The sequence below is a fragment of the Delftia deserti genome (assembly GCF_042653485.1).
In the GTDB taxonomy this organism is placed as follows: domain Bacteria; phylum Pseudomonadota; class Gammaproteobacteria; order Burkholderiales; family Burkholderiaceae_C; genus Comamonas; species Comamonas acidovorans.
Genome location: NZ_JBHSIH010000001.1, coordinates 6,582,558 through 6,639,461, shown reverse-complemented (window position 1 = coordinate 6,639,461; position 56,904 = coordinate 6,582,558). Strand labels below are relative to the sequence as shown.

Sequence of the window (56,904 nt, the reverse complement as noted above, 5' to 3'; positions counted from 1 at the left end):
GGCGGCGAATGAGCCCAGGTCGGCCACCGTCAGCAGGGTGCGCAGACGGTCCAGATTGATTTCGCGCATGGTGCGGTATCCCAGGTTGCCAGCAATTCAGGAATCATGAATCCGTAGTTTGTCAGATTCAACTGGTCTGCATGCGGCAGGCGCTGCACCATGCGCTCCACACCCAATCGGAGCAACCCATGACCTCTCTTGTTTTCATCGACGGCGACCAAGGCACCACCGGCCTGCAGGTGCGCGAATGGCTGGCGCATCGGACCGACCTGCGCCTGCTGCAGCTGCCAGCCGACCAGCGCAAAAGCACGGCGCACCGCGCCGAGGCGCTCAACGACTGCGACATCGCCTTGCTGTGCCTGCCGGACGAGGCTGCGCGCGAGGCCGTGGCGCTGGTGCGCAGGCCCGGCGTGCGCTTGATCGACGCGAGTTCTGCGCATCGCACCGCGCCGGGCTGGGTCTATGGCCTGCCGGAACTGGAGGCCGGCCAGGCCGAACGCATCGCCAAGGCCCGGCGCGTCAGCAATCCCGGCTGCTATCCGACAGGTGCGCTCGCGCTGCTCAGGCCCTTGATCGACGCGGGCCTGCTGCCCCCCGACTACCCGCTGGCCATTCACGCGGTATCGGGCTACTCGGGACGGGGCCGCGCAGGGCTGCTGGACCATGAGGGCGCTGCCGCCGCGACTGCCGTGCCGCTGCAGGTGTATGGACTGGGACTGCACCACAAGCACGTGCCCGAGATCCAGCAGCATGCCGGCCTGGCCCATGCGCCGGTGTTCGTGCCGGCCTATGGCAACTACCGGCAAGGCATCGTGCTGACCATCGCCCTGCATCTGCGGCTGCTGCCCGCCGGTGTGACCGCCCGCAGCCTGCATGCTGCGCTGCAGGCGCGGTACCAGGGCCAGCCGTGCATCGAGCTGCAACCCCTGGTGGCGGATGCCGATGCGCAGCGGCTCGATCCGCGTGCGCTCAATGGCAGCAACCGGATGCGGCTCGCGGTGTTCGGGCAGCCGCAGGAGGAACAGGTGTTGCTGGCCGCCGTGTTCGACAACCTGGGCAAAGGCGCTGCCGGTGCTGCGGTGCAGAACCTTGATCTGATGCTCGGGCTGCAGCCAATGCTGCAGCCGCTACTCGACGGCTCGACGAATCCATCGAGCATTCCCCTCCCCCTCTGAGCAAGCAGGACATGCGTTCCCCGCCGAATGCGGCGAGCAGGCCGCCGTCTCGCCGCTGGCGCGCATGGCTCATCCGGGCCAGCCCCGCCAGCAATTGCTGGCCAGACCGAAGCTGGTGCTGCGCCAGTCGGCCTGAATCCGGGCTGGCGATCAGCCGGGACTGGCGTCTGCGCCCACCATCTCCCGCACCCAGCCCGGCAACTCCACGGCCTTTTGCCTGGGAAAATCCACCCAGATGACGGTGCCGCCACCGGCCGCGCAGATCACGCCGGGTTCGGAGACGCGCTCCATGGTGGCCCAGGTCTCGAACGTTGTGCGGCCGGGGTCGCTGGCGTACATCTTGAGCAGCACTTCGTCGGGATAGGCCAGCTGCTGGTGGAAGTTGCAGAACGCATTGACGATGACCGGCCCCTGCCCGCCCGGCGCGGGCGCCATGCCCGCTTCAACCATCCAGTCGATGCGGGCGGTTTCCAGATAGCGGAAGTACATGGCGTTGTTGACATGGCCCATGGCGTCCATGTCGCCCCAACGCACTTTGAATCGCATCTCGTGAACCCATTTTTTATATTCTGGAATCTCTATGCGCATGCCTGCAGTCTCCTTGTTGTAGCGCCACCGCAAGGCAACATGCCCCGCAGCCCCCGGTCACTGTGCAGCAGCCCGCATTCCCGCGCTGTCACCTATCAGCAACGACGGGGTCCACGCACGTCATAGAATCCACCGCATTGCGGCATTTGCGCTGCAGCCGAACGAACGTTCGGTCTGCCGAACATCCTGTTTTTTCAATATCCAAGCGAGACACCCCGATGACGAACGAAGAAATCCTGGCCCAGTACGGGCCGCGCGAAGCCATGGAATACGACGTGGTGGTGGTTGGCGGCGGCCCCGGCGGCCTGGCCACGGCCATCCGCCTCAAGCAGCTGGCGGCCGAAAAAGGCCAGGATGTCTCCGTCGTCGTGCTGGAAAAGGGCTCGGAGCCCGGCGCCCACATCCTGTCGGGCGCGATCATGGACCCGCGTGCGCTGACCGAGCTCATCCCTGACTGGAAGGAAAAGGGCGCGCCCCTGACCCAGCCCGTCACCGACGACGCCATGATTTTCCTGGGCGAGAAATCCGCCCTGCGCACGCCCAACTTCCTGCTGCCGGCCTGCTTCCAGAACCATGGCAACTACATCGTTCGCCTGGGCTACGTGGTCAAGTGGCTGGGCGAACAGGCCGAGGCGCTGGGCGTGGAGATCTTCCCGGGCTTTGCCGCCGCCGAGGTGCTCTACAACGAGGACGGCTCGGTCAAGGGCGTGGCCACCGGCAACATGGGCATCGGCAAGGACGGCGAGCCCACGGGCGAGTTCCAGCTGGGCATGGAGCTGCACGCCAAGTACACGATCTTTGCCGAGGGCGCACGCGGCCACCTGGGCAAGCAGATCATTGCCAAATACCAGCTTGACGCCGGCAAGGACCCGCAAAGCTACGGCCTGGGCATCAAGGAGCTGTGGGAAATCGACCCGGCACGCCACAAGCCCGGCTTCGTGATGCACACGGCCGGCTGGCCCATGGACAGCAAGACCTACGGTGGCGCCTTCCTCTACCACCTGGACGACAACAAGGTCACGCTGGGCTTCATCACGGGCCTGGACTACGCCAATCCCTACCTGAGCCCCTTCGAGGAGTTCCAGCGCTGGAAGACCCACCCCAACATCCGCTACTACCTGGAAGGCGACGAGTCCAAGGGCATCAAGCCGGCCAAGCGCCTGGGCTATGGCGCGCGCGCCATCACGGCCGGCGGCCTGCTGTCCCTGCCCAAGTTCGTGTTCCCGGGCGGCGCGCTCGTGGGCTGCGACGCAGGTTTCCTGAACGTCAGCCGCATCAAGGGCAGCCATGCCGCCATCAAGACCGGCATGATGGCCGCCGATGCCGCCTATGACGCCATCGTCGCGGGCCGCCAGGGCGACGAGCTGGGCGCCTATGTGGAGGCCTTCGAGAACAGCTGGCTGTACGAAGAGCTGAACAAGTCGCGCAACTTCAAGGCCTGGTTCAAGAAGGGCCTGACCACGGCCACGCTGATGAACGGCATCGAGCAGTTCGTGCTCAAGGGCAACATCCCCTGGACGCTGCACCGCGACAAGCCCGACCACGCCTACCTGAAGCCGGCCGCCGAGTGCAAGCCCATCGACTACCCCAAGCCCGATGGCAAGCTGACCTTCGACCGCCTGTCCAGCGTCTTCATCAGCAACACCAACCATGCCGAAGACCAGCCGGCCCACCTGACGCTCAAGGACGCCTCGGTGCCCGTGGCCATCAACCTGGCCAAGTACGCAGGCCCCGAGCAGCGCTACTGCCCGGCCGGCGTCTACGAGTTCGTGGACGACACGGCCCAGGGCGGCAAGCGCCTGCAGATCAATGCCCAGAACTGCGTGCACTGCAAGACCTGCGATATCAAGGACCCCACGCAGAACATCGTCTGGGTCACGCCCGAAGGCGGCGGCGGGCCGAACTACGCGGGCATGTGATCCGCACGCCACACCGGCCCTCCTCTGAAGCCTGCCCAAGCCTGCTTGTGCAGGCTTTTTCTTTGAGCGCCGTCAAAGCCATCAGGGCCCAGAAAGCATAGAAGGCCATCCGAAAGGCGCTTGCACGCAATAAAAATGCACGACAAAGCCCAAAACAAGCCCCTGAAGACGCAAACCTGCACCGCCAAACCTGTTCAACACGCATGAAAAAGTTGCACCTAGGGCATTCCCCGCAGATTTCATGCCAATTTTTAGATACAAACCTATAGGTGAAAACCGGGTCGTCCAAACGCCAAGGCGTACAGGGCGGCTGCAGTAGACTTTGCCGCGAAGCGCCGCGACCGTCCTGTGCGGCCTTCTGCTGAGCAAACAGGAACAAACACAAGCACGTTGGAGATACACGTATGAAGCACTTGTCTTGGGCGCCCCTGGGCGCGCTGGCCCTGGCAATTTCCGCCATCGCGGGCGGCGCCCACGCCGCTGACGAGAAGTCGGTCGCAGTGACCGCCATCGTCGAGCACCCTGCACTCGACGCCGTGCGCGACGGCGTGCAGGCCGCGCTCAAGGAAGCTGGCTACGAAGCCGGCAAGAACCTCAAGTGGCAGTACCAAAGTGCCCAGGGCAACACCGGCACGGCCGCGCAGATCGCACGCAAGTTCGTGGGCGACAAGCCTGACGCCATCGTGGCCATCGCCACGCCCTCGGCCCAGGCCGTGGTCGCATCGACCAAGACCGTGCCCGTGGTGTTCTCCGCCGTGACCGACCCCGTGGCCGCCAAGCTGGTGCCCAGCTGGGAGCCGTCCAGGAACAACGTGACCGGCGTGTCCGACCTGCTGGCCCTGGACAAGCAGATGGAACTGGTCAAGCAGGTCGTGCCCAACGCCAAGCGCGTGGGCATGGTCTACAACCCCGGCGAGGCCAACTCCGCCGTGGTGGTCAAGGAACTCAAGACCCTGCTGCCCAAGCTGGGCATGACCCTGGTGGAAGCCGCGGCACCCCGCTCCGTGGACGTCAGCAGCGCTGCGCGCAGCCTGGTCGGCAAGGTCGATGTGATCTATACCAACACCGACAACAACGTGGTCTCGGCCTACGAGTCGCTGGTCAAGGTCGGCCAGGACGCCAAGATCCCGCTGGTGGCCTCGGACACCGACTCCGTCAAGCGCGGCGCCGTGGCTGCCCTGGGCATCAACTACCGCGATCTGGGCGAGCAGACCGGCCGCATGGTCGTGCGCATCCTCAAGGGCGAAAAGCCCGGCGACATGAAGACCGAAGTCAGCACCAAGATGGAGCTGTTCGTGAATCCCGGCGCCGCCGAGAAGCAAGGCGTCAAGCTGTCTGACGCGCTGGTCAAGTCGGCTGCCCAGGTCGTCAAGTAATAACCGGGGTTTGCCTGCCCGGGGCCAACCCGGGCAGTGCGCCCACGGTGGCAGGCGCCATGGCAACATGGCCCTGCCCTTTTTTTAAGTCGTTTTCTGTCCCACGCGCCTGTCGCTCCTCCTATGTCTCTTTTCTCATTGCTCGGTGCCGTCGAGATCGGCCTGATCTTCAGCCTGGTGGCGCTGGGCGTCTTCATCTCGTTCAGACTGCTGCGCTTTCCCGACCTCACGGTGGACGGCAGCTTTCCGCTGGGCGGCGCCGTCTGCGCCATCCTGATTTCCACGGGCACCAATCCCTGGCTGGCCACGCTGGCCGGCACGGCCGCTGGCGCCGTCGCGGGCCTGATCACGGGCTGGCTCAATGTGCGCCTGAAGATCATGGACCTGCTGGCCTCCATCCTGATGATGATCGGCCTGTACTCGGTCAACCTGCGCATCATGGGCGGCCCCAACGTGCCGCTGATCAACGAGACCACGCTGTTCACCCTGCTGCAGCCCGACAGCGTGGCCGACTATGTGATGCGCCCGGTGATCCTGTTCGTGATCGTCGTGCTCGCCAAGCTGGGCCTGGACTGGTTCTTCGCCACCGAGCGGGGCCTGGCCATCCGCGCCACGGGCTCCAACGCCCGCATGGCCCGTTCGCAGGGTGTGAACACAGGCGCCATGATCCTGCTGGGAATGGCGATCTCCAACGGCCTGGTCGGCCTGGCCGGCGCGCTGTTCGTGCAGACCCAGGGTGGCTCGGACATTTCCATGGGCATCGGCACCATCGTCATCGGCCTGGCTGCCGTGATCGTGGGCGAATCCATCCTGCCTTCGCGCCGCATCGTCTGGGCCACGCTGGCCGTGGTGGTGGGCGCCATCGTTTACCGCTTCTTCATTGCAGCGGCCCTCAACAGCGATTTCATCGGCCTCAAGGCCCAGGATCTGAACCTCGTCACCGCCCTGCTGGTGACCGTCGCCCTGGTGATCCCCCAACTCAAGCGCAAATTTGCACAGCGCAAGTCCTGATCGCCGGAGAACCCTCATGCTGAGCGCACAACAACTCGAAATCACCTTCAACCCCGGCACGCCCATCGAAACGCGGGCGCTGCGCGGCATGTCGCTGGACATTCCCGACGGCCAGTTCGTCACCGTCATCGGCTCCAACGGCGCCGGCAAGTCCACCTTCCTGAACGCCGTCTCGGGCGACCTGTCCGTGGACAAGGGCCGCATCGAGATCGCCGGCCAGGACATGACGCGCCTGCCCGTGTGGGCACGTTCCGAACGCGTGGCCCGCGTCTTCCAGGACCCCATGGCGGGCACCTGCGAGGACCTGACCATCGAGGAAAACATGGCCCTGGCCCAGCGCCGCGGCACCTTCCGCCGCCTGAGCCGCGCCGTCAAGGCCGAGATGCGCGACAACTTCCGCGAGCGCCTGTCCATCCTGGGCCTGGGCCTGGAAAACCGCCTGACCGACCGCATCGGCCTGCTGTCCGGCGGCCAGCGCCAGGCCGTGAGCCTGCTGATGGCGGCGCTGCAGCCTTCGCGCATCCTGCTGCTGGACGAGCACACCGCCGCGCTCGACCCGCGCACGGCCGACTTCGTGCTGCAGCTGACGGCGCGCATCGTCTCCGAAGCCAAGCTCACCACCATGATGGTCACCCACAGCATGCGCCAGGCGCTGGACGTGGGCGAGCGCACGGTGATGCTGCACCAGGGCCAGGTCGTGCTCGACGTCAGCGGCGAAGAACGCGCCCGCATGGACGTGCCCGACCTGCTGCACATGTTCGAGAAGGTGCGCGGCGAAAAGCTGGCCGACGACGCGCTGCTGCTGGGCTGAGCGCTCCGCACTTCCGGGAACAAGGGGCGCTGCGGCGCCCCTTGTTCATGGGATGGCCACGGGCTGGCTAAACCCACACATCGTTGGGCGCCGTCCTCTCGCCGCCTTCCTCCCCGGTGTTCAGCACGCCGCGCGGCTCGATCAGCATGAGGCGGGCTTCCCGCTCGGCGCTGGGCTTGTGCTCCGTGCCTTTGGGGACCACGTACAGCTCGCCCTGGCGCAGCAGCACATGGCCATCACGGAAGTCGATGCGCAGCTCACCGTCCAGCACCAGGAAGGCTTCATCCGTTTCGGCATGCGAGTGCCAGATGAACTCGCCCTGCACGCGCACGATCTTGAACTGGTAGTCGTTCATCTCGGCAACGACGCGGGGGCTCCACTGGCCGGTGAAGCGGCTGAATTTCTCGGGGAAGTTGATGGCCTCGCAGGGGCGGTTTTCAACGGGGAACGTCATGGGCAGACCTTATGAAAGCATGTGAAGCCTCCATGCTAGGAAGCGCCATTCCTCCGGTCTTGCACGATCGTGCAGCTCAGGCCGCGCCCAGGCGCCTGAGCCAGCGCGCCGGCGGCACGCCATAGGCCATGGCGAACTGGCGCGCCATGTGGCTCTGGTCGAAGAAGCCGGCCTGCAGTGCAGCCTCGGCCGCGCCCTGCCCCGTCAGCAGCAGGCGCCGCACGGCATCCAGCCGGCGCATGGTCAGGTAGCGGTAGGGGCTGGTGCCGTAGAGCGCGCGGAAGTCACGGCACAGCCGCCAGCGGTCCAGGCCACTGGCCTGGGCCAGAGCATCCAGGGTCACGCCCTGCACCAGCGCGTCGTGGATGCAGGCGCGGGCGCGTTCCACGGCCCCCAGGTCCGGCAGGCGCCGGACGTTGCGGCGGCCCGCCACGGCGTCCAGCGCCCATGCCAGGTCGTAGATGGCGTCGTCGCGCGCCAGCGGCTCCAGGTCTTCATCCAGGCCCTGCAGCAGCGGCAGCAGCGCAGCCTTGAGCCGCGGATCGGCAGACAGCCCGCCCTCGACAAAGGGCAAGGGCCTGCCGCCCAGCACCTGCTGGATCAGGGCCGGCTCCACATAGACCATGCGGTAGCGAAAGCCTGCGTCAGTGCCCGCATGGCCGTCATGCAATTCGTCAGGGTGCAGCACCATGGCGCCACCGGGCAGGCTGTGCCGCTGGCTGCGGCGGTAGGCAAAGCTCTGCACGCCGGACAGCGTCAGGCCCAGTGCGTAGGTGTCGTGCCTGTGGGGCGCATAGCCGTGCCCGCCGAAATAGGCCTCGATGCGCTCCAGGCCTGCGCCCAGCTGCGAATGCCGGACCCAGTCGCTGGAGATGCTCGTTTCTGCCATGTGGGTTGGTGGTGAGGGGTATGCAAAGCAGCCGCAGATGGTAACTGCGGGCCAGTGACCTCAAGGCGAGCAGGCCGGCTGCTCCGCACCCGGCACGGCCTGGCTTGCCGGTGCACGACGCATGCCCGCCGACACCACCCACCCCAGCAGCGCGATCAGCGCAGCGCCCCATTCGGCCTGCTGCAGCCCCCGGGCCGTGGCCTCGCGCAGCGCATAGGGCGCCGTGATACCGGCCAGCGGCGCGGTGGCCACCATGACCAGCAGGGCCAGCCCCAGCGCCGCGCCCACTTGCTGGGCCGTGGCCGCAATGCCCGAGGCCACGCCCTGCTGCGCAGCCGCCACGCCCTGGCCGGCCACCACCCACATGGCGGTCCAGCACGCGCCCTGGCCCAGGCTGAGCACCACGAAACCGGGCACCAGCCAGATATAGCTGCCACCCAGCGGCAGCGCCCAGGCCATGTAGGCCAGGCCGATGGTGCCTGCGGCCCAGCCGCCCATCAGCACGGCGCGCGGTGTGGAGCGGTGCAGCCAGTGTTCGGCCCAGCGGATGCCCAGCGTGCAGACCGCCGTGGGCAGCAAAAAGGCCATGCCGGCCTGCAGCGGGCTCCAGCCGAAGATCTGCTGGAAGTACAGCGCCAGAAAGTAGTACTGCACACCAAAGCTGCTCATGAAGATCATGGTCAGCAGCATGGCCGCGCGCAGGCTGGGCACGCGCAGCAGGGACAACGGCATCAGCGGCGAGGCAATGCGCGCCTCGATGCGCCAGAACAGGGCCAGCGCCGCCATGGCCACGGCCAGCGTCCCCAGCGTGGCGGCGCTGGCAAAACCCCATTCCGGCCCCTGCACCAGGGCCGTCACCAGCAGGCTGCTGCCCACGGTCACGCTCAGGCAGCCGGCCAGATCGAAGCCCTGGCCTGGCGCGGCGCGCCCGGTCCGGGCCGAGGGCGGCAGAAAGCGCAGCGCCGCCATGGCGCACGGCCAGGCCACGGGCACCAGCACCCACAGCACCCAGTTCCAGCCCAGCGTCTGCGTGAGCACGCCGCCCAGCAGCGCGCCGGCCGCCAGCCCGCCGGCCGACGCCATGCTCCACACGGCCAGGGCGCGGTTGCGCTCGGGCCCGGCCGCATACAGGGTGTTGATCAGCGACAGCGTGGCCGGAAACAGCAGCGCCCCGGCCACGCCCTGCCCTGCGCGGCCCAGCACCAGCTGCCAGGGCTGGGTGGCAAAGCCGCCGACCAGGGAGGCCAGGCCGAACAGCGCCATGCCCGCCACATACATGCGCCGCTTGCCCAGCAGGTCCGCGCAGCGCCCGCCCAGCAGCAGGCAGCCGCCGAAGGCCACGCTGTAGGCACTGATCACCCACTGCAAATGGCGCGCATCCATCTGCAGCTGCTGGCCCATGGCGTCGAGCGCGACGAAGACGATGGTGGCATCCAGCGCAATCAGCAGCTGGGACAGGGACAGCAGCGCCAGCGCGGCGCGCGGATGGCGCAGGGCGCCGGGGGAATCGGTCATTGGCATGGCGCCGATCCTAATTAATGCACTTATGAAGATAAACAGCAGATCTTCATTTTTCTTATGCAAAACTGCATTAATCGAATCTGGAGACATGCCATGGATCTCAACGCCGTGCACCTGCTCATCAAGGTGGCCGAAAGCCGCAGCTTCACCCAGGCCGCCACGCTGCTGGGTACCAGCCAGCCTCGCATCTCGCGCGCCGTGGCCCAGCTGGAAAAGGACCTGGGCACGCGGCTGCTGCACCGCAATACGCGCAGCGTCTCGCTCACGCCTGATGGCTGCGCGCTGGTGGACCGCTGCGCACCGCTGATCGCCGGGCTGGAAGAGGCCCGCCAGCTGGTCAGCGACCGGCGCTGCGCCCCCAGCGGCGTGCTGCGCATGACGGCGCCGTCGATGCTGGGCCGCATCGTGCTGGTGCCGCTGCTGGGGCAGTTGCTGCGCGAGCATCCGCAGCTGCAGATCGACACCAGCTTCACCGACCGTCTGGTGGATATGGTGGAGGAAGGCTTTGACGCGGCCGTGCGCATAGGCCCGCTGGCAGACAGCCGCATGATTGCCCGCGCCCTGCCGCCGCTGCGCTGGGTGACCGTGGCCTCGCCCGCCTACCTGGCGGCGCGCGGCACACCGCAGACGCTGCAGGAGCTGGCGCAGCACAGCTGCATGGCCGTCTACAACCACTACCTGGGCCGGCGCGTGCCCTGGCAGTTCCTGGCCGGCAATGGCGAGATGCTGGACTGGCCTGCGCCGCAGACCGTGACCTTCGACAGCGGCGATCCGCTGGTGGAAGGCTCGCTCAGCGGCCTGGGCGTGGCCCAGGTCATGGAGTTCGCGGTGCGCGAGCACCTGCAGGCGGGCCGGCTGGTGCGGCTGCTGCCCCAGCACGAGGGCCGCGCCCGCGAACTGTCCCTGGTCTACCCGCGCACGCGCCAGGCCTCGCCGCGCATCAAGGCACTGGCCCAGCTGCTGCTGGCGCAGACACGGTGGTAGGCAGGCAGGCGGGCCGCAGACGGCGTGGCGCCATGCACACAGTGGGTTCGGATTCAGTTCCGCTTATGTGGGTGAAGGGGGATTAAACTCCTGCCTTTCCACGATGGCAGCGTTCTCGGACAATCACGCCTTTTCGTGGTGCATGCACCTTGATGGGGCCGCGACACAGCGGCTCTTTTGTTTTTCCTGTTTTGCATTCCTGCCCCCGCGCCGGCCAGCGGCCGCGCGGGATCTGATCCACCAATCGACACATCCATGGCAGCAGACAACTCCAAGAATGCCGCTCCCACCGCGCTCAGGCGCGAACTCAAGGCGCGGCATCTGTCCATGATCGCCATCGGCGGCTCCATCGGCACCGGCCTCTTCGTTGCCTCGGGCGCCACCATCTCGCAGGCCGGCCCCGGCGGCGCCCTGCTGGCCTACATGATCGTGGGCCTGATGGTCTACTTCCTCATGACCAGCCTCGGCGAAATGGCCGCCAACCTGCCCGTCTCGGGCTCGTTCGCCACCTACGGCGCGCGCTATGTGGACGAAGGCTTCGGCTTCGCGCTGGGCTGGAACTACTGGTACAACTGGGCCGTCACCATTGCCGTGGACCTGGTGGCCGCCCAGCTGGTCATGGCCTACTGGTTCCCCGACGGCAACGGCATGCTGTGGAGCGCCCTGTTCCTGGCCATCATGTTCGGCCTCAACGCCATCTCGGTCAAAGGCTTCGGCGAGGCCGAGTACTGGTTCGCCGCCATCAAGGTCACCACCGTCATCCTCTTCATCGGCGTGGGCGTGCTCATGATCCTGGGCATCGTGCGGGGCGGCGCGCCTGAAGGCGTCTGGGGCAACTTTGCCCTGTGGAGCCAGGGCGACGCGCCCTTTGCGGGCGGTTTCTCGGCGCTGATCGGCGTGGCCATGATCGTGGGCTTTTCCTTCCAGGGCACGGAGCTCATCGGCATTGCCGCCGGCGAATCCGAGAACCCCGCCAAGAACGTGCCCCGCGCCGTGCGCCAGGTGTTCTGGCGCATTTTGCTGTTCTACGTCTTCGCCATTCTGGTCATCAGCCTGCTGATCCCCTACACCGATCCGCACCTGCTCAAGAATGATCTGGGCGACATCAGCGTGAGCCCCTTCACCCTGGTCTTCGAGCGCGCTGGCCTGTTGTCGGCCGCCGCCGTGATGAACGCCGTGGTGCTGACCTCGGTGCTGTCGGCCGGCAACTCGGGCATGTACGCTTCCACGCGCATGCTCTACACGCTGGCCTGCCAGCGCATGGCGCCGCGCATGTTCTCGTATGTCAACAAGCGCGGCGTGCCCACGCTGGCCCTGCTGGCCACCACCGTGGTGGCGGCGCTGTGCTTCCTGACCAACATCTTCAGCCCGCAACTGGTCTACATCTGGCTGCTGAATCTGTCGGGCATGACGGGTTTCATCGCCTGGCTGGGCATTGCCATCAGCCACTACCGCTTCCGCAAGGGCTTCGAGGCCCAGGGCCTGGACCTGAACCAGCTGCCCTACCGCGCATCCTGGTTCCCGTTCGGCCCCATCTTCGCCTTCGTGCTGTGCATGGTGATCACGCTGGGCCAGAACTACGAGGCCTTCATGGCCGACCGCATCGACTGGACCGGCGTGGTTGCCACCTACATCGGCCTGCCGCTGTTCCTGCTGATCTGGGGCGGCTACCGCCTGGTCAAGGGCACGCACATCGTGAAGTACAAGGACATGCAGCTGGGCTCCAACGTCGATTGACACCCGGCCCAGTCCCCATGAAAAACAGCCCGCAGATGCGGGCTGTCGTCTTTCAGGCATCGGCCGACCACACGGCCAGCTCGTAGCCGTCCGGATCGGTGAAGTGGAACCTGCGGCCCCCCGGGAACGCGAACACCGCACGGCTGATCACGGCCCCGGCCCCGGCCGCCTCCACGCGGCGCTGTGCCTCGGCCAGATCGTCGGCGTAGAGGATGACCAGCGGGCCGCCGGGCCGCACCTCTTCGCCCGTGGTGAAGCCGCCCGTCAGCCGGCCGTCGCTGAACTCGGTGTAGCTCGGCCCGTAATCGGTGAAGGTCCAGCCGAAGGCCTCGCCATAGAACGCCTTGCTGCGCGCAATATCGGCCACGTTGAATTCGATGTTGTCGATCTGGTGGTTCTTGCCCCTGATGCCCATGTTCTGCTCCGTTGAATGCTGGTAAGCCGCCATCATCGGCCACGCCGTGGCAGCGGTCTTGAACAAAACGGCCAGCCGGACTGCTCAATCCAGCAACTGCGCCATGGCGGCCTGCGCCGTGATGCCGCACAGCGCCCTCACCTCGCGCGACAGATGCGCCTGGTCCGCGTAGCCCGCGTCCAGGGCCAGGGCCGCAAGACCTGCCTGCCGGTCAGACCGTGCCAGGGTCAGCAGGCGCTGAAAGCGCAGCACGCGCTCCAGCGTCTTGGGGCCGTAGCCAAACTGCGCGTGGCACAAGCGGCGCAGGCTGCGCTCGGACATGTCCAGCTGTGCGCGCATGGCGGCCAGTACACCGGATTCATCCCGCCAGGCTGCAGCCGCCACATTGAACAGCTGCATGGCCTGCCGGTCCGGCGCTGGGGCGTCGCGGCCCATCTGCACCAGTCCACGGAGGAACACGGCCTGCCCTGCGCCCGGCTGCGCATCGTTGATGCGATGCACCCACTCCCGCGCGCGCGACCCCAGCAGATCGCCCAGTTCCACCGCCTGCCCCACGATCTCGTCCATGGGCAGGCCCAGCCAGGCGCTGGCCGCACCGGGGCCGAAGCGCGCCCCCCATACCTCGGACCCCGGCACCAGCGCGGGCCGCGCAGCCACCCGGTCGGGCCCCACGGCCAGCAGCCGACCGCCTTTGCAGACGATGTCCACGCAGCCATCCGGCACCACGAGAAAGCCGCCGGCGTAGTCCCTGGCCACGGTGCTGCTCCACAGGCACTGGAAGTGCGGCTGCAAGGCGGGCGGTGGGGAGTGTTCGCGGTAGGGGGCGGGCGGCGGCGCCTGGCCAGAGGGCATGGACTTCAGACCCCCAGCGGCAGGTCGGCCTTCTTCAGCGTGCGCAGCACAAAGCTGGACTGGCTGTGGCGTATGCCCTTGATCTTGTAGAGCTTCTCGCGCAGCAGGCGCTCGTAGTCGCGCGTGTCCTTGACGACGACGCGCAGCAGGTAGTCGTACTCGCCCGAGACCAGATGCGCCTCCACCACCTCGGGAATGGTCGCCAGCATCTCGCCGAATTTCTCCAGCGTGTTGTCCGAATGGCTGTCCAGCGTGACCTGCACCAGCACCGTATCGCCCAGGCCCAGCGCCAGCGGGTTCAGGCGCACGGTATAGCCCTCGATCACCCCCGCCTCTTCCAGCTTCTTGATGCGCGCCCAGCAGGGCGAGGCGCTCAGGCCCACGGCCGCGCCGATTTCCTGCAGGCTGGCGCGCGCGTTGGCCTGCAGGGCGGAAAGAATCTTTCTGTCGAGGGTATCCATGGCCGGCAATCTACTGCAAAACAGGCAGGTGCAGAATAATTTTCTGTAGCAACGCCTGTTTTGAAGAAATAAAGCAGCATTTTCTGAGGCCACACGCGCACACTTGTCTGCATGGGAGCACGCTTACCGGCGCAGCAAAACCATTCACCCAGCCCCGCCGACTACCGCCAGCGCCCGGATGCGTGATCCCCTCAGGAGCCCGTTACAGGCCGCCCCGCTTATCCGCAGCGGGGCGGCCTGTTGCATTGGGGCGAGGTCTGAGGGAGCCTCGCACCACCGTGCCCTCGCAATGCGCTAGCGCTGAGCGGCCGCACTGCCCGCGCCGGCCGGTTCCTTGACCTGCCCGCCCTGCACCACCAGGAACACGCCGCCCAGAATCAGCGCCACCCCTGCCAGCCGCGACCAATTGACCGGCCTGGCGCCCAGGCCCATCAGGCCGAAGTGGTCCACCAGCACCGAAACCACGATCTGCCCCGCCACCACGCAGACCAGAAAACCGCCCGCACCCAGCTTGGGTGTCACGGCCGCCGCACTGGCCACATAGATGGCGCCCAGCACGCCGCCTATCCATAGCCACCACGGTCCCGCGGCCGCCTGCGCCACGGCGGGAGTGGGCGCGCGCATGGCCCAGAGCGCGGGCACGACGACCATCACGCTCACGGCCAGCGAAGTCAGCGCGCCCCACAGCGGATGGCCCAGCAGACGCCCGACCATGGCGTTGCTCGCCGCCTGGAACGGCAAGATGGAGCCAGCCAGCAGTGCCATGCCCACGGGGGCCATGGCCAAAATCGTGTTCCGTCCTGTCATGCAGATCTCCCTTTTCCTGTTCGCGAATCCATGCCTGGATGCTCTCGCATCCGCTGAATGGATGGAAATCGTTTGCCTGCACGTTCTATATTCATGCTATGGATGAACTGCGCCGGATCGACCTCAACCTGCTGCTGGCCCTGCACGCCCTGCTGGCCGAAAAACATGTGACGCGCGCGGCCCTGCGGTTGCACAAGAGCCAGCCGGCCATGAGCCATTCGCTGGCGCAGCTGCGCGAACATCTGGGCGACCCGTTGCTGGTGCGGCGTGGTGGCCGCATGGCGCTGACGGCACGCGCGCAAGGCCTGGTGCAACCGCTGGCGGATGCGCTGGGCAGCCTCAACGGCCTGCTGGCGCAGGCAGAGTTCGACCCGGCCCACGCACGCGGACGGCTGCGGCTGGCGCTGTCGGACTACGCATCGCGCATCGTGCTGCCGCCGCTGATGCGGCATCTGCGCCAGCACGCACCCGGGCTGGACCTGGCCATCAGCCAGTCCACGCGCGAGGTGATGCTGGCCCAGCTGGCCGATGGCGAACTGGACCTGGCCCTGGGCCCTTTCCCCGACGCACCCGACCTAACCGACGGCATCGAGGTGCAGGATCTGTTCCAGGAACAGTTCGTGAGCGTGGCCGACCAGGCCGTGCTGCCGGCACGCGGCGGCCTGTCGCTGCAGGACTGGCTGCAGCGCCCGCACGTCATGCTGGCCATGCGGCCCGACGCCAACGAGGAAATCGAACGGACGCTGGCCGCCCAAGGCCTGAGCCGGCGCGTGGTGCTGGCCCTGCCCCACTGGAGCGCGGCGCTGGAGGTGCTGGCCGGCACCGACCTCGTGCTGACCGTGGGCAGCCGCGCCATCGGAGACATGCGCCGCCACAAAACGCTGCGCCGTTTCGCTCCGCCGCTGGAGCTGCCCCGGTTTGCCTACCAGCAGGCCTGGCATGTGCGCAAGCAGGGGGATGCCATGCATCGGTGGCTGCGGCAGGCGGTGGCAGCGTGCTGCCGTGAAAGCCGGTGACAAGCAGGGCCAGCCTCCCTGCCACCACCCTCCCCTCTCAACGGGCCGCTCTGTCAAGAAAATCTGCAGGCTTGAGTATCTTAATGCCTTGGAAAGGATGCAGGACAAGCAAGTCCTGGTCCCCCGTCACAATCATCTGGGCACCGCCGTTGAGTGCGACATCAAGGAATTTGTCATCCTTGGGATCGCGGCATACGGAAACCTGCCGGGTGACGGAAATCCGTCGCACCACTCCGTCCAGCAACAGCAGGAAGCGCCGCCTGTCCTCGCGGGAAACATACCGGTCGAATTTCGGGCGCAAGAGAACCTCGCTCAATTCCGCCAGGGTCTGCTGGGACATCAACACGGTCGCGCAGCCCAGCGCCTGATCCACGCTCTTTGCTGCCATGCCAGTCGGCATGAGCAGGCGGCTGATCCACAGATTCGTGTCGATCACCAGCCGCAGATCAGTCCTCACGGCCCAGCAGTTCCTGAAGCACGTCTTCGGTCATACCGGCCTTGCCGGCCTTGGTGCCAACCTGGTCACTGAAGCGCTGGAACTCCGAAAGGTTGGTGTGAATGAGCCGCTCGTACTCCTGCACCGACATGACCACAGCCACATTTGCGGCTTGCTGCTGGATCAGTACAGGACCCTCGCGGACGGCCTCTATGACCTCCGCGAATCCCTTTCCTGCCTGGTTTGCCGTCATGGTGCGCATCTTGTACCTCGCAATGTTGCCCACCCATTGTGCGAGTGCGAGGGCCCACGTTCAAGCATTGCCCCGACGGGATGCGCCAGCTTTGTCAGGCACTCACGCCGTCACCACCACCCTCAGCAACTGCTTCTGTATCTTCCCGCTGGCCGTCTTGGGCAGGGCCTGGCGGAAGTGGTAGCGGCGCGGGCGCTTGTAGGCGGCCAGGCGGTCGCCGTGGACCAGGAAGGCGTCCAGCGCCTCGGCCGTGGGCGTGGCGCCGGGCCTGGCGACCACATGGGCGGCGACGATCTGGCCCCAGCGCTCGTCGGCTTCGCCGATGACGGCGACCTCGAGCACATCGGCGTGTTCGACCAGCGCGTCTTCCACCTCACGCGGATAGACGTTCTCGGCACCCGAATTGATCATGTAGTCGATGCGGTCGCGGATCCAGAGGTAGCCGTCGTCGTCGATGTGGCCCAGGTCGCCCGTGTGGTACCAGCCGTGCGCCAGGGCGCGGGCATTGGCGTCGGGGCGGTTGAGGTAGCCGGCCATCATGCAGGGGCCGCGCACCAGGATTTCGCCCACCTCGCCGGGCAGGCAGGCCTCGGCCGGATCGGTGGGGGCGTTGTCCTCGCGCAGGCGCGCCACGATGAGGTCATGGCCCATGGAGGGCAGCCCTGCCGAGCCCGCGTGCGAGAGTTGCTCGCGCGGCAGCAGGACGGACATGCAGGGACCCATTTCCGTGGTGCCGTAGACCTGGACCAGGTCGCTGCCGACCTTGCGCGTCCATTCGCGGATCAGGTGCGGCGCCATGGAGGCGCCGCCGTACTCCACCAGCCGCAGCGCGGGCGCCTGCTCAGGCGAGGCAATGGGGTCGGCCAGCAGCATGGTGACCATGGTGGGCGCGGCAAAGAAGAAGCTCACGCGCTCTTCGCGGATCAGGCGCCAGGCCTCGGTCACGTCGAAGCGGCGCAGCAGCACCTGGGTGGCCCCGGCCTGCAGGCGCGGCAAAAAGCTGGTGTGCAGCTCGGCCGTGTGGTTGAGCGGCGCCATGGCCAGGCCCACGTCGTCGCGCGTGAACTGCATGGTCTGGTGCATGAGGGCGTTGTGCGCCAGCTTGCTGCGGTGCGTGTGCAGCACGCCCTTGGGCCGGCCCGTGGTGCCGCTGGTGTACATGAGGATGCAAGGATCGCTTTCGCGCACATGGGCCTGTGGCGGCGCGCTGCTGCGGCCGCTGGCCAGGGCGGACAGGCGCTGCGTGGCCCAGATCGGCAGCGCGTCGGCCTGGGTATCGTCGGCAAAGATCCAGTGCTCGACGCCCGTGCCAGGGCCACCCCCGCCTTCGGCCTTGAGCAGGGCCTGGGCGCGTGCGGCCACCTCGCCGCCCTCTTGCTCGAAGACCAGGGCGCGCGCTGCACCGTCCTTGAGGATGAAGGCCAGCTCCTGCGCCGCCAGCCGGTAGTTGATGGGGTTGAAGATGGCGCCCAGGCGCGCGGCCGCCAGCATGGTGAAGACAAAGGCCGGCGTGTTGTAGAGAAAGGCGGCCACCACGTCGCCATGGCCTATGCCCAGCTCGGCCAGGCCGTGGGCGTGGCGGTTGACCTCGGCATCGAGCTGTGCATAGGTCCAGGCGCGGCGCTCGCCGCCCTCCCACGCGACCAGGGCTTCCTTGTTCGGCAGGTAACGTGCCGGCCAGGCCAATGTGTCTCCCAGCGTCTGCTGCATGTGCGCTTCTTCCTTCTCGCTCACGAGATTTCATATATCGATGCATCTCAATGTAGGAGATTTTTTAGACAGTTATGCAATTTGCAAATGCATCCATGCAGGCAAGCGCATGGAGCTGCAGTCGGCCCGCGGAAATCCCGCAGCCGCGCAGGGGCCGGCCGCAGCTAGAATGCGCCGGTCAGGAGAGAGTGCCCGCCCGGCCGCAATGGTCACAGGCAGCGGCGCCGCCGAAGGCGCAGGGTTCGTCCCGAACGCTCAGGTAAAAGGACTGGCACCGCCTGCCGCCACGGCCGCAGGCGTTCCTAGCTGGAGAGAGATGCAGGGCACGGCGGTGTGCCCCATCCACCGAAGGAGCAAGCCCCACGCATGGAAGGTGCGGGTGAATCTCTCAGGTAAAGCGGACAGCAGGGCAGGACATCCCGGGATTCCGGGATGGCGTTGTGCCTTGCCCCTTGCCGAAAAGAGAGTCCCTCCTTGACCGCTGCCTCCACCACCGATCTGCTCAAGACCCCGCTGTTCGACCTGCACCAGGAACTGGGCGCTCGCATGGTGCCGTTTGCCGGCTACTCCATGCCCGTGCAATACCCGCAGGGGCTGATGGCCGAGCATCTGCACACGCGCGAGGCGGCAGGCCTGTTCGATGTCTCGCACATGGGCCAGATCAGCCTGCGCGGCCCGGATGCCGGCGCCGCGCTGGAATCGCTGCTGCCCATGGACGTGCTGGGCCTGGGCGAACACCGCCAGCGCTACGGCCTGCTGCTCAACGACGCGGGCGGCATTCTGGACGACCTGATGTTCGTGCGCCGCGAGGACGACCTGTTCCTGATCGTCAACGGCGCCTGCAAGCACGAAGACCTGGCGCACATAGAGGCCCGCATCGGCCAGCGCTGCGAAATCGAGCCCCAGTTCGACCGGGGCCTGCTGGCGCTGCAGGGCCCGCAGGCAGCAGTCGCCATGGAGCGCCTGCTGCCCGACACGGCCGGGCTGGTGTTCATGACGGGCGGCTACTTCGACTGGGAAGGCGCCGAGCTGTACATCACGCGCAGCGGCTATACCGGCGAGGACGGCTTCGAGATCTCCTTGCCCGCCGGCCACGCCGAGGCCTTTGCCCGTGCCCTGCTGGCCCAGCCCGAAGTCAGGCCCGTGGGCCTGGGCGCGCGCAATTCGCTGCGCCTGGAAGCCGGCCTGTGCCTGTACGGCAACGATCTGGACACGACCACCACCCCGGCCGAGGCCGCCCTGAACTGGGCCGTGCAGAAGGTCCGCCGCATCGGTGGCGAGCGCGAAGGCGGCTTTCCCGGCGCGGCCGCCGTGCTGGCCCAGCTGCAGTCGCCCGAGCTGCTCACGCGCAAGCGCGTGGGCCTGGTGGCCCTGGAGCGCGTGCCCGTGCGCGAAGGCACGGAGCTGCTGGACGCGAGCGGCCGCAAGGTCGGCCAGGTCACCAGCGGCCTGCTGTCGCCCACGCTGAACCAGCCCGTGGCACTGGCCTATGTGGAGCCGGGCAGCGCCGCCATCGGCACCACGCTGCAGGCCATGGTGCGCGGCAAGGCCGTGCCCATGCAGGTGCAGGCCACGCCCTTCGTGGCGCCCCGCTATCACCGCGGTTGAGGACAGCCTGCGCGCTTGGCGTGGATCGAGTTCGGCGGATTCGTTTTTCCTGCCATCGCATGCCGCTACAGTGCGCACTGACCTTTCTCAAACCGCCTTTCACAGGTTTTTTTCAGTTTCTATCGGAGCAAGCCATGAGCATCCAGTATTCCAAGGACCACGAATGGATCAACGCCGCCAACCCTGACGCGGCCATCGTCGGCATCACCCTCCACGCGCAGGATGCGCTGGGCGACGTGGTGTTCGTCGATCTGCCCGCCGTGGGCACCAGCTTCAACCAGGGCGATGTGGCCGGCGTGGTCGAGTCCGTCAAGGCCGCCGCCGATGTCTACATGCCCGTCAGCGGCGAGATCGTCGAAGTCAACGAAGCCCTGCGCGACGACCCCTCCCTGGCCAACAGCGACCCGCTGGGCGAAGGCTGGTTCTTCAAGGTCAAGCTCAGCGACGCAGGCCAGCTGGCCGCGCTGCTCGACGAAGCCGCCTACACGGCCTTCGCACAGAGCAACTGACGCCTCTTTCCGGCCAGGACGGGCGCCAGGGCCCGCCCTGGCGCTTTTCAGCTTTTGAGACAGGTCCCTCCATGCTGATGTCCTCCACCCAGCCCCTTGCCGCCCTCGAGAACGCCACCGAATTCGTGGCTCGCCATATCGGCATAGCGCCCGAAGACGAGGCCCGCATGCTCGGCGCCATTGGCGCGGCATCGCGCGATGCGCTGATCGACGCCATCGTCCCGCCCTCCATCCGGCGCCACCAGCCCATGGCGCTGCCGCCAGCGGCCACCGAGGCCCAGGCGCTGGCCGAGCTCAAGGCGCTGGCAGGCCGCAACCAGCTGCTCAAGAGCTTCATCGGCCAGGGCTACTACGGCACGCACACGCCCGGCGTGATCCTGCGCAACATTCTGGAGAACCCCGCCTGGTACACGGCCTACACGCCCTACCAGGCCGAGATCTCGCAAGGCCGCATGGAGGCCCTGGTCAACTTCCAGACCATGGTCTGCGACCTGACGGCCATGCCGATTGCCAACGCCTCCATGCTGGACGAGGCCACGGCCGCCGCCGAGGCGATGACGCTGGCCAAGCGCTCCGTCAAAAGCAAGAGCAACCGTTTCGTGGTGGCAGGCGATGCCCACCCCCAGACCATCGAGGTGATACAGACGCGCGCCGCGCCGCTGGGCATCGAGGTGCTGCTGGCCAATTCGCTGGAGGAATGGAACCAGCTGATGGACGGCGAGTACTTCGCGGTGCTGGCCCAGTACCCGGCCACCAGCGGCCGCATCGACGATCTGCGCGCCGACGTGGACAAGGCCCATGCAAGGCAGGCCGCCTTCATCGTGGCCACCGACCTGCTGGCGCTGACCCTGATCACGCCGCCCGGCGAATGGGGTGCCGACATCGTGGTGGGCACCACCCAGCGCTTTGGCATGCCCATGGGCGCCGGCGGCCCGCACGCCGCCTTCATGGCCTGCCGCGACGAGTTCAAGCGCTCCCTGCCCGGCCGCCTGGTCGGCGTGAGCGTGGACGTGCACGGCAAGCCCGCCTACCGCCTGGCCCTGCAGACGCGCGAGCAGCACATCCGCCGCGAAAAGGCCACCTCCAACATCTGCACGGCCCAGGTGCTGCCCGCCGTCGTGGCCAGCATGTACGCCGTCTATCACGGCCCCGAGGGCCTGGAGCGCATCGCCCGCCGCGTGGCCTCGTACACGGCCATCCTGGCGCGTGGCCTGGCCGAGCTGGGCGCGCCGCTGCGCGAGGTGCCCAGCTTCGACACGCTGAGCCTGCACACGGGTGCGGCCACCCAGGCCATCGCCGCCCGCGCGCGCTCGCTGGGCGCCAACCTGCGCGTGTACTTCGGCGAATACCTGTGCATCTCGCTGGACGAAACCACCACGCGTGCCGATGTCGAACTGCTGTGGAAGGTGTTTGCCAAGGACGGCCAGCCGCTGCCCGGCTTCGCCGCCTTCGAGAAGGGCGTGGAGCCGCTGATCCCTGACGGCCTGCGCCGCAGCAGCGACTTCCTCACGCACCCGGTGTTCAACACCCACCGCTCCGAAACCGCCATGCTGCGCTACATCCGCCAACTGTCGGACAAGGACCTGGCGCTGGACCGCAGCATGATCCCGCTGGGCTCCTGCACCATGAAGCTCAATGCCACCAGCGAGATGATTCCCATCACCTGGCCCGAGTTCGCCCAGGTGCACCCCTTTGCCCCGGCCGACCAGCAGCAGGGCTATGCGGAACTGGACAAGCAGCTGCGCGACTGGCTGTGCCAGGCCACGGGCTACGCCGGCATCAGCCTGCAGCCCAATGCCGGCAGCCAGGGCGAGTACGCGGGCCTGCTGGCCATCAAGGGCTGGCATGCGAGCCGGGGCCAGTCGCACCGCAACGTCTGTCTGATTCCCAGCAGCGCCCACGGCACCAACCCCGCCAGCGCGCAGATGGTGGGCATGCAGGTGGTGGTCACCGCCTGCGACGCCAACGGCAACGTCGACATGGCGGATCTGGCGGCCAAGTGCGAGCAGCACAGTGCCAACCTGGCCTGCATCATGATCACCTACCCCAGCACGCACGGCGTGTTCGAGACCCAGGTCAAGGAGCTGTGCAAGCTGGTGCATGACCATGGCGGCCGCGTCTACGTGGACGGCGCCAACATGAACGCCCTGGTGGGCCTGGCCGCGCCGGGCAGCTTCGGCGGCGATGTCAGCCACCTGAACCTGCACAAGACCTTCTGCATCCCGCACGGCGGCGGCGGCCCGGGCGTGGGCCCCGTCTGCGTGGTCGAGGATCTCGTGCCCTTCCTGCCCGGCCATGCCACGGCGGGCCTTGCGGGCGGCACGGGTGCCATCAGTGCCGCACCGCTGGGCAATGCGGCCGTGCTGCCCATCAGCTGGATGTACATCCGCATGATGGGCGCCCAGGGCCTGACCCTGGCCACCGAGACCGCCATCCTCAGCGCCAACTACATCAGCGCCCGGCTGCGCGACCACTACCCCACGCTGTACGCAGGCGAGCACGGCCATGTAGCGCACGAGTGCATCCTGGACCTGCGCCAGTTCAAGGAAAGCACGGGCGTCATGGCCGAGGACGTGGCCAAGCGCCTGATCGACTACGGCTTCCATGCGCCCACGCTGTCCTTCCCCGTGCCCAACACGCTGATGGTGGAGCCCACCGAAAGCGAAAGCCTGTACGAGCTGGACCGCTTCGTGGACGCGATGATCGCCATCCGCCAGGAAATCCGCGCCATCGAGCAGGGCCGCCTGCCCCAGGACGACAACCCGCTCAAGAACGCGCCGCACACGGCCGAGACCCTGCTGGCCTCGGAATGGGCCCGCCCCTACAGCCGCGAGGCCGCTGCCTACCCGGTGGCTGCCCTGCGCCAGTCCAAGTACTGGTGCCCGGTGGGCCGGGTGGACAACGTCTACGGCGACCGCAACCTGTACTGCAGCTGCATCCCCGTGGACGCTTACCTGAGCTGAAGCACCTGTCACCCCAAGGGGCGCTTGTGGCGCCCCGCCCGGCGCGCGTACACTGCGGCCCTGCCCGCGCCGGGCCCCGGTCAACCTGCCGGGCGCCGTGCGCGGGCCACCAGGATTTGTGCGGCATATGCCGCTTTCCCCAGCGCCAGCACGCGATGAGCAGCCCAGACCATTCCGATCCGCCTCGCGACGACGAGCACCTGCCCCTGCATGCGCTGCTGGCGCCCGGCGCCGACCTGCCCCCCGTCGAACGCTTCCCCCTCTTCCAGCCCGTAGACGACCCGCTGCAGGCCCTGGTGGCCGAGCTGCGCAACTACCAGCGCGAACTGGAAATCCAGAACCGCGTGCTGGACTACAGCCAGGCCGTGGCCGAAAGCGCCTCCGAGCGCTTCGAGGCCCTGTTCGCCAGCATTCCCCTGCCCCTGCTGGTGGTGGACGAGCACGACATGGTGGTGCAGGCCAACGCCATGGCGCACAGCGCCTTCCAGCCCTCCGAGCATGACCGGCTGCTGGTGAACTTCGCGCCCTTCGTGCACCCCGACGATGCCGAGCGCGTGCGCAGGACTTTCTCCGCCGCGCGCGAGCTGGGCCGCACCGAGGCCCACGAGGTCTGCTTCGAGATCACCGAGCAGCACCAGCTGCGCGCCGACCTGCACGTGGCCTGCATCGCCATCCCCCAGCAAAGCGGCCCGCCCATTGCCCAGTACCTTTGCGCCGTGGTGGACCAGGGCCCGCTGCTGGCCGAGCGCCTGGCGCTTCAGCAGCGCAACCACCAGCTGTTCCTGAGCGAGCGGCGGCTGGAATCGGTCATCAACTCGGCGCTGGACGCCATCATCTGCCTGGACTCGGACCAGCGCATCACCGTCTTCAATCCCACGGCCGCCGCCCTGTTCCTGTGCCCGCCGCACGACGCGCTGGGCAGTCCGCTGGAGCGTTTCCTGCCCGATGCGGCACAGGCCCTGTCCTTTGCACCGCTGACCACGCAGGCCGTGCTGGGCGAGATGACGGCGCGCACGGCCAGCGGCCGCGAGATTCCGGTCGAGGTCAGTGTCTCCTTCGAGCACCACAGCGGCGGCGAGACCACCACCGTGTTCGCGCGCGACCTCACCAGCCGCAAGAAGGCCGAGGCCCAGCGCAACGAGCTGGAAGACCAGCTGCGCGAATCGCACAAGATGCAGGCCCTGGGCACCATGGCCGGCGGCATTGCGCACGACTTCAACAACATCGTGGGCGCCATCCTGGGCAACGTGGAACTGGCCAAGGCCGACTGCGGCGGCAATGCCGCAGCCATCGAAAGCCTGCAGGAGATCGAGAAGGCCGGCCGCCGCGCGCGCGACCTGGTGCGCCAGATCCTGACCTTCAGCCGCAACGAGCCGCCCCAGCGCAAGCCCGTGCAGGCGCGCGAAGTCATGGGCGACACGGCGCGGCTGCTGCGCGTGACCCTGCCGCCCGCCGTGGAGCTGCAGGTGCATGTGCCGCCGCAGCTGCCCCCCATGCTGGCCGACGCCATGCAGGTGGAGCAGGCCCTGTTCAACCTGTGCACCAACGCCATGCACGCCCTGGGTGAGCGGCGCGGCCTGATCCAGATGGACGCCGACCTGGTGCGCCCCGACCAGCGCCTGTGCGAGCGCCTGGGCCTGCCGCCCGTCAGCTACGTGGCGCTGTCGGTGCAGGACAACGGCCCCGGCATGGATGCGCGCACGCTGCAGCGCATCTTCGAGCCCTTCTTCACCACCAAGCCCGTGGGCCAGGGAACGGGCCTGGGCCTGCCCGTGGTGCACGGCGTCATGCGCAACCACGGCGGCGCCGTGGACGTGTACAGCATTCCAGGGCAAGGCAGCCGCTTCACGCTGTACTTTCCCCCGGCCGACGCCCTGGCGCCCGCCGAGCACGCACCAGCCCAGGCGCCCGCGGCCGAAACGCCGCCCAGCCTGCCGGAGCCGCTGGCAGCCGCGGAAACCCCGACCGGTCCGCAGTTCGCCCTGCTGCCCGACCCCCAGGCCGCGCAGCAGCATGTGATGTACGTGGACGACGACCAGGCCCTGGTCTTCCTGGTGCAGCGCCTGCTGCGCCGGCGCGGCTACCAGGTCAGCGGCTTCACCGATCCGCACGAGGCCACCGAGGCGCTGCGCGCCGCCCCCCAGGACTACGACCTGCTGGTCACCGACTACAACATGCCCGGCTACAGCGGCATCGACCTGGTGTATGAGGCGCTGTCCATCCAGCCCCTGCTGCCCATCGCCCTGGCCTCGGGCTACATCACCGCCGAGATCGAGCAGGCCGCCATGGCCGCAGGCGCCCGGGCCCTGGTGCACAAGCCCAATGACGTGGAGGAGCTGTGCGCCACCGTGCACAGGCTCCTGAATGAACGGTGAGCGGCTTGAGCGCTGAATGGCGGCAGGAGTGCCTCGGTGCTGGTACTGCTGCCGATGCAGATACCGATGCAGGTGTCTCCTGCCTGTACGAGGACGCCGAGCTGCTGGTGCTGGACAAGCCCTCCGGCCTGCTGTGCGTGCCCGGGCGCGGCCCCGACAAGCAGGACTGCCTGAGCGGCCGCGCCTTGCAGCGCTGGCCCGATGCGCTGGTCGTGCACCGGCTGGACCAGGCCACCTCGGGCCTGGTGGTCATGGCGCGCAGCCTGGCCGGCCAGCGCCTCCTGAGCGAAGCCTTTGCGCAGCGCCGCGTGCACAAGCGCTACGTGGCCGTGGTCGCCGGCCGCCCTGCCGAGCAGCAGGCCGACGACTGGCAAAGCATCGATCTGCCGATAGCCGCCGACTGGGAGCGACGCCCCTTGCGCATCATCGACGCCGTGCAAGGCAAGCCCAGCCAGACCCTGTGGCGCGCCATGCCAGCAGCCACCGAAGGCAGGGACGCTCCCATCACGCGCATGCAGCTGCAGCCCGTGACGGGTCGCACCCACCAGTTGCGCGTGCACATGGCGGCGCTGGGCCATCCCATCCTGGGCGATGCGCTCTATGCCGATGCCGCCGTGCAGGCCCTGTCGCCGCGCCTGCTGCTGCATGCGCACCAGCTGGAGCTGGCGCATCCCCTGTCGGGCCAAACGCTGCGTTTCGAATCCGCCGTGCCGTTTTGATCCACCGCAGAAACACGGAAACCGGCGCCCGCTGGCGCGTTGCTGCGATGCAACATTCCGTGTACGTGTTTCCCCTTCTTGCAGTCGGTCATATTGGTTTCATGAAGCACCGTCCGGGTGCACCGTCGGCATCAGGCGTTTTCGTCGCCCAAAACCGGCACTGACAAGCAGCCTGCGATGGCATCCAGCCCTTAGCGAAAAGCCTGCAGCCGCGCCAGCCCCGGGATACCCTGTTGCCATTGGTAACCAGGAGATTAACCTGTGCTTCTTTGCGCGGATCGCCCCTACAGGAGCCACCGCGCTTTTCAGAACGCTTTACCCAAAGTTGAAGGAAGTACCCATGAGCATTCCGTTCCGCATGCACACCGTCGTCGCCGCCCTGGGTTTGGCTGGTGCCGCCTTGTTCTCCACAGCGCATGCGCAAATCAAGATCGCCATGGTGGTTCCCACCACCGGCCCGCTGACGCAGTACGGCGACATGGTCAAGGAAGGCGTGAACACCGCCGTGGAAATGGCCAATGCGGCTGGCGGCGTCAATGGCAAGAAGATCGAGCTGGTATCCGTCGATGACGCCTGCGAACCCAAGCAAGGCCCCGTGGCCGCCAACCGCGTGGTCAACGCCAAGATCGGCTACGTGATCGGCCCCGTCTGCTCGGGCGCATCGATTGCCGCCGCCCCGATCTACAACAACGAAGGCGTGGTCGTCGTGACCCCCTCGGCCACCTCCCCGGCCCTGACCGACGGCAAGAACTACCACTTCATCTTCCGCACCATCGGCCGCGATGACCAGCAGGGCCCGGCCGCCGCCAAGTTCATCCTGGACAAGGCCAAGCCCAAGAAGGTTGCCGTGCTGCACGACAAGCAGTCGTATGGCCAGGGCATTGCCTCCTCCGTGCGCGACGACCTGAAGAAGGCCGGCGTGGAAGTGGCCCTGTTCGAAGGCATCAACGCCGGCGACAGCGACTACTCCGCCGTCATCACCAAGCTCAAGAGCGCCGGCGTGGACTTCATCTACTACGGCGGCTACCACCCTGAAATGGGCCTGCTGCTGCGCCAGGCTTCCGAGCAGGGCCTGAAGGTCCGCATGATGGGCCCCGAAGGCGTGGGCAACCCCGAAGTCAATGCCATCGCCGGCAACGCCGTCGAAGGCATGCTGGTGACCCTGCCCGCCGACTTCTCGGCCAACCCCAAGAACGCCGCCGTGGTCAAGGCCTTCAAGGACAAGAAGCGCAATCCCTCGGGCGCCTTCCAGCTGACCGCCTTTGCCGCCACGCAAGTGCTGCTGGACAGCATCAAGGCCGTGGGCGACAGCCCCGCCAAGGTGGCTGACCACCTGCACAAGTCCAACTTCGAGACCGTTCTGGGCTCGGTGGGCTGGAACAAGCAGGGCGACCTGAAGTCCTTCGACTTCCAGGTGTTCGAATGGCACAAGGACGGCAGCAAGTCGGTCGCTGCCAAGTAATCCCCCTCGTTGACTGGCCGGGGCACGCTTACGCGTGTCCCGGTTGTCTGCATCCTGGCCTTTTAGGCCTTTTCCTGTTTTGGGGCGGCATTACACCATGTCAGAACTCTTACCTCAGCTGATACAGCAGCTGTTCAACGGACTGTCCCTGGGCGCCATCTATGCCCTGATCGCCATCGGCTACACAATGGTCTACGGCATCATCGGGATGATCAACTTCGCCCACGGCGACATCTACATGATCGGCGCCTACATCGGCCTGGTCACGCTGTCGGCCATCGGCACGACAAGCGGCCTGCCCGTGTGGGCCATCATCGGCCTGATGCTGGTGGTGTCGGTCTTCGTCACCGGCGTCTACGGCCTGGTGGTGGAGCAGGTGGCCTACAAGCCGTTGCGCCGCAGCCCGCGCCTGGTGGCCCTGATCTCGGCCATCGGCATGTCCATCTTCCTGCAGAACTGGGTGGCCCTGGGTCAGGGCGCGCGCGACATGGCCGTGCCCTCGCTGCTGCCGGGCGCACTGCGTTTCGGCGCCGAAGGTGGCTTCGAGATCTATGTGCCCTACTCGCGCATCCTGATCATCGTGGTGGCCATCGTGCTCATGGTGCTGCTGACGCTGTACATCCGCCATTCCCGCATGGGCCGCGCCTCGCGCGCCTGCGCCCAGGACATGCACATGGCCAGCCTGCTGGGCATCGACACCAACCGCGTGATCTCGTTCACCTTCGTGCTGGGCGCCATGCTGGCGGCCGTGGGCGGCGTGCTGATCGCGCTGGCCGTGGGCAAGCTCAACCCGTTCATCGGCTTTCTGGCCGGCATCAAGGCCTTCACGGCGGCGGTGCTGGGCGGCATCGGCTCCATCCCCGGCGCCATGCTGGGCGGCGTGCTGCTGGGCGTGGCCGAGACCTTTGCGGCAGCCTACATCTCGTCCGAGTACAAGGACATCGTGGCCTTCGGCCTGCTGGTGCTGATCCTGCTGTTCCGCCCCACGGGCCTGCTGGGCAAGCCTGAAGTGGAGAAGGTCTGATGAAAGCCAAACCCACCTTGAACCTGCGCGACGCCCTGATCGCCACGGTGATGACCGCCGTGGTCGTCACGCCCATCTTCGGCCTGCACCTGGAGCGCGCCGGCACCCGCACCATCATCAATCCCGACTGGACGGTGGTGGCCTGGGCCTGCGCCCTGGTCTTCCTGGTGCAGCTGCTGCGCCCGCTGATCGCGGCGAAGATGCCCAAGGTCTCGCTGCCCTCGCTGCCGCACGCACGCCCCAGCCACCGCAACGGCCTGATCCTGGCCGCCCTGCTGATCGCCGTGTCCTGGCCCTTCTTCGCGGGCCGCAACGCGGTGGACATCGCCACGCTGGCCATGATCTACGTGATGCTGGGCCTGGGCCTGAACATCGTCGTGGGCTTTGCCGGCCTGCTGGACCTGGGCTTCGTGGGCTTCTACGCCGTGGGCGCCTACACCTATGCGCTGCTGTTCCACTGGGCCGGCTGGTCCTTCTGGGAAGCGCTGCCGCTGGCCGGCGCCGCTGCCGCGATGTTCGGCTTCGTGCTGGGCTTTCCGGTGCTGCGGCTGCGCGGTGACTACCTGGCCATCGTGACGCTGGGCTTCGGCGAAATCATCCGCCTGATGCTGGTCAACCTGACCAGCATCACGGGCGGGCCGGACGGCATCTCCAGCATCCCCAAGCCCACGGTGCTGGGCCTGGAGATGACGCGCAATCCCTCCACCGAGGGCGGCACGACCTTCCACCAGTTCCTGGGGCTGGAGTTCAGCTCGCTGCACATGGTGATCTTCCTGTACCTGATGGCGCTGCTGCTGGCCGTGGTCACGCTGTGCATCTCCAACCGCCTGGTGCGCATGCCCATTGGCCGTGCCTGGGAGGCGCTGCGCGAGGACGAGATCGCCTGCCGCTCCCTGGGCCTGAACCCCATGAAGATCAAGCTGTCCGCCTTCACGCTGGGCGCCATGTTCGCCGGCCTGGGCGGCGCCTTCTTCGCGGCGCGCCAGGGCATCGTCAACCCCGAATCGTTCACCTTCATCGAATCGGCGCTGATCCTGTCCATCGTGGTGCTGGGCGGCATGGGCTCGCAGCTGGGCGTGATCATCGCGGCCATCTTGCTGACGGTGCTGCCCGAGCTGGCGCGCGAGTTCTCCGAGTACCGCATGCTGATCTTCGGCCTGGTGATGGTGCTGATGATGATCTGGCGCCCGCAGGGCCTGCTGCCCATGCGCCGCCACCATGTGGAGGTGCGCTCATGAGGCATGCCGACACCATGATTTTTGGGACAACAGAAAGCAGCAAGGGCCGGCAATGAGCGAGTATTTGCTAGAAGTCAAAGACCTGTGCATGCGCTTCGGCGGCCTGCTGGCCGTGGACCATGTGGGCTTCAACGTGCGCCCGCAGGAAGTGTTTGCCATCATCGGCCCCAACGGCGCCGGCAAGACCACGGTGTTCAACTGCATCAGCGGTTTCTACCAGCCCAGCAGCGGCTCCGTCACGCTGGACGGCAGCGCCATCGAGGGCCGCAGCAGCCACCACGTGGCCAACCACGGCGTGGTGCGCACCTTCCAGAACGTGCGGCTGTTCAAGTCCATGACCGTGCTGGAAAACCTGCTGGTGGCACAGCACCGCCGCTCGGGCGTCAACCTGCTGTCGGGCCTGTTCAACACGGCAAGCTACCGCCGCAGCGAAGAGGAAAAGATCGAGAGCGCCCTGCACTGGCTGGACGTCATGGGCCTGCGCGAGTTCGTCAACCGCGAGGCCGGCAACCTGGCCTACGGCCACCAGCGCCGCCTGGAGATCGCGCGCTGCATGATCACCAAGCCGCGCGTGCTCATGCTCGACGAACCCGCCGCCGGCCTGAACCCGCAGGAGAAGAAGGACCTGCAGGGCCTGATCGACCAGCTGCGCCGCCAGTACGGCATTGCCGTGCTGCTGATCGAGCACGACATGGGCCTGGTCATGGGCGTGTCCGAGCGCATCCTCGTCATGGAGTACGGCAAGCCCATCGCCATGGGCCTGCCGGACGCCATCCGCAACGATGAACGGGTCATCAAGGCCTACCTGGGAGAAGCCTGATGCCTGCCATGCTGCAACTGGAGAACATCTCCACCCACTACGGCGCCATCTGCGCGGTCGACAGCGTGAGCCTGCACGTCAACCAGGGCGAAATCGTCTCGCTGATCGGCTCCAACGGCGCCGGCAAGACCTCGCTGCTGATGACGGTGTGCGGCAACCCGCGCGCCAGCTCGGGCCGCATCTCGTTCGAGGGCGAGGACATCACCCAGCTGCCCTCGCACCACATCATGCGCAAGGGCATCGCGGTCTCGCCCGAGGGACGGCGCATCTTCTCGGACCTCACGGTCACGGACAACCTGAAGATGGGCGGATTCTTCCTGGACAAGCCGCAGATCGAGGCCGGCATCGAACATGTGTTCGGCCTCTTCCCGCGCCTGCGTGAGCGCGCCCACCAGCGCGCCGGCACCATGTCGGGCGGCGAGCAGCAGATGCTGGCCATCGGCCGCGCGCTGATGAGCAAGCCCCGCCTGCTGCTGCTGGACGAGCCCACACTGGGCCTGGCGCCGCTGATCATTGCGCAGATCTTCGAGATCATCCAGACCATCCGCACGGCCGGCGTCACGGTCTTCCTGGTCGAGCAGAACGCCAACCGCGCCCTGCAGATCGCCGACCGCGGCTATGTGCTGGAGACCGGCAAGGTGGTGCTGGAAGACACCGGCGCCAACCTGCTGACCAACGACGCCGTGCGCCGCGCCTACCTGGGCGCCTGAGCGCCTGAGCGCCCTGCAAGGCGCCGGCAATACTGCAAGCCGGCACTGCACGGAGGCCCGCCATCCGGCGGGCCTTTTCATTTCAGAACCCGAAAGACCTCACACCAGGCCGCGCTGCTTGAGCAACGCCCAATGCGCATCCGGCAGACGGGCCTTCATGGCCTTCAAGGGATCGATCTCGCCCGTGTTGTCGGCAAAGGCCACCACGAAATCATCGGTCACAGGCAGACCCGCCTGCCTGACCAAGCTCTCCAGCAAGGGCAGCATGTGCCTGAGCACCCGCATGGCCGAGGCATTGCTCTGCTTCATCTCCATCAACTGGCCATGCAGCAGGCAGGCTTCGCCAAGCGCCTCATCGGAGAACCAGTGCTCGTCGGCATCGCCCATGCCGCGTATCTCGTCCGGCGCCCAAAGGTAATACGGAACCTCTTCACCACGCTCCAGCACCGCGCGCCGATAGGATTCGCGCCCCCAGACCAGAAAGGGCGGCCAGGCTGCGGCCAGGTCCTCATGCGTGTAGCACAGCAGAAGACCGTAGAGTGGTTCATCGCGTGGGATCTGCTGCAAGGCCGTGGCCAGTGACTGCTCCAGCAGCAGCTGCACACGCGCCTCGACGGTCTTCAGCGTCTCGCCCTTGGGCAGGCGCAGGTAGAGCAGCCTGTCGGCACCCGGCTCGGGCTGGCCCTGCGTGTCCAGGTATTGAAGGTGGATGCGATCCAGAACGCCGTCCGCGCCATGCACGAACACCTGCCGCGTGAGCCAGGGCCTCTCACGGGTTTCCCAGTTCCGGGTCACGCTGCACTGCAGTTGTTCGCCGTCGTACTCATAACGGCTGTCCATGCCACGGTAGCCAAGGTGCATGTGATGGGCGACTAGCCGCCCCTCTTCGTAGCGGCTTTGGCTGACGGAATCGATGCCGCCGCCACCATGCCACGACACGGTTGTGCGCTGTCCGGGCGTGTGCAGGCACACCTGCTCGCGCGCGCTGGAACGGCATTCGATAACGATGCGGCCCTGGGCATCAAGGCCGTGGTGCACATGCTTTTGCGGGTCTGCCCGCCCATCGCTGAGCCAGCGTGCGGCAGGGCCGCCGAACAGCTCACGGGCATAGGGTTCGTCAAAGCCCATGGAGTCGGACGCCCAACGCCAGCTCGCGACCTGGCTGCGGATCTCTGCCCTCAAACGCGCCGAGGCCTCGGCACCGCTGAATTTCGAATACAGGGCCTGGATTTCTGGAGGGGAATTCATGTTCAAGCGAGATGCATGCGTGCGGAAAAAACCATTCTTGCATGGCGCTCCAATCCCGCTGCCGCGATTCTGGAAGTGGTCTGGCCGTGCGCCCTGGAATGTGCTGCCGGGTCCCGCATGGCAGCGCTATAAATGCAGCTTCGTCCAAGAATTGCCACCCGCAAGGCCGCCCATGAACGCCCCCGCTCCCCAAGACATGCTGCACCCCCTGGCAATCGACGTGGTGTCGGTGCAGTCCCAGGTCGTCTACGGCCGAGTTGGCAACAACGTGGCCATGCCCACGCTGCAGGCGCTGGGGCTGGCGGCGGCGGCCGTGCCCACGGTGGTGTTCAGCAACACGCCGCACTATCCCAGCATCCACGGCGGAGCGATTGCCGCCGAGTGGTTTGCGGGCTATCTGCAGGACCTGGGCGCGCGCGGCGGGCTGCGGCAGTTGCAGGCCGTGCTGGCCGGCTACCTGGGCGGGCCGGCCCAGGCCACGCTGCTGGCGGACTGGGTTGCCGGCCTGCTGGCGCAGCGGCCCGGCCTGCGCGTGGTGGTGGACCCGGTGATCGGCGACCACGACAGCGGCATCTACGTGGACCCCGCCATGGTCGAGGCCTACCAGCGCCACCTGCTGCCGCTGGCCGACGGGCTGACACCCAACCATTTCGAGCTGGAGCAGCTGACCGCGCGCCCTGTGCGCGGCATGGACGATGTGGTCCAGGCCGCGCGCAGCCTGCTCAAGGGGCGCACGCAGTGGGTGGCCGTGACCAGCGCATCGCCCGAGCTGGACGGCGAGCCTGCCCAGCGCATGCGCGTGGCCCTGGTCACGCGCGATGACGTGCATGTGATCACCCACGCGCGGGTGGATGCGGTGCCCAAGGGAACGGGCGATCTGTTCAGTGCCGCGCTCACCGGCCACTGGCTGCAGGGCGCCAGCCTGCACGAGGCGGCCGAGCGTGCCTGCGAACGCATCGTGCAGGCGCTGGAGCGCACCCGGCAGGCGCGCAGCGCCGAGCTGCTGCTGCCATCGGACCCCGTCGTCGCCCAGGCAGCGGCCGGGCCGGCAGCACGGGCACAAGCGATACCATCGCCCGCATGAACAATGCATCGCCTCTTCTTTCCCTGACGATTCTTACCGGCGCCTCGCGTGGCATGGGCCTGGCCATGGCCCGGCAACTGCTGGATGCCGGCCATGAACTGGTCACGCTGTCGCGCTCCACCAGCGAAGACCTGGCCCAGGCGGCCGCCACGGCGCGCGCGCCGCTGCAGCAGTGGAGCGTGGACCTGGGCGAGCCCGAGGCTGCGGCCCGCAGGCTGGGCGACTGGCTGGCCGGCCTGGACGCCGCGCGCTACGCCAGCGTCACCCTGATCAACAACGCAGGCGTGATTCCGCAGATTGCGCCGCTGTCGCAGCTGAAGCCCGCCGACATTGCCCAGGCCATGCGCGTGGGGCTGGAGGCGCCCATGCTGCTGACGGCCGCCTTCCTGGCCGCCACCGAGGGCTGGACAGCCGTGCCGCGCAAGGTGCTCAACATTTCTTCGGGCCTGGGCCGGCGCGCCATTGCCTCGCAGGCCTCCTACTGCGCGGCCAAGGCCGGCATGGACCATTTCAGCCGCAGCGTGGCGCTGGACGAGGCGCTCAAGCCCCACGGCGCGCGCATCTGCTCGCTGGCGCCCGGCGTCATCGACACCGACATGCAGGTGCAGTTGCGCAGCGCCGATGCCGCCGCCTTCCCCGATGCAGGCAACTTCGCCCAACTCAAGGAGGGCGGCAAGCTGTCCACGCCCGAGCAGGCGGCAGCCCTGGTGCTGGGCTGGCTGCAGCGTGCCGATTTTGGCGAGCAGGTCGTGGCCGACGTGCGCCAGCCCTGAGCATTTTCCGGATGACAGCTTCAATGCGGCGATGAATATCCGGCAATGGAAAAAGGCATCGCCGCACTGACCTGAATAATCCAAATACCGCCCTGGAAAATGTTCTGCAAGAATTACCGATTGCAGGCAGCATTTTCCATATCCAGCCTGCGCATTCGCTTGAAAATTGTCATCTGGCAAAGGATGACGTTTTTCATCTGCGTTTGCCAGTCCTGCATTTCCAATCCTCCTACAGCGGCGTCTATTGCGACTGGCAAGAATGGGGCACTCAACTCCAAGAAAGTCGGCCATGTCCATTGCCTATTCCGAATCCGCGCCCCTGGCTGAAGCGCCAGTGGTCAACACGGTCGCCACCGTAGATACCTCACGCAGCGGCGTTTCATGGGCCGCGATATTTGCCGGCGCCATGGCGGCGGCATCGCTGTCGCTGCTGCTGTTCATTCTGGGCACGGGCCTGGGCCTGTCGTCGGTGTCGGTATGGTCCGGTGAAGGCCTGGATGCCGGCGCCCTGGGCCTGACGGCCGTGGCCTGGATCGCCTTCACCCAGCTGGCCTCGGCCGGCGTGGGCGGCTATCTGGCCGGGCGGCTGCGCACACGCTGGCAAGGCGTGCACACGGACGAGGTCTACTTCCGCGACACGGCCCATGGCTTTCTGTCCTGGGCACTGGCCACGCTGGCCATGGTGGCCCTGATGGGCGCCGCTGCAGGCGGTGCCGTCTCCGGCGCCTTCAAGGCCGCGCAGACCGTGGCCACCAGCGCCTCCAACGTGGTGGGCGGCGCGATCGGCGCCGCCGGCGGTGCGGCTGCTGGCGGTGCCGCAGCCATGGCCGGTGCCTCGGGCGCCGATGCCTCGCCCCAAGGCCTGGCCTACTGGACCGGCAGCCTGTTCCGCAATTCCGGCGCCGCTACCTCCACCAGCAATGCCACGCCCGCCGACCTGGCCAGCGCCACCCGCGAGGCCGGCGTGATCTTTGCCCAGTCGCTGCGCACCGGCCAGCTGTCTCCCGCCGACGAGCAATACCTGGCCCAGCTGATTGCGCGCAATTCCGATATGTCCGTGGAAGATGCGCAAAAGAAAGTGCGTAGCACCTTTGATTCCGTGCAAATGCAGATAAAGCAGGCCGAGCAAAAGGCTGAAGAAGCCAAGCAAAAGGCCAAGCAGGCAGCCGAAGAGGCACGCAAGGCCACGGCCCATTCCATGCTCTGGCTGTTTGTTTCCCTGATGCTGGGCGCTTTTGTGGGCAGCCTGTGCGCCACCTGGGGTGGTCGTCAACGCGATGCCTTTTGATAATCCCCGGCACTGAAACCCAATCCATCCAATTCAATCCATTCAACGGAGGCTTGCCATGCGATCCATACTGCTTTTTCTGCTGGGCGTTCCCATTCCCATCATCATCCTGATTGCGCTCATCCACTGACGGATACCGCCATGCCGGCCACGCGCAGCAAGTCCCAGGCATCCCGCCAGGCCCGCCCCACCAAAGGGGCGGCCAAGGCGGCGACACCCCAGGCCTCGCTCGCGCTGTACCGGCAAAAGCGCGACTTCACGCGCACGCCGGAACCTTCGGCAGAACCTTCCAGTGAGGCGATTGCAGGGCAGCCCGGCGCGGGCGCCTTGCAATTCGTCATTCAAAAGCACTGGGCCAGCCACCTGCACTACGACTTCCGCCTGGAGCTGGACGGCAGCATGAAGAGCTGGGCCGTGCCCAAGGGCCCCAGCTACGACCCGGCCGAAAAGCGCATGGCCGTCCAGGTGGAAGACCACCCCATGGCCTACAACCGCTTCGAGGGCCAGATTCCACCGGGACAGTACGGCGCGGGCAAGGTCATCATCTGGGACCGTGGCACCTGGCTGCCCGAGGGCGATGCGGCCGAAGGCTATCGCAAGGGCAAGCTCAAGTTCACGCTGCGCGGCCACAAGCTGCAGGGCCGCTGGACCCTGGTGCGCATGCGCGGCAAGGACGACGCCAAAAAGCCCGCCTGGCTGCTGATCAAGGAGCACGACGGCCTGGAACGTGCTGCCAGCGAATTCAACGTGGTCGAGGACCTGCCCGACAGCGTGGCCGGCCTTCCCCTGCCCACCGCCACCGCGCCCGTCACCACGCCCGTCGCTACGCACGTCGCCGCGCCCATGCCGCAGAGCATCGCCCCGCAGCTGGCAACCTTGGTGGACCATGCACCTGCAGATGCCGGGCAATGGATCTTCGAGAGCAAGTTCGACGGCTACCGGCTGCTGGCGCGCATCGAGGGCGGCGCCGTTCGCCTTTTCACGCGCAACGGCAAGGACTGGACCACCAAAATGCCCGCCCTGGCCCGCGCCTTTGCAGCACTGCCCCTGCAATCGGGCTGGGTGGATGGCGAGGTGCTGGTGCTGGACAGCGACAGCCGCCCTGACTTCCAGGCCCTGCAAAACGCCTTTGACGGCGAGCGCACCGACCACCTGGTGTTCTTCGCGTTTGACCTGCTGTGGCAGGACGGCCAGGACCTGCGGCCCCAGCCCGTGGAGCAGCGCCGCCAGCAGTTGCAGGCCCTGCTGCACAAGGCGCCTTCGGACCGCCTTCGCTTCAGCGAGGCCTTTGACGCCCCGCCAGCCGACCTGGTGGCCGCCGCCTGCCAGCTGGGCCTGGAGGGCGTGATCGGCAAGCGGCGCGGCAGCGCCTATGCCTCGCGGCGCAGTGCCGACTGGATCAAGCTCAAGTGCGGCCTGCGCCAGGAATTCGTGATCGCGGGCTACACCGATCCCCAGGGCACGCGCACGGGCCTGGGCGCCCTGGTCCTGGCCGTGCATGGCGAGGACGGCCAGCTGCGCGCGGCAGGCAAGGTGGGCACGGGATTCAACAGGCGCACCCTGGCCGACCTGCGCCAGCGCCTGGAGCGCCTTGCCACCGGCACCTCGCCGCTGGCGGACAGCAGGGGCCTTGGCAGTGGGGTGCACTGGGTGCGCCCCACGCTGCTGGCCGAGGTCTCGTTCGCGCAGTGGACCGAGGACGGCCAGGTCCGCCATGCCGTATTCCAGGGCCTGCGTGCGGACAAGCCTGCACGCAGCATTGTCAAAGAGGAGCCACAGCACGTGCCATCGACCGCATCTTCCGCCAGCGCTGCAGCCACGCCTGGCGCTGCACGAACGCAAACCCGCAATGCCAGGGCGGCGCGACTGCCCGCCTCGATGACCATCACCCATCCCGGGCGGGTCATCGATCCCTCCACCGGCATCACCAAGATGGATCTGGCGCGCTACTACGCCACGGTGGCGCCCTTCATGATCACCCACCTCAAGTCCCGGCCCGTGGCCATGGTGCGGGCGCCGGACGGCATCGAGGGCGAGCTGTTCTTCCAGAAGCACCTCGACCAGGCGCCGCTGCAGGGCATCGCCGCCCTGTCGCCGGAACTGGACCCCGGCCATGCCCCGCTGATGGAGGTGTCCCGGCGCGAAGGCCTGGTGGCGGCGGCGCAGATGAACACCATCGAATGGCACACCTGGAACGCGCGCAAGGACCGCATCGACCGGCCCGACCGCATGACCTTCGACCTGGACCCCGGCGAAGGCGTGCCCTGGCAGCAGGTGCAGGAGGCCGCCAGCCTGCTGCATGTGCTGCTGCAGGAACTGGAGCTGCCGGCCTTCCTCAAGACCAGCGGCGGCAAGGGCCTGCACGTGGTCGTGCCCATCAAGCGGCTGCTGGACTGGGACACCGTCAAGGCCTTCTCGCAGGCCGTGGTCCAGCACCTGGCCCATGCCGTGCCCCAGCGCTTCGTGGCCAAAAGCGGGCCGCGCAACCGCGTGGGAAAGATTTTTGTGGACTACCTGCGCAACGGCTTCGGCGCCACCACGGCCTGCGCGTGGACGGCCCGGGCGCGGCCGGACATGGGCATCTCCGTGCCCGTGGCCTGGAACGAGCTGGACAGGCTCACGGGCGGCGCGCACTGGACCATTCGCTCGGTAGACCAGCGCCTGCGCCTGGGCAACTCCCCCTGGGAGCACTACGGCACGGCCGCCGTGGGCCTGGGCCGCGCCATGAAGGCGCTGGGCTTCGAGGCGCAGCGCTGAGCGCCGTCCCCCAGGAATCGAAGAAAGCACCGCCATGAAGAAAGCCGCCTCCCCCAAATCCAGCCCCTCCACCTCCGCGCGCAGCATGTGGAAGGGCGCCATCAGCTTTGGCCTGGTGCACATTCCCATCGGCCTGTACGCGGCCACGGCCAGCTCGGACATCGACTTCGACTGGCTGGACAAGCGCAACATGCAGCCCGTGGGCTACAAGCGCATCAACAAGGTCACGGGCAAGGAGGTGGCCACGGCCGACATCGTCAAGGGCGTGGAATTCGAGGAAGGCCGCTACGTGGTGCTGAGCGCTGAAGAGATTGCCGCCGCCTTTCCCAAGACCACGCAGACCATCGAGATCGAGGCCTTTGTCGATGCCCAGGACATCCCCTTCATCTACCTGGAACGCCCCTACTACACCGCCCCCCTGCACCGTGGCGAGAAGGTCTACGCCCTGCTGCGCGAGGCCCTGCGCAAGAGCAACAAGGTGGGTGTGGCCAAGGTGGTCATCCAGACCAAGCAGCACCTGGCCATCCTGATCCCCTGCGGCCGGGCGCTGGTGCTCAACCTGCTGCGCTGGGGCGGCGAGATCCGCTCCTTCGAGCAGCTGGACCTGCCGCCGCTGGACGCCAAGGCCGCCGGCATCAAGAGCGCCGAGATGACCATGGCCATGGCCCTCATCAAGGACATGAGCCAGGCCTGGGACGCCGACCAGTTCCGCAACTCCTTCAGCGAGGAAATCCACCAGTTGGTGCAGGCCAAGGCGCATGCGGGCGATGTCCAAAACGTGGAAAAACAGGAGACCACACCCGCCACGCCGGCCAACGCGGCCGTGCTGGACCTGACGGCCCTGCTCAAGAATAGCCTGGGCAAGGGCGCAGGCGGGCCGTCCGCCACCGCAGCCAAGGAAAAAAATACCGCGTCAACGGTAAAAAATGCAAAGGCCCCGGCGCCCAGAAAATCGACAAAATCCACAAAAACCCCGGCCAGGGCCCCTGCAAAACGCCCCGCCGCCAAATAACCCCATATTTGGCCTGGCTGCATTTTTTACAAAAGCAATTTCATTATAAGAAATACATCCATTTGTACCGAAAAAATGGAACGAGACCACTCCATAGCAAATTCCAATGCTTTACCAAAAGTAATCTTCCAAATATCCTACAAGCCGGCCATTTTCACGGTCGCACAATGAAATTGCAGTGATGACGGCATCGCTGTTTACTTAAGGAGTACGGAAATGACGCAACAGACCAACAACCCTCAAGGCAACACGGCCAGCAACCAGCAAAACGACAAGAACAAGCAGCAGCAGCAACAGAACAATCCGGGGCAGCAGCAGCAAAGCAATCCCAACAACCCGAACAATCCCAACCAACAGCAGCAACAGAGCAATCCCCAGCGCAACCAACCAGGAGAACAGCAAAAGCAGGGCAGCCATCAGCAGCGTTAAGCTGCCGATAGCGTGAACTGGCAAAGGGCCCCCTGGGCCCTTTTTTTATCTCCAGAGCTTTGTTGACGATGCCCTTTGGTTCAGCCAATCGCCTCTTCCAATAATTATTGCCTCATACAACAGGCCATCCTCTTTCTTTCAAGGAGTAAATCGTGGCTAAGAAATCCCCTGGTGAAAAGAAATCGTCCAAGCAATCCACCACAGGCCATGGCGGAGAATTACAGCAACAGGCCGACGGACAGCACCCCGGATTGACCACGCAGCAAGGCATTCCGGTTCCTGATAATCAGAACTCTCTCACCGCCTGGGAAAAAGGCCCTACGCTGCTGGAAGATTTCATCCTGCGCGAGAAAATCACGCATTTCGACCATGAGCGCATTCCAGAGCGAATCGTCCATGCACGCGGCACAGGCGCCCACGGTTATTTCCAGCTGACAGATTCGCTGGAGCAATACACCACCGCCAAGGTCCTGACCGAAACCGGCAAGCAAGTGCCGATCTTTGTGCGCTTCTCCACCGTGGCCGGTGGAGCAGGCTCGGTGGACACGCCGCGCGATGTGCGCGGCTTTGCCATCAAGTTCTATACCGAAGAGGGCAACTGGGATCTGGTGGGCAACAACATCCCGGTCTTCTTCATCCAGGACGCCATGAAGTTTCCCGACCTGGTCCATGCCGTGAAGATGGAACCCGACCGGGGGTTTCCGCAGGCCGCCACGGCGCACGACACGTTCTGGGACTTCATCTCCCTCATGCCCGAGTCCATGCACATGGTCATGTGGATCATGAGCGACCGCACCATCGCGCGCAGCCTGCGCATGATCGAGGGCTTTGGCGTGCACAGCTTCCGGCTGGTCAATGCCCAGGGTGAAAGCACCTTCGTGAAATTCCACTGGCGGCCCGAACTGGGCATCCAGTCCACGGTCTGGGACGAAGCCCTCAAGCTGCAGGCCGCAGACAACGACTACCACCGCCGCGACCTGTTCGAGGCTATCGAGGCGGGCGACTACCCGGCCTGGGAGCTGTGCGTGCAGCTGTTCTCGCAGGAGCAGGCAGACGCCCTGCCCTACGACCACCTGGACCCCACCAAGCTCATCCCCGAAGAGGAAATTCCGCTGCGCAAGATCGGCCGCTTCGTGCTGGACCGCTGGCCCGACAACTTCTTCGCCGAGACCGAGCAGGTGGCCTTCTGCCCGGCCAATATCCCGCCCGGCATCGATTTCAGCAACGACCCGCTGCTGCAGGGCCGCCTGTTCTCGTACCTGGACACCCAGCTGTCGCGCCTGGGCGGGCCCAACTTCACGCAGCTGCCCATCAACGCGCCCAAATGCCCGTTCGCCCACCACCAGCGCGACGGCCACATGCAGACCGAGGTGCCCAAGGGCCGCGTGGCCTACGAGCCCTCCAGCCTGCAGGCCGACAGCCCGCGCGCCTCGGAAGCCCGCGGCTTGCGGCACTTTGCCCAGCCCGCGCAGGAGGGTGCCAAGGGCCGCATCCGCCCAGAGAGCTTTGCCGACCACTACAGCCAGGCGCGCATGTTCTACCAAAGCCAGAGCGCGCAGGAGCAGGCCCACATCGCCAGCGCCCTGGTGTTCGAGCTGTCCAAGGTACAGACGGCGCATGTGCGCCTGGCCGTGGTCGGCCACCTGCAGGTGATAGACGCCGACCTGGCAAAGCGCGTGGCCAGCGGCCTGGGCCTGCCCCAGTTGCCGCCTGCCGCCAAGCCTGCCGTGCCCCCGCAAAAGCTGCCGCCCAGCCCGGCCACGCGCATCATCGACCGCATGAAGCCCACCTTGCAGGGCCGTTGCGTTGCCATCCTGGTGGATGAAGGCTCCAGCGCCCGGCACGTTGCCGCCTTCCACCAGGCGCTGGTGGCGCAAAAGGCCAGCGTGAAGATCATTGCGCCCAAGATCGGCGGCGCCACGCTGGACGACGGCAGCCACCTGCCCGCCGACGGCCAGCTGGCCGGATCGCCATCCGCGCAGTTCGATGCCGTGGTGTCCATCATCACGCTGGAGCGCGGCCAGGCGCTGGCCCATGAGGCAGCCGCGCAGGACTGGTTCCGCGACGCCTTCGGCCACCTCAAGGCCATTGCCGCCTGCAAGGCCACGCAGCACATCATGAAGACGGCCGGCATCACGCCGGACGAGGGCGTGTTCCCCATCGACAAGCCCGAACCCTTCATCGAAGGCGCCAAGAAGCGCTTCTGGTCCCGCGAAGCGAAGCTGAGAACGCTGGCCTGACCCCCGTCCCGGCGTGCGCCACATCATTGCCACCAGATGGCACCGCGCCGGACTTCAACCAACCTTGTACCCGGGCCATTTCCCTCGGGTCCAGGCATGGCGCTTGCCACGGCAACACCAAGGCCGGCCCGGCCTGCCACCCCTACAGGAGCAACTTCCCATGATCACTTCGGTACCTGCACCCCCTGTCACCCCGCCTGTCACCCCGCCTGTTGCGCCCCCGGTCAACCCGCCGCCCACCGAGCCGCTGGTTCCGCCCGTGGGCGACCCGCCACCGGCCCCGGCACCTTCGCCCTACTCCGACCCGCCCATTGCCCCGCCGCCACCACCACCGCAGGGGGTGCACTGAGCTCCGCGCCAGCCAGGGGCAAGGCAGCGAAGGGGGACGGCCCCGGCCCTGCCCTGAGCTATGTGAACGACCGCATGCCCGGCTGGCGCCGCGTGCGGCGCGGCAAGGGCTTTTCCTACGTGGCGCAGGACGGCACGCCCGTGCGCGATGCCCAGGCGCTGGCGCGCATCCGCAAACTCGCCATTCCACCGGCCTATGTGGATGTCTGGATCTGCCCCGATGCCCAGGGCCACCTGCAGGCCACGGGCCGCGATGCCCGGGGCCGCAAGCAGTACCGCTACCACCCGCAGTGGCAGGAACAGCGCAAGCAGGTCAAGTTCGACCGCATGCGCGCCTTTGGCAGCCACCTGCCCGCCATCCGTCGGGCGGTGGCGCGCGACCTCAAGCCGGGCCGGCCGCAGCTGGACACCGTGGTGGCCGCCATCGTCTGGCTGCTGGACTGCACGGCCCTGCGCATAGGCAATGACGAGTATTCCGAGAGCAATGGCTCCTACGGCCTCACCACGCTCAGAAACCGCCATGCCCAGGTGCACGCGGGTGAGCTGACGCTGAGCTTCAAGGGCAAGAGCGGCGTGCTGCAGCAGGCCCGCGTGTCCGACCGGGCCGTGGCCCGCATCGTCAAGCGCTGCCAGGAGCTGCCGGGCCAGCGGCTGTTCCAGTTCATCGACGATGAAGGCGAAGTCCACCATGTGCGATCCGAGCATGTGAACGACTACATCCGCAGGATTTGCGGCAAGGCTGCGGCCCATGGGGTTGATGCCGCAGATGTCGGAGATGCCGCAGACGGCCCGGATTTCAGCGCCAAGGATTTCCGCACCTGGCATGCCAGCGTGTATGCGCTGGAACTGGCGCTGACCGCGGGCAAGGCAGCGCCGCAAGAAGGCGCAGGCACCAGTGCGGCGGCGCTGAACGCTCTGGTCACGCAGGTCGCCCGGCGCCTGGGCAATACCTGTGCGGTTTGCCGCAAGTTCTACATCCATCCCCAGGTGCTTGCCCTGTGCGAGCAACCTGGGCAGGACATTCCCACCGCACCGGACAGGCGCCCGCGCGGACTGAGCGCCAAGGAATGCCTGTTCCTGGGGCTGCTGCAGCCCCGCAGCGGCCGGCGCGCCAGTCGCCAGCCACCTCCCTGATCCCGCCTCCCGCACGCCCGGCAAACACTGTGCCTGTGGACTGACAAAGACGCCCGCATGCTCGCCCTTAAACTGGCAGATCATGAAATTTTGTCAAAACGCGTTGCGGCGAGGACCCCTGGAGGCCATGCGATGAACCACGTGCTGATCGTCGATGACGATGCGGATTCCGCAGCGACCATGCGCGAACTCGTGGGCGTGGACCGCTTCTCGGTCGCCGTGGCCCATACCCTGCGCGACGCGCGCCGGCAGATGGCCATGCAGCCGCCCAGCCTGGTGCTGCTGGACCTGCAACTGCCCGATGGCAACGGCATGGACCTTTTTGGCGACCAGCAGGTGCCGCAGGACTCGCAGATCGTGCTGGTGACCGGCCACGCCAGCCTGGACTCCTCCATCGAGGCCCTGCGCCGCGGCGCAATGGACTATCTGGTCAAGCCCGTGGGCATCGGGCGGCTGGAGGACATTCTTTCGCGCTTTCTGATCCCCACGGCCGGCCTGCCGGAGACGGGCACCAGCACCGTCACGGGCGCGGCCTTCGACCCGATCTCCCCGCAAGACAGGCCAGGCGCCACGCCCGGCGCCGGCTACTGCGCGCAGGAAGGGCGCTTTGGCCGGCTGTGGGGCGGCTCGCCCCCCATGCAGCGTCTGTACCAGCAGATGGAGCGCGTGGCGGGCACCTCGGTCACGGTCTTTCTGACGGGCGAAAGCGGCACCGGCAAGGAAGTCGTGGCACAGACCCTGCACGAGCTGAGCCAGCGGCGCAGCCGGCCCTTCCTGGCGGTCAACTGCGGTGCCATTTCTCCGCACCTGATCGAAAGCGAGATCTTTGGCCACGAAAAGGGCAGCTTCACCGGCGCAGACCGCCAGCACCAGGGCTTTTTCGAGCGCGCGGCCACGGGCACGCTGTTTCTGGACGAGATCACGGAAATGCCCATGGAGCTACAGGTCAAGCTGCTGCGCGTGCTGGAGACCGGCCGCTTCATGCGCGTGGGCTCCACCCAGACGCTGCAGACCGATGTGCGCGTGATCGCCGCCACCAACCGCTCCCCCTACGAGGCCGTGGCCAGCGGCAAGCTGCGCGAAGACCTGCTGTACCGCCTGAACGTCTTCCCCATCGAGCTGCCGCCGCTGCGCGAGCGCCTGACCGACGTTCCGCTGCTTGCGCGGCATTTCATGGAGGCCATCTCCCAGCGCGAGGGCCAGGCCAAGCAATTCACGGCATCGGCCCTCAAGCAGCTTGCGCAATACAGCTGGCCCGGCAATGTGCGCGAATTGCGCAATGCCGTGCAGCGCGCCTATGTGATGGAGCCCGGCCCGCTGGTGAGCCAGGAATGGCTGCCCCGGCCACCCGTGGCCATTGCCCAGCAGCCGGCCCCGGCGCATCCGGCCGCCCACGCCCTGCACCTGCCGCAAATGCCACATATGCCGCAGGCGGGGTCCATGCCAATGAGCGCGCCATTGACCGCGCCATTGACCGCGCCACTGACAGCGCCATCGACCACGCCCATCACCCCCACCATCACAGCGCATGCGCCCGCCGACCACGCCCATGCAGCCGCCACCTACGACCTGCCCGACACCGAGCCGGCCACCATACAGCTGCCCATCGGCATGACCATGGCGCAGGCCGAGCGGCTGCTCATCCAGGCCACGCTCAAGCAGTGCAAGTACCAGAAGGAACGCACGGCGGCCGTGCTCGGCATCAGCCTCAAGACCCTGTACAACCGGCTCAGGGACTATGCGGGCGGCAAAAAGGGCGAGACGGACGCCGAGCACGGCTGACACCCGCCGGCAGGCACGCTGCTTGCCACCTTGCTTGCACCTTCGTGCAACCAAGGACAAGCCCATGGACTCCTCTCCTCCCCGCGCCTACGGTGTCTTCAAGCCCGTGGGCCACATGGTGGTCTCGTTTCCCACAGCTGCGCAGGCCGATGACGGCGTGGCCGCGCTGCAGGCGCTTGAGCTGCCCGCCCAGGACATCCAGCGCTATACCGACCGGGAAATGCTGGCCCAGATCGATGAAGACCTGCGCCAGGCCAGCCCCGTTGCCGCCGTGGGCCAGGAGCTCAACCTGGTCAAGGCCCACCAGGCCCTGGCCGAACGCGGCTACCACTGGCTGGTGGTGCGCGTGGACAACGACGAGGACGCACGCACGGCCGCCGATGCCCTGAAGGCCGCCGGCGCCGAGCGCGCCCAACTCTATGGCCGCTTCATCATCGAGGAATTGATAGAGCACGCCGCCGACCTGCCCCAGGTCAGCGAGTCGCCCGACCGGGGCCTGGATGCCCAGACGCCTTCGGGCCATGAGGCGGAGCGTGCAGAGCTGCGCCCCGCTTCGGACCAGGACACCGCCCCTGCCAAGCCGAGGCTCTGAACAGCCTGCAGGAGCCAGGCACGCCGATTGCCCTTGACCACCAACCGTAACTTTTTTTCAAGGGCAATGCCATGGACTTCCTCATCTGGCTCATGGTGGGTGGCCTGGTCGGCTGGATTACCAGCATGGTCACGAACACCCAGGCCGAGCAAGGCATTTTGCTCAACGTGGTCATAGGCGCCATAGGCGCACTGCTGGGCGGCTGGCTGCTGGCGCCGATGCTGGGGCCTTCGGCCATGAATGCGCAGACGGAGGCGCCGGCTACCTCCATGTCCATCTTCGTCTCTCTGGCCTGCGCCGTTGCGCTGCTGGCCATCTTCAACCTGTGCAAGCCGAGCGTGCCGCGCTGAAAGCGGCCAGGCAGCCTGTCAGTCCAGCCTTTGCGCCAGGCAGTCCTGCGCCGCCATGGCCACGCGCGGCAGCACCAGTGAGACCGCCAGGCAGCGGCCATGCTCGCCCTCGGCCCGCACCACGCCGCCGCGCTCCAGGCACAGGCGGCGCGCCAGGGTCAGGCCGCAGGTGGCGTCCGCATCGGCATCGTTCAATGGAGTGAAGACAGGCGGCGGGTCCTGCCTTTCCACACTTTCCAGCCGTGGCGCGCCCGCCTCGCCAGTACCGGAGCCGGTGCTGGCGGCGCCCGCCCCGTGGGCCATGGCCTCGATGCGGATCTCCACCGGCGCAACCCCGCGAGAAGCTGCGGCCTGGTCCTGGTCCTGGTCCTCGGACAGCGGCCGGGCGGCCATATGCACCTGCGCGCCATCGGTCATCGCTTCGCGGATGGCGAGAAAAATGCTGATCAGCGCCAGTTCCAGCTCGTCCGGGTCCACGTGCACGCCCAATCGCGGCGCCGGCTGGCCGGGCTGACTGGCCTCGGCAGGCTCCGCCACCTCCAGCGCCATGCGCTTGCCCAGCACCACGGCCAGCGTGCCCTGCAGGCCGGGCAGCCAGCGGTACAGGTCCACCACCAGCGCATGCGTGCAATGGTGCGCCCCAAAACGCAGCAGTTGCTGCGTGAGGCGGCTGGCCGTATCCACCGAGCGCAGCATGGCCTGGGCGGGCAGGCGCAGGCCCGGGTCCTCGGAGCGCCGCTCTATCAGATAGGCGCTGTTGCTCAGAATGCCCAGCTGGTTGTTGAACTCATGGGAAAACCGGCCTGCCAGCCGCCCCACCACCTGCAGGCGTTCGCTCTGGAGACGGGCAGCGGCCTCTTCGAGGCCGGCAGCATCCACCGCAGCGCCTTCGGACAGGCCGGCATCACCGCCGCCCTGGCCATGGTCTTGCGCCTTGCCGCCCATTGCCGGCAACACCAGGGCCGCGCTGCCCCGCAGCGCCAGCCGCGCCAGTCCGAGGCCCGCCACCGCAAACAAAACGATGGCCACCCAGATCACCCCCTTCAGAGGCCGGGAGCATGCGGGGTCCAGCGCAGAACAGGGGACCCAGCTCACCCAGGTCCAGCCCTGGGCGGACTTGCTGAAGAAGGCCCGCAGCGGCCCGCCCTGCGCATCGGGCAGATCCAGCCAGCCCTGCAAAGCGCCCTGCCCTGCGCCCTCCCCAGCGCTTTGCTCTGCGCCTTGCCCCGCACTTTTCACGCCGGGCGCAGCCTGCGCCAGGCTGGCCGCCAGCCGCTCGCTGAAATCGGCGGGCAAGGCAGGCAGGTCGGCTGCAGCGCCGTGTCCGGCCGGCAGGGCGCGGCCCGTGCTGTCCACCAGAAAGCCGGGCCAGCCGGTGTCCAGCAAGGGCCCCAGGGCCGCCAGCACCTGATCGGCGCCGGCCGTGCGCGGCTCCTTGTCCAGCAGACGGGCCATGGCCATGCTGCTGACGCGCGCGGCCTGCTCCTGCGCCGCCTGCTCGGATTGGTAGGCGCGCAACAGCAGCCAGGACGAGGCCGCCAGCACAAAGACCAGCAAGGCCAACAGCAGCAGGACCAACCTCAGGCGTATGGACATGGGATCTTCGGGCAGGGCATCACGCGGCGCCTCCCGTGCAACGGAATTCTGGGCCCCCGGGGGCGGGACCGTGTGGAAGCTGGTGGACTGGTACATGGCAAAGTTTGCAGAAAACCTTGCGCCCAAACGGCAATTTCTGCCGTGGACGCCATGACCGGCCCCGCTGTTCCAGAACCGATCCCCCGCAGCGGCGGCAAAACCCTGGGCCCCCTGCCGCCTGCGCAGGGAGACCACAGCAGGTTTCGTGCCCAAAGTGTATCCAGACGATTCGCCGCCCGCATGGCGGCATGGAGCTTGCGTCTTCGGGTCATCGCACCAAGGAGATGAAATGGGTTCCATGCACCTCAGGGCGGACATACGCCAGTCCCAGACGCTTTCTCCCCGCCTGCAGCTTGCAGTGCGGATGCTGCAGATGTCCTCGCTGGACTTTGCCGCCGTGGTGCGCAGCAAGCTGGAGGACAACCCGTTCCTGGAAGACCCGCAGGATGCGCAGGACGGCGAGTACGAACAGGGGCTGCTCGACGGCAAGGAGCTGGGTGAAGAGGACCGGGAAGGCGACATGGGCAGGCTGGCCCCGGAGGCAGGCCTGTCCCCGGACACCGGCATGGATGACGGCATCGGTTTCGGCATCGGCATGGGCATCGGTATGGACATGGACCTCGACCTCCCCGGCATGCAGCACCCGCCCGACCCGGCCGACCACCTGCCCGGCCCCGCCACCGAACCCGCCGACGACCGCGACCTGTGGCTGGCCGACATGCATGCGGGCACGCGCCAGGGTGGGGATGGAGAAAGCACGGCCATGGATCTGGCGGCCTGCGAGACCACGCTGGCCATGCACCTGCACGGCCAGCTCAATGTGATGGCGATGACGCCGCGCGACCTGTGCATGGCCCGCGCCATCGTGGAGTCGCTGGACGACGACGGCTATCTGCGCACCGACCTGCAGGAACTGGCCGGCCTGCTGGCCCTCAGCCCCGCACCTGACGCGCAGGAAATGCTCATTGCCTTGCGCCTGGTGCAATCGCTGGACCCGGCCGGCGTGGCCGCCCGCAGCGTGGGCGAATGCCTGTTGCTGCAATGCCCGCAGATCGGCGATGCCCACCTGCGCCAGCTGGCCCAGGCCATGGTGCAGGACCACATGGATGCGCTGGCCGCCCGCGACGTGCCCCGGCTGGCCCGGGCGCTGCAGGTGCCGCCCGCGCAGATCACGCAGGCGCTGGACTGCATACGTCGGCTGAACCCCAGGCCGGGCTGGAACTTCGGCTCCTCGCACGTGGACTACATCGTTCCCGACGTGATCGTGCGCCGGGGCCAGAACGGCTGGAACGTGCACCTCAACCCCGCGGTCGTGCCGCGCGTGCGCCTGAACCGCGTCTACGAGCAGCTGTTTCAGCGCCACCGCCGCAGCGGCCAGAACCAACTGGCCGACCACCTGCAGGATGCGCGCTGGACGGTACGCAACGTGGAGCAGCGCTTTTCCACCATCCTCGACGTGGCGCAGGCCATCGTGCGCAAGCAGCAGCTGTTCCTGGAGTTCGGTGCCATGGCCATGAAGCCGCTGGTGCTGCGCGAGATTGCCGAGGAAGTGGGCGTGCACGAGTCCACCGTCTCGCGCGTGACCAACAACAAATACATGGCCACGCCCACGGGCGTGTTCGAGCTCAAGCATTTCTTCTCGCGCCCCATGCTCAGCGCCAGCGGCAATGCCTGCTCGGCCACGGCCATCCGCGAGCTGATCGGCGACATCATCGCTGCCGAGTCCGATGCCCGGCCGCTGTCGGATGTTGAAATCGCACGCCAGCTCGGTGCCCAGGGCCTGGTCGTGGCGCGCCGCACCGTCACCAAATACCGCCAGCTGCTGCGCATAGAACCGGCCGACCGGCGCAGGCGCCACGCCTGAAACCTGGCTTGTTGGCAAGCGGCGCGCCTGTCCAAAAGCCTGTCCGGCCCGTCCTGCCAAGCCCCACCGCCGTGCAGCGGCTTGTCGCTCCTGCAGGGCATGCCTTGTCCGACAGCTGCATGCCGCCGCCGGGCCTAAGGTGAAAGCTCATGGACTGAAGGAGCCCGCCATGGACAACTCACCCCGCCGAATGCATGCCCCCCTCGAACGCCAGCGCAGCGAGAACAACCACCTCCGCGACGGACGCTGGCCCCTGCGCATTGGCGCACTCACCGCCGCCGTCGCACTGATCCTGGTGCTGATGTTCAACTTCATGGCCCCCAAGGGCCGGCTGGATGCGCCCAGCGCCGCTGGAACGCCCTCGACTTCGCCCTCGCCAGCGACACAGCCCGTGTCGCCGCCTGCGCCTTCGGCCGTGCCGCAGCAGGCGGATCCGGCCAAGACGCCTGCGGCCAGCCCCACGCCTTCGCGTTGAGCCGGCATCCCCCCTCCTCACCACACACACCCAAAGGACACACCCCATGAACCACCCCCTGCCCCACGCACCCAATATTCCCCAGGTGCCGACCACGCCCAACGACCCCGTGGCCCCCGATGATCCCAACCGCCAGCCCGGCCGCCCGCGCGGGCCCGAGCCCATCGACCCGCCCACCACGGCGCCGCCCATCGAGCTGCCACCGTCCCCGGAGCAGGAACAGACGCGCAAGGGAGAGTGACATGCCACAAGGTGACAAATCGGCCTATACCGACAAGCAAAAGCGCCAGGCTCGACAGATCGAAGACAGCTACGAAACGCACGGTGTGAAGCACGGCGTAGGCCATGAAGAAGCTCAAAAGCGCGCCTGGGCCACCGTGAACAGGCAAAGCGGCGGCGGCAAGCTGTCAGGCTCGGGCCGCGGCAAGCGAGCGGGCCACTCCACGTCAAAATAACCGCGACTGCGGCCAGGCCCGAGACCCGAGACCCGCAATTGCCGTGGGAGAAAGTGTGAACTCAGAAGACAGTTTTCGATTCCTGCCGCAGCGCGGCGAAATGCCGGCACGCGTGCGCTCCCACGACTGGGCGGCCACGCCCCTGGGAGCGCCGGACGGCTGGCCGCAGAACCTGCGCAACGCCGTGAGCCTGGCGCTGGGCTCGCGCTTTCCCATCATCATCTGGTGGGGCGAAGACTTCCGACTGATCTACAACGATGGATACATCCCCTTCCTGGGCACCAGCAAGCATCCCCAGGCGCTGGGACAGGCCGGTGCGCACTGCTGGAGCGAGATCTGGAGCGATATCGGCCCCATGCTGGAAGGCGTGATGCGTACCGGCGAGGCCACCTGGTCCACCGACGCGCGCTACTTCTTCGACCGCGACCTGCCGCAGGAAGAGGTCTTCGTGACCTTCACCTACGGCCCCATCCTGGCCGATGACGGCGTCACCGTGCAGGGCGTGTTCTGCCCCTGCACCGAGACCACGGAAAAAATCGTCAGCCGCAGGCGCCTGGAGACGCTGCACCGCCTGGGCATACGCACGCTGGACATGCACAACGCCAGGGACGCCGCCCAGAAAGTCTGCGCCGTGCTGGACGAGAACCCCTATGACGTGCCCTTCGCCATCATCTACGAATGCGTGGACATCCCTGCCGCTGGCAGCGCAGGCGCCAGCGGCCCGGCCTTCAGGATGCTCTGCGCCACAGGCATGGGCCTGGACATGGAACTGGCGGCCGACCCCTCGCGCTGGCCGCTGGACCGGGCCGTGCAATCCGATCCATCGGACCGAGCGGACCTAACGGACCGGGCGAATCAGGCGTATCAGGCGGCCCAGCCGGGCCAGTCCGCCAATGTGGAACTGGCGTGCCTGGGCCTGTCCCTGCCCGGCGGCCCCTGGCCCGAGGCCTCGCGCCTGGCGCGCATCGTGCCCGTGCGCTGGTCGGGCGACGGCCAGGTCTCGGGCGTGATGGTGCTGGGCGTCAGCCCGCGCCGCCCGCTGGATGTGGACTATTGCGCCTTCCTCGACATGGTGGCAAGCCACACGGGCGGCGTGGTCGCGCACGCCCAGGCCTACGAGCAGGAAGCACGGCGCGCCAAGGCCCTGGCCGAGGTGGACCATGCCAAGACCGTATTCTTTTCCAACGTCAGCCACGAGCTGCGCACGCCGCTGACCCTGATCCTGGGCCCGCTGGAAGATGCCCTGCGCGAGCACGGCGGCCAGGTGCCTGCCGGGCAGACGCAGATGATCCACCGCAACGCGCTGCGCCTGCAAAAACTGGTCAACGCCCTGCTGGACTTCTCGCGCATAGAGGCCGGGCGCATGCAGGCCAGCTACGAGCCCACGGACCTGGCCCGCATCACGGCCGAGCTGGCCAGCATGTTCCGCTCGGCCGTGGAGCAAGCCGGCCTGCGGCTGCGCGTGGATTGCCCGCCCCTGGACGGGCCGGTCCATGTGGACCGCGACATGTACGAAAAAATCGTGCTCAACCTGCTGTCCAACGCCTTCAAGTTCACGCTGCAAGGCGAGATCGCCGTGGCGCTGCGCGATGTGCACGATGCGAGCGGTGCGGATGGTGCGGATGGTGCGGGCGGCGCGGTGGAGCTGTCCGTCAGCGACACCGGATCGGGCATTGCGCCCCAGCACCTGCCCCATCTCTTCCAGCGTTTTCACCGCATCCCCGGCAAGCCGGCCCGCACGCACGAGGGCACGGGCATCGGCCTGGCCATGGTGCAGGAGCTGGCGCGGCTGCATGGCGGCACCGTCACGGTCAGCAGCACGGAGGGCCAAGGCAGCCGCTTCACCGTGCGCCTGCCCAGGGGGCATGCGCATCTTCCGGCCGAGCACCGGCCCGCGCGCCCGCCTGCCGCGCACCCGCAGGTGGATGAGGCCCTGCGCTGGCTGCCCGGCGAGCCCGCCCCGGGCACCGGCCGCGAAGCCAGGCCCGTGCGGCAGGACATGCACGGTGCGCAGCCCGCGCGTGCCCGCATCGTCTGCGCCGATGACAACGCCGACATGCGCAGCTACATCGGCCAGTTGCTGGAGCCGCTGTATGAAGTGGAGATCGTGGGCGATGGCCGCGCCGCGCTGGCCAGCATCCACCGCCAGCGGCCCGACCTGGTGCTGGCCGACGTGATGATGCCCGTGCTCGACGGCTTCGAGCTGCTGCATGCGCTGCGCAGTGACGAGGCCACGCGCGCCATTCCCGTCATCATGCTGTCCGCACGGGCCGGCCAGGAGGCCCAGGTCGAAGGCCTGCGCGCGGGCGCGGACGACTACCTGGTCAAGCCCTTTTCGGCGCGCGAGCTGCTGGCGCGCATCGCATCGCTGCTGCAACTGGCGCGCGTGCGCGAACAGGCCCATGCCGCCCTGCAGGCCAACGAGAAAAAGCTGCGCGCCATCATCGACCAGATGCCTGCGGGCGTGGGGGTATCGGACATGAGCGGCACCATGGTATTGAGCAATGCGCTCATGGACCGCTTCGTGCCGCGCGCCATTCCTTCCACCTTGCCGGACCGCCTGCCGCGCTGGAAGGGATGGGATGACAAGGGCCAGCCCATTGCCCCCGAGAACTGGCCCGGCAAGCGCGCGCTGCGCGGCGAAGTGGTCATGCCGGGGCTGGAGATGCTGCACACCGACGACGATGGCCGCGAATGGTGGATGCGCGTCAGCTCCGCGCCGCTGCGCGATGACGACGGCCAGCTCATGGGCACCTGCTCCGTCATCCAGGACATCACCGAACTCAAGCGCGCCGAGCACCACCTCAAGGAAGCCGACCGGCGCAAGGACGAATTCCTGGCCACGCTGGCGCATGAGCTGCGCAATCCGCTGGCGCCCATCAGCCACGGCCTGCAAATCCTCAAGCGCACCGCCAGCGGCGACGACAGCATGCGCCACAGCCACGAGATGCTGGAGCGCCAGGTCAACCACATGGTCCGCATGGTGGACGACTTGCTGGAGGTTTCGCGCATCACCACGGGCAAGGTGCAGCTGCGCAAGGAAATCGTGGACCTCAACGATGTGCTGCAAGGCGTGGTGGCCGCCAGCAGCTCGGTCATCGAAGCAGGCGACCACCGGTTGCACCTGGAACTGCCCGCCGGGCCCGTGCTGCTGCTGGCCGACCCCGTGCGGCTGGAGCAGATGGTCTCCAACCTTCTCAACAATGCCGCAAAATACTCGGACACCGGCGGCCACATTGTCCTGGCCGCCTGGACCGATGGCGCGCAGGCCGTGGTCTCGGTGCGCGACAACGGCATCGGCATCCCGCCCGCCCTGCTGGGCAAGGTGTTCGATCTGTTCATGCAGGTGGACCGCAACGGCCGCCGCGGGCAGGGCGGCCTGGGCATCGGGCTGACCCTGGTGCGCAGCCTGGTCGAGATGCATGGCGGCAGCGTGCAGGCGCTCAGCGAGGGCAAGGGCCAGGGCAGCGAATTCAGGCTGCACCTGCCCCTGCCCACCCAGGCCCCTCCCCTGGCGGGGCAGGCACCGCATGCCCGGCCCGAGGATGCAACTTCCTTCGGCCGCATCCTGGTTGTCGATGACAACATCGACGCCGCCGACACCCTGGCCATGCTGCTCAGGCTGCTGGGCGCCGAAGTCGAGATTGCCCGGGACGGCCCCGGCGCCCTGGCCATGCACGCGGCGTTCAGGCCCGAGGTAGTGCTGCTGGATATCGGCCTGCCAGGCATGGACGGCCTGGAAGTGGCCCGCCGCATCCGTGCCGAGCACGGCCGCGACCAGGTCGTGCTGATCGCGCTCACGGGCTGGGGGCAGGAGGAGGACCTGAGACGATCGCGGGAAGCCGGCATGGACCACCACCTGGTCAAACCCGTGAGCTTCGACACGCTCGAGCGCCTGCTGGCGGGCCTGCGCCCCCTGCCCTGAGTACTGCTTTTTTCGCGCGAGAATCCGGGCCTGCACGCGGCACGCCCGCACCACCTGCACCACCTGCACCACCTGCGCCTTCTGCGCCTGCTGCTCCGCCTGCCCCACCCGCTCCAGACGCCACCGAAACCGATGACCACCCTGCCCCCTTCACCGAACCTGCCCCCCATCGATGCCGAGCGCCTGTGGCGCCGTGTAGAGACCCTGTCCACCTTCACCCTGCCCGACGTGCCGTGGACGCGCCGCGCCTTCTCCCCCGAATTCGACCAGGCCCGCGCCTGGCTGCGCGGGCAGTTCGAGGCAGCGGGCATGCAGGTCCATCTGGATGAGGGCGGCAACCTCGTGGGCCGCCTGCCGGCTGCCGCAGGTGCGGTGCAGCGCGCCCCCATCTCCACCGGATCGCACTGCGACACCGTGATGATGGGCGGGCGCTTCGACGGCATCATCGGCGTGCTGGCCGGCATCGAGGTCGCGCACTGCCTGCACGAAAACGGCATCGCACTGCAGCACCCGTTCGAGGTGATCGACTTCCTGTCCGAAGAACCCAGCGACTACGGCATCTCCTGCATAGGCAGCCGCGCGCTGTCGGGCAAGCTGGACACCGCCATGCTGGCCGCACGCAACCCCGAAGGCGAAACCCTGGCCGAAGGCATGCGCCGCATCGGCGCGCGGCCCGAGGCGCTGGACCGCCCGCTGCGCAGCGCCGGCGGCACGGCCGCCTTTGTGGAACTGCACATAGAGCAGGGCCCGGTGCTGGAGCAGCGCGGCCTGCCGATCGGCGTGGTGACGAACATCGTGGGCATACGCCGCGTGAGCTTCACCGTGCACGGCCAGGCCGACCACGCGGGCACCACGCCCATGGACATCCGCCAGGACGCGCTGGTGGGCGCGGCGCGCATCATCGATGCCGCCAACCGCAAGGCCGCTGCGCTCAGCGGCCAACCTCACTATGTGGTGGCCACCGTGGGCCGGCTCTCGCTCACGCCCAATGCCTCCAATGCCGTGCCCGGGCTGGTCGAAATGATGATGGAAGTGCGCAGCGACCACCCCGGCGTGCTGGAGTGCTTCCCCGAGGAACTGCTGGCCGAAGTCCTGCCCGGCCTGGCCGCCTTGCGCGTGCGCGCCGAGATGGCCGACGTGAGCCGCTCCCAGCCCACGGACTGCGCCGCGCCCGTCATGCAGGGCGTGGAGCAGGCCTGCCGCAACCTGGGCTACGCCCACATGCGCATGCCCAGCGGCGCCGGCCATGACGCCGTCTACATGGCGCCCACCGGACCCATGGGCATGATCTTCATCCCCTGCCTCCACGGCCGCAGCCACGCGCCCGAGGAATGGATAGAACCCGCCCAGCTGCTGGACGGCACGCGGGTGCTGTACGAGACGGTGCGCGTGCTGGACAGGCAGTTGGCACAGGCCTGAGAGCCTGGCCTGCGGCCAGGAACCAAGGCGGCATAAAATAGCCCGCTTCCCTCTGGAGCAGGCACAAGCTGCTCCTTGGTGGAAGCCCCTGTGGCACAGATTGCGGAAATCCGCCCAAATAGCGGGCTTCCCAATGCAAGATGGCGGAACCACCCTCCCCGATCATCGACAACCCACCGCATGGGCGGCCCGGCACTGCCGGTCCGCTGCGAGAAGGTTGCACCGCCCCATCAGACCCTGGAGTTTCTTCT

General features: G+C 67.3%; 50 protein-coding genes and 2 riboswitches (1 of these 52 cut by a window edge). Of the genes, 36 read left to right on the top strand and 14 right to left on the bottom strand.

The genetic code is table 11. From position 1 onward, the window contains the following. Positions 1–69: the beginning of a LysR family transcriptional regulator gene (locus ACFPFG_RS31285; protein WP_183018272.1), read on the bottom strand. It extends 816 nt beyond the left edge of the window; the window shows 69 of its 885 coding nt (coding positions 1–69); the start codon lies at positions 67–69; its stop codon lies beyond the left edge, outside the window. 119 nt (positions 70–188) lie between these two features. Here ACFPFG_RS31285 and argC point away from each other — a divergent pair, with 119 nt between their 5' ends. After that, positions 189–1,175 carry an N-acetyl-gamma-glutamyl-phosphate reductase gene (argC, locus tag ACFPFG_RS31280; RefSeq protein ID WP_183018273.1) on the top strand — a complete coding sequence of 329 codons (987 nt, stop codon included), beginning with the start codon at positions 189–191 and terminating at the stop codon, positions 1,173–1,175. 150 nt (positions 1,176–1,325) lie between these two features. On the opposite strand, the gene ACFPFG_RS31275 is transcribed toward argC, so the two are convergent. Beyond that, positions 1,326–1,763, bottom strand: coding sequence for an acyl-CoA thioesterase (locus tag ACFPFG_RS31275; protein WP_380109782.1), 438 nt, complete (start codon positions 1,761–1,763; stop codon positions 1,326–1,328). A gap of 218 nt (positions 1,764–1,981) precedes the next feature. Here ACFPFG_RS31275 and ACFPFG_RS31270 point away from each other — a divergent pair, with 218 nt between their 5' ends. From ACFPFG_RS31270 to ACFPFG_RS31255, 4 genes are all read left to right on the top strand, one after another. Next, complete coding sequence (locus ACFPFG_RS31270; RefSeq protein WP_183018275.1) at positions 1,982–3,682, top strand: electron transfer flavoprotein-ubiquinone oxidoreductase; 1,701 nt, start codon at positions 1,982–1,984, stop codon at positions 3,680–3,682. Positions 3,683–4,086: 404 nt separating this feature from the next. Then, positions 4,087–5,058 (top strand): ABC transporter substrate-binding protein, encoded by a 972-nt coding sequence (locus ACFPFG_RS31265; protein ID WP_380109780.1) that lies wholly within the window; start codon positions 4,087–4,089, stop codon positions 5,056–5,058. A 123-nt stretch (positions 5,059–5,181) separates the two neighbouring features. Then, positions 5,182–6,069 carry an ABC transporter permease gene (locus ACFPFG_RS31260; protein ID WP_034394853.1) on the top strand — a complete coding sequence of 296 codons (888 nt, stop codon included), beginning with the start codon at positions 5,182–5,184 and terminating at the stop codon, positions 6,067–6,069. A 16-nt stretch (positions 6,070–6,085) separates the two neighbouring features. Continuing rightward, positions 6,086–6,880: an ABC transporter ATP-binding protein gene (locus ACFPFG_RS31255; protein WP_012206116.1), complete on the top strand. Its 795-nt coding sequence runs from the start codon at positions 6,086–6,088 to the stop codon at positions 6,878–6,880. Between the two features lie 67 nt (positions 6,881–6,947). On the opposite strand, the gene ACFPFG_RS31250 is transcribed toward ACFPFG_RS31255, so the two are convergent. The 3 genes from ACFPFG_RS31250 to ACFPFG_RS31240 all read right to left on the bottom strand — a co-directional run bounded on the left by ACFPFG_RS31250 (position 6,948) and on the right by ACFPFG_RS31240 (position 9,744). Then, positions 6,948–7,334 carry a cupin domain-containing protein gene (locus ACFPFG_RS31250; protein ID WP_183018277.1) on the bottom strand — a complete coding sequence of 129 codons (387 nt, stop codon included), beginning with the start codon at positions 7,332–7,334 and terminating at the stop codon, positions 6,948–6,950. A 76-nt stretch (positions 7,335–7,410) separates the two neighbouring features. Beyond that, positions 7,411–8,223, bottom strand: a complete 813-nt coding sequence (locus ACFPFG_RS31245; protein WP_312372279.1) for an AraC family transcriptional regulator — start codon at positions 8,221–8,223, stop codon at positions 7,411–7,413. Positions 8,224–8,283: 60 nt separating this feature from the next. Continuing rightward, positions 8,284–9,744: an MFS transporter gene (locus ACFPFG_RS31240; protein WP_312372281.1), complete on the bottom strand. Its 1,461-nt coding sequence runs from the start codon at positions 9,742–9,744 to the stop codon at positions 8,284–8,286. A 93-nt stretch (positions 9,745–9,837) separates the two neighbouring features. Between ACFPFG_RS31240 and ACFPFG_RS31235 the strand changes: the two genes are divergently transcribed. Further along, positions 9,838–10,728, top strand: coding sequence for a LysR family transcriptional regulator (locus ACFPFG_RS31235; RefSeq protein WP_183018280.1), 891 nt, complete (start codon positions 9,838–9,840; stop codon positions 10,726–10,728). Between the two features lie 255 nt (positions 10,729–10,983). Continuing rightward, positions 10,984–12,465 (top strand): amino acid permease, encoded by a 1,482-nt coding sequence (locus ACFPFG_RS31230; RefSeq protein WP_013801947.1) that lies wholly within the window; start codon positions 10,984–10,986, stop codon positions 12,463–12,465. A gap of 52 nt (positions 12,466–12,517) precedes the next feature. On the opposite strand, the gene ACFPFG_RS31225 is transcribed toward ACFPFG_RS31230, so the two are convergent. The 4 genes from ACFPFG_RS31225 to ACFPFG_RS31210 all read right to left on the bottom strand — a co-directional run bounded on the left by ACFPFG_RS31225 (position 12,518) and on the right by ACFPFG_RS31210 (position 15,000). Next, positions 12,518–12,880, bottom strand: a complete 363-nt coding sequence (locus ACFPFG_RS31225) for a VOC family protein (protein WP_063325944.1) — start codon at positions 12,878–12,880, stop codon at positions 12,518–12,520. A gap of 84 nt (positions 12,881–12,964) precedes the next feature. After that, positions 12,965–13,732, bottom strand: a complete 768-nt coding sequence (locus tag ACFPFG_RS31220) for a DUF6597 domain-containing transcriptional factor (protein ID WP_380109776.1) — start codon at positions 13,730–13,732, stop codon at positions 12,965–12,967. A 5-nt stretch (positions 13,733–13,737) separates the two neighbouring features. Then, positions 13,738–14,193: an Lrp/AsnC family transcriptional regulator gene (locus ACFPFG_RS31215; RefSeq protein ID WP_016446324.1), complete on the bottom strand. Its 456-nt coding sequence runs from the start codon at positions 14,191–14,193 to the stop codon at positions 13,738–13,740. Between the two features lie 294 nt (positions 14,194–14,487). Continuing rightward, positions 14,488–15,000, bottom strand: a complete 513-nt coding sequence (locus tag ACFPFG_RS31210) for a DMT family transporter (protein ID WP_380109773.1) — start codon at positions 14,998–15,000, stop codon at positions 14,488–14,490. Between the two features lie 98 nt (positions 15,001–15,098). On the opposite strand from ACFPFG_RS31210, the gene ACFPFG_RS31205 reads away from it, so the two are divergent. Next, positions 15,099–16,016: a LysR family transcriptional regulator gene (locus tag ACFPFG_RS31205; protein WP_197956001.1), complete on the top strand. Its 918-nt coding sequence runs from the start codon at positions 15,099–15,101 to the stop codon at positions 16,014–16,016. Positions 16,017–16,053: 37 nt separating this feature from the next. On the opposite strand, the gene ACFPFG_RS31200 is transcribed toward ACFPFG_RS31205, so the two are convergent. The 3 genes from ACFPFG_RS31200 to ACFPFG_RS31190 form a co-directional block, all read right to left on the bottom strand. Continuing rightward, a complete protein-coding gene (locus ACFPFG_RS31200; protein ID WP_380109771.1) occupies positions 16,054–16,473 on the bottom strand; it encodes a putative toxin-antitoxin system toxin component, PIN family in 420 nt (139 codons plus the stop codon). After that, entirely contained in the window at positions 16,463–16,705 is a 243-nt protein-coding gene (locus ACFPFG_RS31195) for a type II toxin-antitoxin system prevent-host-death family antitoxin (protein WP_374617608.1), read from the bottom strand. Before ACFPFG_RS31195 ends, ACFPFG_RS31200 begins: the two co-directional genes overlap by 11 nt. A 102-nt stretch (positions 16,706–16,807) precedes the next feature. Beyond that, a complete protein-coding gene (locus tag ACFPFG_RS31190) occupies positions 16,808–18,415 on the bottom strand; it encodes a fatty acid--CoA ligase (RefSeq protein ID WP_183018299.1) in 1,608 nt (535 codons plus the stop codon). A 169-nt stretch (positions 18,416–18,584) separates the two neighbouring features. After that, positions 18,585–18,696, top strand: a riboswitch (glycine riboswitch). Positions 18,697–18,711: 15 nt separating this feature from the next. Then, positions 18,712–18,830: riboswitch (glycine riboswitch) on the top strand. Between the two features lie 59 nt (positions 18,831–18,889). On the opposite strand from ACFPFG_RS31190, the gene gcvT reads away from it, so the two are divergent. From gcvT to ACFPFG_RS31140, 10 genes are all read left to right on the top strand, one after another. Beyond that, the gene (gene gcvT, locus ACFPFG_RS31185) at positions 18,890–20,023 is read left to right on the top strand and encodes a glycine cleavage system aminomethyltransferase GcvT (RefSeq protein WP_465251924.1); all 1,134 of its coding nucleotides are present in this window, start codon (positions 18,890–18,892) and stop codon (positions 20,021–20,023) included. 134 nt (positions 20,024–20,157) lie between these two features. Beyond that, entirely contained in the window at positions 20,158–20,532 is a 375-nt protein-coding gene (gcvH, locus tag ACFPFG_RS31180; RefSeq protein ID WP_012206130.1) for a glycine cleavage system protein GcvH, read from the top strand. 71 nt (positions 20,533–20,603) lie between these two features. Next, entirely contained in the window at positions 20,604–23,495 is a 2,892-nt protein-coding gene (gcvP, locus tag ACFPFG_RS31175) for an aminomethyl-transferring glycine dehydrogenase (RefSeq protein WP_380109767.1), read from the top strand. 155 nt (positions 23,496–23,650) lie between these two features. Further along, the gene (locus ACFPFG_RS31170) at positions 23,651–25,870 is read left to right on the top strand and encodes a PAS domain-containing hybrid sensor histidine kinase/response regulator (protein WP_183018289.1); all 2,220 of its coding nucleotides are present in this window, start codon (positions 23,651–23,653) and stop codon (positions 25,868–25,870) included. Positions 25,871–25,875: 5 nt separating this feature from the next. After that, a complete protein-coding gene (locus tag ACFPFG_RS31165; protein WP_380109765.1) occupies positions 25,876–26,589 on the top strand; it encodes an RluA family pseudouridine synthase in 714 nt (237 codons plus the stop codon). Positions 26,590–26,929: 340 nt separating this feature from the next. Continuing rightward, positions 26,930–28,051, top strand: a complete 1,122-nt coding sequence (locus ACFPFG_RS31160) for a branched-chain amino acid ABC transporter substrate-binding protein (protein WP_013801936.1) — start codon at positions 26,930–26,932, stop codon at positions 28,049–28,051. A 97-nt stretch (positions 28,052–28,148) separates the two neighbouring features. Beyond that, positions 28,149–29,075: a high-affinity branched-chain amino acid ABC transporter permease LivH gene (gene livH / locus ACFPFG_RS31155; protein ID WP_012206135.1), complete on the top strand. Its 927-nt coding sequence runs from the start codon at positions 28,149–28,151 to the stop codon at positions 29,073–29,075. Continuing rightward, a complete protein-coding gene (locus ACFPFG_RS31150; RefSeq protein WP_034394889.1) occupies positions 29,075–30,313 on the top strand; it encodes a high-affinity branched-chain amino acid ABC transporter permease LivM in 1,239 nt (412 codons plus the stop codon). The genes livH and ACFPFG_RS31150 overlap by 1 nt, the downstream gene beginning before the upstream one ends. 52 nt (positions 30,314–30,365) lie before the next feature. Further along, positions 30,366–31,133: a high-affinity branched-chain amino acid ABC transporter ATP-binding protein LivG gene (gene livG / locus ACFPFG_RS31145; protein WP_012206137.1), complete on the top strand. Its 768-nt coding sequence runs from the start codon at positions 30,366–30,368 to the stop codon at positions 31,131–31,133. Between the two features lie 8 nt (positions 31,134–31,141). Continuing rightward, on the top strand, positions 31,142–31,843 hold the full coding sequence (locus ACFPFG_RS31140) for an ABC transporter ATP-binding protein (protein ID WP_034398706.1): 702 nt from the start codon (positions 31,142–31,144) through the stop codon (positions 31,841–31,843). Positions 31,844–31,942: 99 nt separating this feature from the next. Here the strand turns inward: ACFPFG_RS31140 and ACFPFG_RS31135 are convergent, their stop codons facing one another. After that, complete coding sequence (locus ACFPFG_RS31135) at positions 31,943–33,091, bottom strand: hypothetical protein (protein WP_380109761.1); 1,149 nt, start codon at positions 33,089–33,091, stop codon at positions 31,943–31,945. Positions 33,092–33,263: 172 nt separating this feature from the next. On the opposite strand from ACFPFG_RS31135, the gene pdxK reads away from it, so the two are divergent. From pdxK to ACFPFG_RS31075, 12 genes are all read left to right on the top strand, one after another. Then, positions 33,264–34,175: a pyridoxine/pyridoxal/pyridoxamine kinase gene (gene pdxK / locus ACFPFG_RS31130; protein WP_380109759.1), complete on the top strand. Its 912-nt coding sequence runs from the start codon at positions 33,264–33,266 to the stop codon at positions 34,173–34,175. Then, the gene (locus tag ACFPFG_RS31125; protein WP_380109756.1) at positions 34,172–34,948 is read left to right on the top strand and encodes an SDR family NAD(P)-dependent oxidoreductase; all 777 of its coding nucleotides are present in this window, start codon (positions 34,172–34,174) and stop codon (positions 34,946–34,948) included. Before pdxK ends, ACFPFG_RS31125 begins: the two co-directional genes overlap by 4 nt. Before the next feature lie 289 nt (positions 34,949–35,237). Further along, on the top strand, positions 35,238–36,236 hold the full coding sequence (locus ACFPFG_RS31120) for a hypothetical protein (RefSeq protein WP_123693797.1): 999 nt from the start codon (positions 35,238–35,240) through the stop codon (positions 36,234–36,236). 141 nt (positions 36,237–36,377) lie between these two features. Further along, positions 36,378–38,993: a DNA ligase D gene (gene ligD / locus ACFPFG_RS31115; RefSeq protein ID WP_380109753.1), complete on the top strand. Its 2,616-nt coding sequence runs from the start codon at positions 36,378–36,380 to the stop codon at positions 38,991–38,993. A 34-nt stretch (positions 38,994–39,027) separates the two neighbouring features. Next, complete coding sequence (ku, locus tag ACFPFG_RS31110) at positions 39,028–40,005, top strand: non-homologous end joining protein Ku (protein ID WP_183018295.1); 978 nt, start codon at positions 39,028–39,030, stop codon at positions 40,003–40,005. Positions 40,006–40,221: 216 nt separating this feature from the next. Further along, a complete protein-coding gene (locus tag ACFPFG_RS31105; RefSeq protein WP_012206144.1) occupies positions 40,222–40,434 on the top strand; it encodes a hypothetical protein in 213 nt (70 codons plus the stop codon). 152 nt (positions 40,435–40,586) lie between these two features. After that, a complete protein-coding gene (locus ACFPFG_RS31100; RefSeq protein WP_380109750.1) occupies positions 40,587–42,674 on the top strand; it encodes a catalase in 2,088 nt (695 codons plus the stop codon). 160 nt (positions 42,675–42,834) lie between these two features. Next, positions 42,835–43,023: a hypothetical protein gene (locus tag ACFPFG_RS31095; protein ID WP_141441593.1), complete on the top strand. Its 189-nt coding sequence runs from the start codon at positions 42,835–42,837 to the stop codon at positions 43,021–43,023. Between the two features lie 74 nt (positions 43,024–43,097). Next, positions 43,098–44,156, top strand: coding sequence for a DNA topoisomerase IB (locus ACFPFG_RS31090; RefSeq protein WP_380110366.1), 1,059 nt, complete (start codon positions 43,098–43,100; stop codon positions 44,154–44,156). Between the two features lie 132 nt (positions 44,157–44,288). Beyond that, positions 44,289–45,938: a sigma-54-dependent transcriptional regulator gene (locus ACFPFG_RS31085; RefSeq protein WP_380109748.1), complete on the top strand. Its 1,650-nt coding sequence runs from the start codon at positions 44,289–44,291 to the stop codon at positions 45,936–45,938. A gap of 64 nt (positions 45,939–46,002) precedes the next feature. Next, on the top strand, positions 46,003–46,530 hold the full coding sequence (locus ACFPFG_RS31080) for a hypothetical protein (RefSeq protein ID WP_197955988.1): 528 nt from the start codon (positions 46,003–46,005) through the stop codon (positions 46,528–46,530). A 71-nt stretch (positions 46,531–46,601) separates the two neighbouring features. Next, positions 46,602–46,880, top strand: a complete 279-nt coding sequence (locus ACFPFG_RS31075) for a GlsB/YeaQ/YmgE family stress response membrane protein (protein ID WP_197955987.1) — start codon at positions 46,602–46,604, stop codon at positions 46,878–46,880. 18 nt (positions 46,881–46,898) lie between these two features. Here the strand turns inward: ACFPFG_RS31075 and ACFPFG_RS31070 are convergent, their stop codons facing one another. Continuing rightward, positions 46,899–48,572 carry a nitrogen regulation protein NR(II) gene (locus ACFPFG_RS31070; protein ID WP_380109745.1) on the bottom strand — a complete coding sequence of 558 codons (1,674 nt, stop codon included), beginning with the start codon at positions 48,570–48,572 and terminating at the stop codon, positions 46,899–46,901. Positions 48,573–48,804: 232 nt separating this feature from the next. Between ACFPFG_RS31070 and rpoN the strand changes: the two genes are divergently transcribed. The 6 genes from rpoN to ACFPFG_RS31040 all read left to right on the top strand — a co-directional run bounded on the left by rpoN (position 48,805) and on the right by ACFPFG_RS31040 (position 56,653). Next, the gene (gene rpoN / locus ACFPFG_RS31065; RefSeq protein ID WP_380109743.1) at positions 48,805–50,379 is read left to right on the top strand and encodes an RNA polymerase factor sigma-54; all 1,575 of its coding nucleotides are present in this window, start codon (positions 48,805–48,807) and stop codon (positions 50,377–50,379) included. 169 nt (positions 50,380–50,548) lie between these two features. After that, the gene (locus ACFPFG_RS31060; protein WP_380109741.1) at positions 50,549–50,854 is read left to right on the top strand and encodes a hypothetical protein; all 306 of its coding nucleotides are present in this window, start codon (positions 50,549–50,551) and stop codon (positions 50,852–50,854) included. Between the two features lie 46 nt (positions 50,855–50,900). Then, positions 50,901–51,095 carry a hypothetical protein gene (locus ACFPFG_RS31055; protein ID WP_012206153.1) on the top strand — a complete coding sequence of 65 codons (195 nt, stop codon included), beginning with the start codon at positions 50,901–50,903 and terminating at the stop codon, positions 51,093–51,095. 1 nt (position 51,096) lies between these two features. Beyond that, positions 51,097–51,309 (top strand): hypothetical protein, encoded by a 213-nt coding sequence (locus tag ACFPFG_RS31050; RefSeq protein ID WP_374617597.1) that lies wholly within the window; start codon positions 51,097–51,099, stop codon positions 51,307–51,309. Between the two features lie 55 nt (positions 51,310–51,364). Beyond that, entirely contained in the window at positions 51,365–55,234 is a 3,870-nt protein-coding gene (locus tag ACFPFG_RS31045) for an ATP-binding protein (protein ID WP_380109738.1), read from the top strand. 132 nt (positions 55,235–55,366) lie between these two features. Continuing rightward, complete coding sequence (locus ACFPFG_RS31040) at positions 55,367–56,653, top strand: Zn-dependent hydrolase (protein ID WP_380109736.1); 1,287 nt, start codon at positions 55,367–55,369, stop codon at positions 56,651–56,653. Positions 56,654–56,904: the final 251 nt, after the last annotated feature.

Excerpts from the sequence above, each read along its gene's own strand:
- ACFPFG_RS31255 (WP_012206116.1), top strand. The coding sequence starts at position 6,086 with ATGCTGAGCGCACAACAACTCGAAATCACCTTCAACCCCGGCACGCCC.
- ACFPFG_RS31140 (WP_034398706.1), top strand. The coding sequence starts at position 31,142 with ATGCTGCAACTGGAGAACATCTCCACCCACTACGGCGCCATCTGCGCG.
- ACFPFG_RS31090 (WP_380110366.1), top strand. The coding sequence starts at position 43,098 with ATGCCCGGCTGGCGCCGCGTGCGGCGCGGCAAGGGCTTTTCCTACGTG.
- ACFPFG_RS31245 (WP_312372279.1), bottom strand. The coding sequence starts at position 8,223 with ATGGCAGAAACGAGCATCTCCAGCGACTGGGTCCGGCATTCGCAGCTG.
- ACFPFG_RS31085 (WP_380109748.1), top strand. The coding sequence starts at position 44,289 with ATGAACCACGTGCTGATCGTCGATGACGATGCGGATTCCGCAGCGACC.
- argC (WP_183018273.1), top strand. The coding sequence starts at position 189 with ATGACCTCTCTTGTTTTCATCGACGGCGACCAAGGCACCACCGGCCTG.
- ACFPFG_RS31050 (WP_374617597.1), top strand. The coding sequence starts at position 51,097 with ATGCCACAAGGTGACAAATCGGCCTATACCGACAAGCAAAAGCGCCAG.
- ku (WP_183018295.1), top strand. The coding sequence starts at position 39,028 with ATGAAGAAAGCCGCCTCCCCCAAATCCAGCCCCTCCACCTCCGCGCGC.
- rpoN (WP_380109743.1), top strand. The coding sequence starts at position 48,805 with ATGGGTTCCATGCACCTCAGGGCGGACATACGCCAGTCCCAGACGCTT.
- livH (WP_012206135.1), top strand. The coding sequence starts at position 28,149 with ATGTCAGAACTCTTACCTCAGCTGATACAGCAGCTGTTCAACGGACTG.
- ACFPFG_RS31225 (WP_063325944.1), bottom strand. The coding sequence starts at position 12,880 with ATGGGCATCAGGGGCAAGAACCACCAGATCGACAACATCGAATTCAAC.
- ACFPFG_RS31125 (WP_380109756.1), top strand. The coding sequence starts at position 34,172 with ATGAACAATGCATCGCCTCTTCTTTCCCTGACGATTCTTACCGGCGCC.
- ACFPFG_RS31205 (WP_197956001.1), top strand. The coding sequence starts at position 15,099 with ATGGATGAACTGCGCCGGATCGACCTCAACCTGCTGCTGGCCCTGCAC.
- gcvP (WP_380109767.1), top strand. The coding sequence starts at position 20,604 with ATGCTGATGTCCTCCACCCAGCCCCTTGCCGCCCTCGAGAACGCCACC.
- ACFPFG_RS31055 (WP_012206153.1), top strand. The coding sequence starts at position 50,901 with ATGAACCACCCCCTGCCCCACGCACCCAATATTCCCCAGGTGCCGACC.
- ACFPFG_RS31070 (WP_380109745.1), bottom strand. The coding sequence starts at position 48,572 with ATGTACCAGTCCACCAGCTTCCACACGGTCCCGCCCCCGGGGGCCCAG.
- ACFPFG_RS31195 (WP_374617608.1), bottom strand. The coding sequence starts at position 16,705 with ATGACGGCAAACCAGGCAGGAAAGGGATTCGCGGAGGTCATAGAGGCC.
- ACFPFG_RS31120 (WP_123693797.1), top strand. The coding sequence starts at position 35,238 with ATGTCCATTGCCTATTCCGAATCCGCGCCCCTGGCTGAAGCGCCAGTG.
- gcvH (WP_012206130.1), top strand. The coding sequence starts at position 20,158 with ATGAGCATCCAGTATTCCAAGGACCACGAATGGATCAACGCCGCCAAC.
- ACFPFG_RS31270 (WP_183018275.1), top strand. The coding sequence starts at position 1,982 with ATGACGAACGAAGAAATCCTGGCCCAGTACGGGCCGCGCGAAGCCATG.
- ACFPFG_RS31135 (WP_380109761.1), bottom strand. The coding sequence starts at position 33,091 with ATGAATTCCCCTCCAGAAATCCAGGCCCTGTATTCGAAATTCAGCGGT.
- ACFPFG_RS31170 (WP_183018289.1), top strand. The coding sequence starts at position 23,651 with ATGAGCAGCCCAGACCATTCCGATCCGCCTCGCGACGACGAGCACCTG.
- ACFPFG_RS31190 (WP_183018299.1), bottom strand. The coding sequence starts at position 18,415 with ATGCAGCAGACGCTGGGAGACACATTGGCCTGGCCGGCACGTTACCTG.
- ACFPFG_RS31040 (WP_380109736.1), top strand. The coding sequence starts at position 55,367 with ATGACCACCCTGCCCCCTTCACCGAACCTGCCCCCCATCGATGCCGAG.
- ACFPFG_RS31250 (WP_183018277.1), bottom strand. The coding sequence starts at position 7,334 with ATGACGTTCCCCGTTGAAAACCGCCCCTGCGAGGCCATCAACTTCCCC.
- ACFPFG_RS31075 (WP_197955987.1), top strand. The coding sequence starts at position 46,602 with ATGGACTTCCTCATCTGGCTCATGGTGGGTGGCCTGGTCGGCTGGATT.
- ACFPFG_RS31265 (WP_380109780.1), top strand. The coding sequence starts at position 4,087 with ATGAAGCACTTGTCTTGGGCGCCCCTGGGCGCGCTGGCCCTGGCAATT.
- ACFPFG_RS31060 (WP_380109741.1), top strand. The coding sequence starts at position 50,549 with ATGGACAACTCACCCCGCCGAATGCATGCCCCCCTCGAACGCCAGCGC.
- ACFPFG_RS31105 (WP_012206144.1), top strand. The coding sequence starts at position 40,222 with ATGACGCAACAGACCAACAACCCTCAAGGCAACACGGCCAGCAACCAG.
- ACFPFG_RS31150 (WP_034394889.1), top strand. The coding sequence starts at position 29,075 with ATGAAAGCCAAACCCACCTTGAACCTGCGCGACGCCCTGATCGCCACG.
- ACFPFG_RS31235 (WP_183018280.1), top strand. The coding sequence starts at position 9,838 with ATGGATCTCAACGCCGTGCACCTGCTCATCAAGGTGGCCGAAAGCCGC.
- ACFPFG_RS31160 (WP_013801936.1), top strand. The coding sequence starts at position 26,930 with ATGAGCATTCCGTTCCGCATGCACACCGTCGTCGCCGCCCTGGGTTTG.
- ACFPFG_RS31210 (WP_380109773.1), bottom strand. The coding sequence starts at position 15,000 with ATGACAGGACGGAACACGATTTTGGCCATGGCCCCCGTGGGCATGGCA.
- livG (WP_012206137.1), top strand. The coding sequence starts at position 30,366 with ATGAGCGAGTATTTGCTAGAAGTCAAAGACCTGTGCATGCGCTTCGGC.
- ACFPFG_RS31230 (WP_013801947.1), top strand. The coding sequence starts at position 10,984 with ATGGCAGCAGACAACTCCAAGAATGCCGCTCCCACCGCGCTCAGGCGC.
- ACFPFG_RS31260 (WP_034394853.1), top strand. The coding sequence starts at position 5,182 with ATGTCTCTTTTCTCATTGCTCGGTGCCGTCGAGATCGGCCTGATCTTC.
- ACFPFG_RS31080 (WP_197955988.1), top strand. The coding sequence starts at position 46,003 with ATGGACTCCTCTCCTCCCCGCGCCTACGGTGTCTTCAAGCCCGTGGGC.
- ACFPFG_RS31220 (WP_380109776.1), bottom strand. The coding sequence starts at position 13,732 with ATGCCCTCTGGCCAGGCGCCGCCGCCCGCCCCCTACCGCGAACACTCC.
- ACFPFG_RS31240 (WP_312372281.1), bottom strand. The coding sequence starts at position 9,744 with ATGCCAATGACCGATTCCCCCGGCGCCCTGCGCCATCCGCGCGCCGCG.
- pdxK (WP_380109759.1), top strand. The coding sequence starts at position 33,264 with ATGAACGCCCCCGCTCCCCAAGACATGCTGCACCCCCTGGCAATCGAC.
- ACFPFG_RS31095 (WP_141441593.1), top strand. The coding sequence starts at position 42,835 with ATGATCACTTCGGTACCTGCACCCCCTGTCACCCCGCCTGTCACCCCG.
- ligD (WP_380109753.1), top strand. The coding sequence starts at position 36,378 with ATGCCGGCCACGCGCAGCAAGTCCCAGGCATCCCGCCAGGCCCGCCCC.
- ACFPFG_RS31215 (WP_016446324.1), bottom strand. The coding sequence starts at position 14,193 with ATGGATACCCTCGACAGAAAGATTCTTTCCGCCCTGCAGGCCAACGCG.
- ACFPFG_RS31275 (WP_380109782.1), bottom strand. The coding sequence starts at position 1,763 with ATGCGCATAGAGATTCCAGAATATAAAAAATGGGTTCACGAGATGCGA.